Below are 56379 nucleotides of genomic sequence, written 5' to 3' on the forward strand. Positions count from 1 at the left end.
GCCACGGCGTGGAACAACCTCGGCGCAGCCCTGTTGAAGGCAGACCGGACAGCCGAAGCAATCCAGGCCCACACCCGAGCCCGCGACCTATACCGATCTGCCGGGGACCGCCACCGCGAGGCCACGGCGTGGAACAACCTCGGCGCAGCCCTGTTGAAGGCAGACCGGACAGCCGAAGCAATCCAGGCCCACACCCGCACTCGCGACCTATACCGATCTGCCGGGGACCGCCGCCGCGAGGCCATGGCGTGGGGAAACCTCGGCGCCGCCCTTTCAATGACGGGCCAGTTGGGGGAGGCCATCGAGGCGTATGCAGAGGCTTTGGCCGCCTTTCAGGAGTTCGAGGACTGGTACGGGGCTGGCCAGACCCTCCAGAACCTGGCCACCGCCCACGAGTCCGCCCACCGCCCGGCCGACGCCCGCGCCCACTACCTTCAGGCCGCCGACGCCTACACCCGCGCCAACGCCCCCACCGAAGCCGCCCAAGCACGCGCCTGGGCCGCCGAACTCGACTAACCCCCTCACCACCCCCGAACCCCCCACCCCGGCAACACCGCCCACATCCGCGTCCCACCCCCGGGTTCCCGCCCCTCCCCGAACCCCCACTCCCCCTCACACGCCCGCACCACGCACCCCAGCACCCGCAGCGCGGCCCGCCTCCGCACCTCGCAGGCCTCCGCCACCCGTGGGTGACGATGCCGAGGATGCCCGTCGTAGAGGATCACCCGCAGCGCGTCCTCCCGGTACCGCAGCGACACGTACACGTCCTCCCCCGGCGTGAACCGGCAAGCGCACGCGGCCAGTTCGCTCACCACCTGGACCGCCGCATCCGTCAGGCCCTCCAGCCCGTGCACCTTGAGGACGACCCGCGTGGCCGCCCGCGCGACCCGGCAGCTGGCCGCCCCCGCGGGCAACGTGAAGCTGTAGGCGAGCGTGTCCGGAGAGGGCGCCGCCACCTCCGAGACGTCGTCCGTGACGATGGGACAGGACGTAGCCATGAGTAACTCCTCTTCTGCAGACGGGATTTGAGGCACACACTCGACCCCACCGGTGGCCTGTCGCGCGAACCCGGGCAGGCTCGCGCGATGCACTTCCGGTGACGTCGATCCGTAAGCGACCCATCACCGACTGTAGAGCATTCGAGGAGTACACGTACTACTCTCCGCGGAACCGGCCGGTGGACCAACCCCCCGTCTCAAGGCAGACTGACCCCGTCGACAGCCAGCCGCGAGGGACCACATGCCGCCGAGAAGCACACCGACGGAACGTCAGCGCCGCCTCGGCGAGGAGTTGCGCCGGATGCGGATCGCGGCCGGGATGACCACGGAGTACGCCGCCGGCCTGCTGGGCGTACCGCGCACCAACGTGCCCAACATGGAGTCCGGCCGCTCCGGCATCAGCCCCGAACGCGTGCGCACCCTCGCCGACAATTACGGCTGCACGGACCATGCCTTCGTCATGGCACTCGCCGCCATGGCAGGCAGCCGCGAGAAGGGCTGGTGGGAGTCGTACCGAGGGCAGCTCCGGGACGGCTTCATGGACATCGCCGAACTGGAGTGGCACGCCACGCGGCTGCGCATAGCGGTTACCGTGCACATGCCCGGACTCCTCCAGACCGAGGAGCACGCACGCGCGGTCTTCGGTGCCGTCTTCCCGCCCCTCGCCCCGGCCGACATCGACCTGCGCACCGCCCACCGCATGGACCGGCAGCAGGTTCTCGACCGCGCCGAGCCCCCTGCCCTCGACGTGATCCTCCACGAGGCGGCCCTGCGTATGGAGTTCGGCGGGCCGAAGGTGGCGAGGCGACAGCTCGACCACCTGCTGCGCATGTCCGAGCGCGACAGCGTCACCGTCCGGGTCATCCCGTTCAAGGCGGGCGGCTTCCCCGGCGCCGGGCAGTCCGTCGTCTACGCCGAAGCCGCCGTACCCCGCCTCGACACCGTCGAGCTGGACAGCACCCACGGTCCCGAGTTCATCGACACGGAGGCACAGCTGGGCAAGTACAGGGCCCAACTCGACGCGGCCACAGCCGTGGCCCTGGGCGCCGGCGCCTCCCGCGACTTCATCCGCACCCTCGCCGACGACCTCTAGGAGCACCCCGTGCCGGACATCACCTGGGAAGAACCCTTCTGCGGCGAAGGCGCCAACTGCTTCCGCCTAGGCACCGACCCCCAAGGCAACGCCTACATAGCCGTCGCGGGCCAGGAGGACACCTACCTCACCGACACCCGCGAAGCCCTCCGCACCCTCATCCGGGACATCAAGGCCGGCAGAGCCGACCATCTGCTCTAGCCCTCCAACACCCCCGGCCGGAACGGCTCCACCCCGACCACCCGTCGTACCTTCACCGGTTCGATCAGCAGCATCACCCGCCGCTCTCCCGGCAGCAGCCACGGGTACCGGTCCTCCCCGATGTACTTCCGGGTCAGCCGGTCCATGGACCGCTCCGCCTCCTCCCCCTCCACGAACCGCACCACCCGCCCCCGGATCTCCACCCGGTCGTAGGGGTTGTCCGGGTCGTGGTGCGAGAGCGAGACGGCGGGGTTGCGCCGCAGGTTCTCCTCCTTCACGCGGCCGATCGCCGTGTTGACCATGACGAAGTCGCCTTCGAGGTCAACCCACATGGGCGACACCTGCGGCGCACCGTCCGGCCCGACGGTCGCGAGGTGCCAGAAGTTCGGCGCCAGCAGCCGCTCACGAACGTGCTCGTCCAACCTGCCTGTGCGGTCCACGGAATACATAGGGGCATCCTCGCCCCGTCCCTGTCCCAACAAACCAGCAAACCAGCAAACCAGCAAACCCCCGCAGACTCATTGACCTGACTAGACCACTCCACTTACCTTCACACCGCAAGAGAGACGAACCCCCAGGCCACAGTGCAGTGGCCGCCGAGGAGGTCGTGCCCGTGCGCCCCACCGCCGTCAGCATCCTTGCCCTCTCCCTCGTCACCGCCGCCGCCTCCCTCACCGCGTGCGGCAGCGGATCCGGGAGCAGTCCCGACACCGTGAAGATCTCTTTCAAGCAGTCCACGGACAACTCCATCAAGGTGATGGACACGTATCTCGCGGACATCAAGAAGCAGTTCGAGAAGGAGTACCCGGGGAAGAAGGTCGAGCTCGTTCCGATCAAGGCCCCGGATTCCGAGTACTACACGAAGCTGCAACAGATGCTCCGGTCGCCCCGGACCGCTCCCGACCTGGTCTACGAGGACACCTTCCTCATCAACTCCGACATCACCAGCGGGTATCTCAAGCCCCTCGACTCCTACCTCGCCAAGTGGCAGGACTGGGGGCAGTTCATCGACACCGCCAAGGCGGCTGCCCAGGGTGAGGACGGGAAGACGTACGGCGTCCCGGACGGGACCGACACCCGTGGACTCTGGTTCGACAAGCGGGTGTTCAAGAAGGCCGGGCTGCCCACCGACTGGCAGCCGAAGACCTGGGACGACGTGCTCGCCGCCGCCCGGACCATCAAGGAGAAGGTGCCCGGCGTCACGCCTCTCAACGTCTACACCGGCAAGCCCGCCGGCGAGGCCGCCACCATGCAGGGCCTGGAGATGCTGCTGTACGGGACCAACGACGGGACCAGCGACCCGCTGTACGACAAGACCAGCAAGAAGTGGATCGCCGGGAGCCAGGGGTTCAAGGACGCGCTGTCCTTCGTCGAGACCGTGTACAAGGAGAAGCTCGGGCCGGACATCTCCGACGCCCTCGACCCCAACTTCGGCACCGCCGTCCGCGGTGAACTCCTCCCCCAGGGCAAGCTCGGCATCGACCTCGACGGGTCCTGGCTGCCGCAGGACTGGCTGAAGGGCAGCGGGCACGAGTGGCCGGACTGGTCCAAGGACCTCGGCCTCGCCTACATGCCCACCCAGCACGGCCAGGCGCCCGGCAAGGTCAGCATGTCCGGTGGCTGGACCTGGGCCATCCCCAGCAAGGCGTCCAACCCCGACCTCGCCTTCGACTTCGTCAAGACCATGCAGACCAAGGCGAACGCCCAGAAGTGGTACATCGCCAACTCCGGGATCGCGGTGCGCAAGGACGTCGGGAGCGATCCGTCGTACACATCCGCCCAGCCGGGCATCAAGTTCTTCACCGATCTCGTCGCCAGTACCCACTACCGGCCCGCCTACCCGGCCTACCCGAAGGTCTCCACCGCCATCCAGGAGGCCATGGAGAGCGTGACGACCGGTGACGCGTCGGTCGACAAGGCGGCGAGCCAGTACGACTCGACGCTCAAGGACGTCACCGACGGCCAAGTGGTCACCCAGTGAGCCACCCCGTGAGTCACGCCGTGATCAGCCGCCGGCTGTTCCGCGCTCTCCCCCTCACCCCCGCCCTGGTCCTGCTCCTCCTCTTCCTCGGCGGGCCCATCGTCTACTGCGCCTGGATCGCCTTCACCGACCTCCAGCTCACCGGCCAGGCGCACTCCTCCTTCGTCGGTTTCGCCAACTTCCGCAGGGCGTTCCACGACGACGCCTTCCTGAACGCCGTATGGCTGACCCTCGTCTTCACCGTGCTGTCCGCGCTCGTCGGGCAGAACACGCTGGGGCTGGCGCTCGCCGCGCTGATGCGGCGGGCGTCGAAGCCGGTACGGACGCTCACCGGCGGGATCGTGATCACGGCGTGGGTGCTGCCGGAGGTCGTCGCCGGGTTCCTGCTGTACGCCTTCTTCCGGCGGGAGGGGACGCTCAACGCCATCCTGGACTTTCTCCATCTCCCGTCCCAGAACTGGCTGTTCACGCTTCCCATCCTGGCCGTGTCGTTCGCCAACGTGTGGCGGGGCACCGCCTTCTCGATGCTCGTCTACTCCGCCGCCCTCGACGAGATACCGAACGAGATCGAGGAGTCGGCGGAGGTCGACGGCGCCGGCGGCTGGCGGCGGATGTGGCACATCACGCTGCCGATGATCCGGCGGTCCATCGGGACGAACCTGATGCTCAACACCCTCCAGACGCTCTCCGTCTTCGGGCTGATCTGGGTGATGACCAGGGGCGGCCCGGGGGACAAGAGCCAGACCCTGCCCCTCTTCATGTACGAACAGGCCTTCCAGAACAGCATGATCGGGTACGGCACCGCCGTCGCCCTGCTGCTGCTCCTCGTCGGCTCGCTCTTCTCCGTCGTCTACATGCGGCTGCTGCGCACGGAGGTGTGAGCCGAAAGATGCCCCGCAATCGCCACCGCTCGCGCCGCCTCGCCGCCGACCTCGGGCTCCTCGTCGTGGCCGCCGCCTTCGTGCTGCCGCTCGCCTGGGTGCTGCTCTCCGCCGTCGACCCGCACGCCGATCTCCGGGTGCGGATCCCGGACGGGTTCACCTTCGGGAACTTCGACGCGATCCTCACCCCCGACATCACCTACACCCCGCTGCTCAACAGCCTGATCCTGTGCGGGGGCGCCACCGCGCTCACCGTCGTGTGCGCCGCCCTCGCCGCCTACCCGCTCTCCCGCTACCGCTCCCGGCTCAACCGGCCGTTCCTGCTCTCCATCCTCTTCGCGACGAGCCTGCCCATCACCGCGATCATGGTGCCGGTGTACGCGCTGTTCGTGCGGATCAACCTCATCGACACCATGCAGGGCACGATCCTGTTCTTCGCCGCCTCCCAGCTCCCGTTCGCCATCTGGCTGATGAAGAACTTCATGGACGGCGTACCGAAGGAGCTGGAGGAGGCCGCGTGGACGGACGGCGCCAACTCCGCCCAGTCGCTGGTGCGGATCGTGCTTCCGCTCATGGGACCCGGTCTCGCCGTCGTCACCGTCTTCGCCTTCGTGATGATGTGGGGCAACTTCTTCGTCCCGTTCATGCTGCTGCTCTCGCCGGACCAGATGCCCGCCTCGGTCAGCATCAACGACTTCTTCGGCAACCGCGGCACCGTCGCGTACGGCCAGCTCGCCGCCTTCTCCGTCATCTACTCGACGCCGGTGATCCTGCTGTACGTCCTGGTCGCGCGGCGGTTGGGAGGCGGGTTCGCGCTGGGCGGCGCCGTCAAGGGATGAACAGGTCACACGTACAAGGGAAACCGTACGTTCGTACAATCCGTGTTCCTGGCCGAACGGACCGTAGTCAGTGCCCTTGACCGCCCCTACCTTGTCGGCTGTGCGCCGACCCCCAGCTCTGCCGAACCAGCCAGGTCCTCCCTTCAACGCCCCCGCCGCCCGCAGACTCCGTGCCGCTCTCGGCATGGGTCCCGAACATGTGGCCCACGATCTGCGGGCCTCGTACGGGCTGCCGTACGCCACGCCCGATCTCGTCCTCGCCTGGGAGCGCGGCGCGGTGATCCCCAGCAGTCCCGAACTCACCGCGCTGGCGGGCGTGTTGTGGTGCGCCCCGGGCGAACTGATCGGCCGGCCGCGGACTCTGCGCGAGCACCGGATCGCGCGCGGGCTGGCTCCGGAGGACGTGGCGCTGGCGGTCGGGCTCGACCTTCTCGGGTATCTCGCGATGGAGGAGGACGAGGAGTGGCAGGGCACGGAGCGGCAGTCCGCCACCCTGGCCGACATCCTCCGGCTGTCCCTGCCGGACTTCATCACCGTCACCGGCAAGGAGGAAAAGCTGGCGGAACTGCTGCGGGGCGCGGTCACCACCCGCTGGCAGGCCTATGTCCGCCAGGTGGGCAAGGTCGTACCGCTGGACAAGCACCTGATCGAGGACACGCTGCGCGATCTGCACGAGCGCTACCAGGGCCAGATGACGGCAACCCTGGCCTGGGGCAATATCCCGACAGCCGATTCGGCCGAGGACAGGGGAAAGGACTTCCTGACGGGGATCGTCACCCATTTCTGGGAGCGGACGGACAGCGCCCCGTAAGGGGCGCGGGGCTGTGTTCGATATGCGGCTCCGCCGCGTGGGCGCGACCAGCCCCCACGCACCCGCACCCGGAATCGAAACCCCAGCCCTAGAAGACCGACTCCGCCTCGTCCATCCGGTCCTTCGGCACCCTCTTCAACTCGGTCACCGCCTCCGCGAGCGGCACCATCTCGATGTCCGTCCCCCGCAGCGCCGTCATCTTCCCGAAGTCGCCCCGGTGCGCCGCCTCCACCGCGTGCCACCCGAACCGCGTCGCGAGGACGCGGTCGTACGCGGTCGGCGTGCCGCCCCGCTGCACGTGCCCGAGGATGACCGGCTTGGCCTCCTTGCCGAGCCGCCGCTCCAGTTCGTACGCCAGGGCCGTGCCGATGCCCTGGAAGCGCTCGTGGCCGTACAGGTCGATCTCGCCCTTGCCGTAGTCCATCGTGCCCTCGGCGGGGTGCGCGCCCTCCGCCACGCAGACCACGGCGAACTTCTTGCCGCGGGCGAAGCGCTCCTCGACCATCTTGACCAGGTGGGCGGGGTCGAAGGGCCGCTCGGGGAGGCAGATGCCGTGGGCGCCGGCCGCCATCCCGGACTCCAGGGCGATCCAGCCGGCGTGCCGGCCCATCACCTCGACGACCATCACCCGCTGGTGGGACTCGGCGGTGGTCTTCAGGCGGTCCATCGCCTCCGTGGCGACGCCCACCGCCGTGTCGAAACCGAAGGTGCGGTCGGTGGACGAGATGTCGTTGTCGATGGTCTTCGGGACGCCGACGACGGGCAGACCGGCGTCGGACAGCATGCGGGCCGCGGTCAGCGTGCCCTCGCCGCCGATCGGGATCAGCACGTCGATGCCGAACTCCTCCGCCATGTCGGTGGCCCGCTCACAGGCCTCGCGCAGACGGTCCCGCTCCAGTCGCGACGAGCCCAGGATCGTGCCGCCGCGGGCCAGGATGCCGCCGACCGCGTCCAGGTCGAGGGGGACGTAGTGGCCTTCGAGCAGACCCCGGAAGCCGTCCTCGAAACCGATGACCTCGTCGTCGTACTGTGCGACAGCCCGATGTACCACCGATCGGATGACGGCGTTCAGGCCGGGGCAGTCGCCGCCTGCGGTGAGAACTCCGATGCGCATGGTGGTGTGTCTCCTGCTCGCTGTCGTTACCGGTGAGCCGATCCGATTGTTTCATGCCGCGCGGGTGGGTGGAGTCCTGACGGGCGCCTTATCCGGCGTCGGGGGTATTGTCAAGAGGGTTCCGCTCACCCCGGTGGGCGATTTTTGTGCGGCTATACAGAGACGGAGTGCACACGTGACGCGCAGCGTGTACGTGACCGGGATCGACCGCGGCGACGGCCGGCAGGTCGTCGAGCTGGGCGTGATGGAGCTGCTGACCCGGCAGGTCGACCGGGTCGGTGTCTTCCGCCCGCTCGTCCATGACGGTCCCGACCGTCTGTTCGAGCTGCTGCGTGCCCGGTACCGCCTCTCCCAGGACCCGGCGACCGTCTACGGCATGGACTACCACGAGGCCTCCGCCCTCCAGGCCGAGCGCGGCGCCGACGAACTGGTCTCCACCCTCGTCGACCGCTTCCACCTGGTCACCCGCGACTACGACGTCGTCCTCGTGCTCGGCACCGACTTCGCCGACACCCAGTTCCCGGACGAGCTGTCCCTCAACGCCCGGCTCGCCAACGAGTTCGGTGCCTCCGTGATCCCGGTGGTCGGCGGCCGCGACCAGAGCGCGGAGTCGGTGCTGGCGGAGACCCGGAACGCGTTCCGGGCGTACGACGGTCTCGGCTGTGACGTGCTGGCGATGATCGCCAACCGGGTGGCCCGCGAGGACCGCGACGCGATAGCCGAGCGGATCGACGGGCGGCTGCCGGTGCCGGTGTACGTGCTGCCGGACGAGCCCGCGCTGTCCGCTCCGACGGTCGCGCAGATCGCCCACACGCTCGGTGCGAAGGTGCTGCTGGGCGACGAGTCGGGGCTGGCCCGGGACACCCTGGACTTCGTGTTCGGCGGCGCGATGCTGCCGAACTTCCTGCCCGCCCTGACCCCGGGCTGTCTGGTGGTGACGCCCGGCGACCGCGCCGACCTGGTCGTCGGCTCGCTGGCCGCGCACAGCGCCGGCACCCCGCCGATAGCCGGCGTGCTGCTCACCCTGAACGAGCGGCCCACCGACGAGATCCTCACCCTCGCCGCCCGCCTCGCCCCGGGCACCCCGGTCCTCTCGGTGGCCGGCAACAGCTTCCCCACCGCCGCCCAGCTGTTCTCCCTGGAGGGCAAGCTGAACGCGGCCACCCCGCGCAAGGCGGAGACCGCGCTCGGCCTGTTCGAGCGGTACGTCGACACCGCCGGCCTCAACAAGCGGGTCTCGGCGCCGAGCACCGGCCGGCTCACCCCGATGATGTTCGAGCACAAGCTCCTGGAGCAGGCGCGTTCCGACAAGCGCCGGGTCGTGCTGCCGGAGGGCACCGAGGCTCGGGTGCTGCATGCGGCGGAGGTGCTGCTGCGCCGGGGGGTATGTGACATATCACTGCTCGGACCCGTCGACCAGATCCGCAAGAAGGCCGCCGACCTCGGTATCGACCTCGGCGACGCCCAGCTGATCGACCCGGTCACCTCGGAGCTCCGGGACGCCTTCGCCGAGCAGTACGCCCTGCTGCGCGCCCACAAGGGCGTGACGGTGGAGCTGGCGTACGACGTGGTCGCCGACGTCAACTACTTCGGCACCCTGATGGTGCAGGAGGGCCTGGCGGACGGCATGGTCTCCGGGTCCGTGCACTCGACGGCGGCGACCATCCGGCCGGCCTTCGAGATCATCAAGACGAAGCCGGGGTCGTCGATCGTCTCGTCCGTCTTCTTCATGTGCCTCGCGGACAAGGTGCTGGTCTACGGCGACTGCGCGGTGAACCCGGACCCGAACGCCGAGCAGCTCGCCGACATCGCCGTCCAGTCCGCGGGTACGGCCGCCCGGTTCGGCGTGGAGCCGCGGATCGCGATGCTGTCGTACTCCACGGGTACGTCGGGTTCGGGGGCGGACGTGGACAAGGTGCGGGAGGCGACCGAGCTGGCGCGCTCCCGGCGGCCCGATCTGAAGATCGAGGGGCCGATCCAGTACGACGCGGCGGTGGAGCCGTCCGTGGCCGCCACCAAGCTGCCGGGCTCCGAGGTCGCCGGGCAGGCCAGTGTGCTGATCTTCCCGGACCTCAACACCGGCAACAACACCTACAAGGCCGTGCAGCGGTCGGCCGGCGCGATCGCGGTCGGGCCGGTGCTCCAGGGGCTGCGCAAGCCCGTCAACGACCTGTCCCGGGGCGCCCTCGTCCAGGACATCGTCAACACGGTCGCCATCACGGCGATCCAGGCCCAGCACCCGGCCGAGTCCCCGGCCGGGTTCCCGAGCGAGAAGGCAACCGCCCAGTGAGCCCCAGTCCGACCCGTGTCCTCGTCCTCAACTCCGGCTCCTCGTCGGTGAAGTACCAGCTGCTGGACATGCGGGACAGCAGCCGGCTGGCGGTGGGGCTGGTCGAGCGGATCGGCGAGCAGACCTCGCGGCTGAAGCACACCTGCCTCGGCAGCGGTGACACTCGCGAGGCCGTCGGGCCGATCGCCGACCACGAGGCCGCGCTGAAGGCCGTGGCGGAGGAGCTGGGGCGGGACGGGCTCGGGCTGGACTCGCCGGAGCTGGCCGCGATCGGGCACCGGGTGGTGCACGGCGGGATGTTCTTCACCGAGCCGACGGTGATCGACGACGCGGTGCTCGCCGAGATCGAGCGGCTGATCCCGGTCGCCCCGCTGCACAACCCGGCCAACCTGACCGGGATCCGCACCGCGCAGGCGCTGCGCCCGGACCTGCCGCAGGTCGCCGTCTTCGACACGGCGTTCCACACGACCATGCCGGAGTCCGCGGCGCGTTACGCGATCGACCCGAGGATCGCCGACCGGTACCGGATCCGCCGCTACGGCTTCCACGGCACCTCGCACGCGTACGTGTCCCGGGCGACCGCGAGGCTGCTGGGAAAGACACCGGAAGAGGTGAACGTCATCGTGCTGCACCTCGGCAACGGGGCGTCCGCGTCGGCCGTCCAGGGCGGCCGGTGCGTGGACACCTCCATGGGCCTTACGCCTTTGGAGGGGCTGGTGATGGGAACCCGTTCCGGTGATCTGGACCCGGCCGTCATTTTCCATTTGGCCCGGGTTGGCGGAATGTCCATGGACGAGATCGACACTCTTCTCAACAAGAGGAGTGGTTTGTTCGGTCTGTGCGGTGACAACGACATGCGGGAGATCAGGCGCCGGATCGACGAGGGCGACGCAGCGGCACAACTCGCCTTCGACATCTACGTTCACCGCCTGAAGAAGTACATCGGCGCGTACTGCGCCGTCCTCGGCCGGGTCGACGCGGTGGCCTTCACCGCGGGCGTCGGCGAGAACGCGGCCCCGGTGCGGGAGGCGGCCGTGGCGGGTCTGGAGGGGCTGGGGCTCGCGGTCGACCCGGGGCTGAACGCCGTACGAGGGGACGAGCCGCGGCTGATATCGCCGGCCGGTGCGCGCGTCGCCGTCGCGGTGGTGCCGACGGACGAGGAACTGGAGATCGCGACCCAGACGTACGCGCTCGTCGGCACCGGATCGGCACCGGTCGGAAATAACAGCTGAGCACATTAGCGCCCATTTGTATCTTCCACCAGACGGAATATTCCGTAGCGAAACAAACCGATAGGATCGCCCCATGCGCCGTTCGAAAATCGTCTGTACTCTCGGCCCCGCGGTCGACACCCACGAGATGCTCGTCGCCATGATCGAGGCCGGCATGAACGTGGCCCGGTTCAACTTCAGCCATGGCTCGCACGCCGAGCACCAGGGGCGGTACGACCGCGTCCGGGCCGCCGCCAAGGAGACCGGCCGTGCCATCGGCGTCCTCGCCGACCTGCAGGGCCCGAAGATCCGTCTGGAGACCTTCGCCGAGGGACCGGTGGAGCTGGAGCGCGGTGACGAGTTCGTCATCACGACCGAGGATGTCCCGGGCGACAAGACCATCTGCGGTACGACCTACAAGGGCCTGCCGGGCGACGTCTCGCGCGGCGACCAGATCCTCATCAACGACGGCAACGTCGAGCTGAAGGTCCTGGACGTCGAGGGCGCTCGGGTGAAGACGATCGTCATCGAGGGCGGTGTCGTCTCCGACCACAAGGGCATCAACCTGCCCGGCACGGCCGTCAACGTGCCCGCGCTGAGCGAGAAGGACATCGAGGACCTCCGGTTCGCGCTGCGCATGGGCTGCGACCTGGTCGCGCTGTCCTTCGTCCGGGACGCCAAGGACGTCAACGACGTCCACCGGGTCATGGACGAGGAGGGCCGCCGGGTCCCCGTCATCGCCAAGGTGGAGAAGCCGCAGGCGGTGGAGAACATGGAGGACGTCGTGATGGCGTTCGACGGTGTGATGGTCGCGCGTGGCGACCTCGCCGTCGAGTACCCGCTGGAGCGGGTCCCCATGGTGCAGAAGCGTCTCATCGAGCTGTGCCGGCGCAACGCCAAGCCGGTGATCGTGGCGACCCAGATGATGGAGTCGATGATCACCAACTCCCGTCCGACCCGCGCCGAGGCCTCCGACGTGGCCAACGCGATCCTGGACGGCGCCGACGCGGTCATGCTGTCCGCCGAGTCCAGCGTGGGCGCGTACCCGGTCGAGACCGTCAAGACGATGTCGAAGATCGTCCAGGCGGCCGAGCAGGAGCTCCTGAGCAAGGGACTGCAGCCGCTCGTCCCGGGCAAGAAGCCGCGCACCCAGGGCGGTTCGGTCGCCCGTGCCGCGTGCGAGATCGCCGACTTCCTCGGCGGCCGCGGCCTGGTGGCCTTCACCCAGTCCGGCGACACCGCCCGCCGGCTGTCGCGCTACCGCGCACAGCAGCCGATCATCGCCTTCACCACCGACGAGAACACCCGCAACCAGCTCACCCTCAGCTGGGGCGTGGAGTCGCACGTGGTGCCGTTCGTGAACAGCACGGACGAGATGGTCGACATGGTCGACCAGGAGATCGCCAAGATCAACCGCTTCAACCCGGGCGACACCGTCATCATCACGGCCGGTTCGCCCCCCGGCGTCTCCGGCACCACCAACATGCTCCGCGTCCACCACATCGGCGACACCGGCAGCAAGTGACGCACCCGTAGCGGGTCTTGTACGACACCGAGGGCGCCTCCTGTGACAGGGGGCGCCCTCGGCGCGCGGCCCGGAAGAGACGCAGGGCAAGACTGTGCCCCGCCGAGTCGGTACTCGGCGGGGCACAGTCCCTTTGCGGCTCCCGGACGGGTCTGTGGCGGCGGTCAGCCGGTTCCGTCGGTCGTGTAGACGTGCATCCCGGGGATGTGCAGGGTGCCGCCGAACTGCGCGGCCTGGGTGACCTTGACGTTGGTGAAGTAGATCAGCGGGATGTTCAGCGGCGGCGGGTTGTTCACGTCGAACGTGATCGGGATCAGGCCGAAGAGGTTGCCGGAGATGGACTCCGTGTACATCGTCGTCGAGCCGTTGCGGATCGTGGACGTGGAACCGGACGCGGCCTGCACGTGGTAGGTCTTGCCGATGTTCGTGTCCTTGACCGTCTGGTGCAGGTCACCGATGTCGGTGCCGCCCGAGATGACGTACTTCAGCACCTTCTTCTTCTCGCCGCTGGCCGTCTTCACCTCGACGATGCCCTGGTAGTCGGCGCTCTTCAGCGTCAGCGAGCTGGCGCTCAGGTACCAGGGGTCGTCCGCCACCGGCACCTTGTTGTCGACACCGCTCGTGTCGTCGGTGGCGACCTCGCAGTTGTCGGCCGACGCGCTGGAGCTGGCGGAGGCGCTCGGCGAGGCGCTGGAAGTGGCGTCCGCGGCCGCCTTGGTGGCGTCGTCCGCCGCCTTGGTCGCCGTGTCGGTGGTGTCCTTCACGGTGTCCGTGACCGTCTTGACGGTCTTGGAGACGGTGTCCGAGGTCGAGCCGGAGTCGCTGCTGCCGCTGTCGCTGCTCGACGACTTGTCCGAGGAGGACGAGGACGACGACGAGTCCGCCGAGGCGGAGGCCGACGGCGACGGGCTCGCAGTGGAGTCCGACGAGGACGAGCTCGTCGTACTGCCGCCGCTCAGGATGCTGCCGATCGCGTCCCCGATCGAGTCCAGCAGGCCGCCGCTGCTGCTGCTCGCGGAGGCGGACGGCGACGGGGTGGCCGTGCTGCCGGAGTCCGACGAGCCGGAGGAACCCGAATCGCCCGAGGACGAGGACGACTCGGAGGCGGACGGCGTCGGCGTGGCCGCGTCGCCGGAACCTGAATCCGACGAGGAGGACTTGCCGGACGACGTCGAGCCCTGCGAGTCGGACGAGGCCGTGGCGGACGGCGTGGCCGAGTCCGTGGCGTCGTCGCTCGCGCTCGCCGAGGCGGAGGGCGAGGCCGAGTCCAGGGCCGCGACGCAGTCCTTGTAGTCCTCGGCGAGGCTCTTCGACGACGCCGACGACGTGTTGTTGGTGTCGGCGATCGCGAGCGTCGACGTGAACCCGAAGCCCATGAGCACGGCCGTCGGCATCGCCACGGAGGCTATCGCCTTGCCCGCCGGCATGTGGAACCTGGTGAACAGCGGCTTCTTGGGTGCCGCATGGCGCGGCCCGGTTCTCACACGGGACTCGTCCACATCAGTCCCGTGGGTCACCTCGTCAGCCGGCACTGTGCCTCCCGTTCGCCCCGTTCACCGGGCTCGTTCCTGACAGGTCGTTCTCCCCCAGTGCCTTAAGGGCCTGGGAGGTGCCCCCATCGTCCACGCCGTCCGGGCCCGTGTAGTAGGCGGCCGCCTCCGGTGCGTCGTCCCCGGCCGGCGGGATCTCGCCCTCCGGCTGCGGCTTCGGGGGCGCACCCGGGGACCAGGCCACGGCCATCGCACCGCCGACGAGGGCGAGCAGGAAGCCCATGACGAAGCCACCGAAGTTGGACACGGGGAGGGACACCAGCGCCAGCAGGATCGCGGCGATTCCCGCGAACGTGCGGATGTGCTTCTGGTACCAGAGGCTGATGCCCAGGACGACGAGCAGCACGCCGATGATCAGGGATCCGGCACCCGCGGTGGTCGCCATGGCCACCGTGAGGTTGCCGATCTGGAGATGCGCGTACGGGAAGTACATGATCGGGAAACCGGCGAGCAGGATGTACAGACCGGCCCAGAACGGCCGCGTGCCCCGCCAGGAGCGGAACTGCAGCCTCCGGCGGGTGAACTGGCCGGGTGCGGCAGGAGTCTCGGCGCTCATGGAAAACAGCTCCCTGGTGCGGCGTTGCTGTGGTGGTGATGTTGTGTGGTGCGGTGGTTGTTCCTTGTACCGCGCGTGAAGACCGTGGGGAGAAGGTGGAGGGCGGGGGTGCCGTCGGCTCCCCCGCCCGTCACAGAGTGCTTAGTAGCACTCCGCTCCCGACGTCGAGATCGACATGTGCAGACCGCTGAGCTTGAAGGTTCCGGCGGTGGTGGCCCACGCCGTCTGCTTCACGCCGGACAGCGAGGCGTGGTCCGCCTCCTGCGCGAACCCGTACGGGTTCGTCTGCTGCTTGCTGACCTCGTCCGACTTGATGCCGGGACCCTTGGTCGAGCTACCGGCCGCGACACCAATGTTGATGTTGGTGAACGTCGCGTCGGCGCTGAGGTCGTCAAGGTCGATGTACAGCTTGCTGGCCTCGACCGGCTTGCTGCTGTCGGTGCCCGCGTGCAGGATCAGGCTGACGTTCCCGAAGATCGGGACGTTCGGCGTGACCACGGACTGGCACAGGTTGGTGATCTTCGCCGTGTTGAACGCGGAGACCGCGACCGGGTGGATCGTGCTCTTACCCGCGAGGGTGTAACCCGAGTCGACCGCGCCGTACTGAACGAAGCCGTCGCCTTCGAGCTGGTCGGCCGTGACCTTGAACTGCTGGCCCGACACGCTGAACGACGCGGCGAGAGCACCCTGCGCGAGGGCGACACCTATACACGCCGTGGCGGCCACGCTGGGCACCATGACCACAGCGAACCGCTTCCATCTGGTCCCGCCACGCACCTGGGACTCCATATTTCCTCCTTCTCGGACGTACATCTCCTGGCCCGGTATCGCCTCCAACGGCGGCTCGGCCGGGCAGGGATGGGAGAAGTGCTACGTCCTCGGAAGGGGAGCGCCCGTACTCGGAGGCACGAAACGCACCTCGATCACCGGCGATCACCCCCGAGCGACAACCACTGGTCGCGCCTGACACGCATCACGCACAACCTTGCTGGACAGGCTTCGCCGCAGAGCGAAGACCCCCCTGCCCAAGAGCCGGCGTCACTGCCGCCGACTCTGCTCGGTGGGGACCCAGATGAACCCGCGGCCCGACCGGCTGTCGGGGTACGGGAATGGACCGAGCGTCGCCGATCGTGGTGCATTCTCGCCGCCCGCACAAGGGGCTTCGTTACTGGGTAGTAACGGGCGGATAACCGATGGACGACCCGGCGGTCTCGGAGAGCAACTCTGGGTGGCATCCAGGGGGCGAGCAAAACAGTTGATGACTGGACAGAACCAGACACATCAACAGCCCTGATTTACTCCGAGTAACAGCGGCCGCGATTACCAAGATTTGGTAAAGAGCGGCCGCTGTGGCCCCGCGTCGGCAAATCTTTCACTCGGGCATCACAGGACGTGACGTTTAGCGACTGGTCAGAACCGTGTTCAGACCGTGATTCAGAACAGCGCCCGCGCCAGCGCCCGGCGCGCCCCCACGACCCGGGGGTCGTCGATGCCCACGACCTCGAAAAGCTCAAGAAGCCGCCGCCGTACGGCATCCCGGTCGTCCCCGGCCGTCCGCTGCACGGTCTCGATCAGCCGCCCGAAGGCGTCCTCGACATGCCCGCCCACCAGATCCAGGTCGGCGGCCGCGATCTGCGCCTCGGCGTCGGCCGGCTTCTCGGCCGCGTCCTTGCGCACCGCCTGCGGGTCCATCCCCTGCACCCGCTGGAGCAGCTCGGCCTGCGCGAGCCCCAGCTTGGCCTCGCTGTTGCCCGGGTCGTCGCTCAGTACGTTCCTGTACGCCTGGACCGCACCGCCGAAGTCACCCGCGTCCAGCGCCTGGACGGCGGCTTCGAGGAGCGCGTCGTACGGACCCGCCGGTACCGCGGGCTCCGCCTGGGCGCCCTGCTCCGCGTCGGGGTCGACGACGAGCCCGGTCAGCCCGAACCGCTGCTCGGCGACCTGCACCAGCTGGTCCAGCGTCTCGCGGATCTGCTCCTCGGGGACCGCGCCCTGGAAGAGCGGCAGTGCCTGCCCGGCGACGACGGCGAACACCGCCGGGATCCCCTGGATCCCGAACTGCTGCATCAGCATCTGGTTGGCGTCGACATCGATCTTCGCCAGCAGGAAGCGGCCGTCGTACTCGACGGCGAGGCGCTCCAGGACCGGGCTCAGCTGCTTGCAGGGCTGACACCACTCGGCCCAGAAGTCGATGACGACAGGGACTTCGGCGGACCGCTGAAGGACATCGCGCTCGAAGCCGGCTTCGTCGACGTCGATGACCAGGTCGGCCGGGGAGACGGCACCGGCCCCACCCTGCCGGGCCGCTTCGGCGCGCGTCTGCTCGGCCTTGGTCTTGGCCTCCTGGGCCGCCTTGACCGCGGCGAGGTCGACGACGCCGCTCATGGACATGTTCCGTGGCTGCATGCGTCTATCCTCCCCCGTTCCCGCGTGTGTGTGCCCCACAGCCCGGGGGACAGCCCCCGGACCCCCGGCCGATCCTTGCCTCAAGCTCTTCATCGGGCGCCGGGTCCCCACCCCACGCCGTGGTCGTCGCCCGTGCGGTCACCCACGAGCTTTCGCTACGACCCGTAGCGTAATGCCATCGGGGGCCCGCGCGACACCACATTCCGGTGATCTCCCTCACGGCATCACATGAACCGCCGGTTATGGTCGTGGGATGCAGAGCCGTACCCCCGCAGGCCGTACCGGCCGCCCGCGCAGCGCCGCCGCGGACGCGGCGATCCTGGAGGCGACGCGGCAGGCGCTGGTCGAACTGGGCTGGTCCAAGCTCACCCTGGGAGACGTGGCCACGCGGGCAGGGGTTGCAAAAACGACCCTCTACCGCCGTTGGGCGGGCAAGAACGAGCTCGTCGTCGACGCGGTGGCGGAACTGTTCGACGAACTCGAACTCCCCGACCGCGGCAGCCTGGCGAACGACATCGAGGGCGTGGTGCTGCAGTTCGCGGCGATCCTGGACCGCCCGGAGGCCCGCAGCGGCCTGATGGCGGCGGTCGCCGAGTCGACCCGGGACGACGCGCTGCGGGAACGTATCCGCGCCTCCATCGTGGACCGGCAGAAGCGGCTGGTGGTGGCGGGCCGCGAACGCGCCCAGCGGCGCGGCGAACTCCCCGAGCAGACGGACCCCTGCGAGGCGGACCGCACGGCGGACCTCATCTTCGACGTGGTGGCCGGCTCGGTGGTGCACCGGGCCCTGGTGAGCGGCAAACCGGCGGACGAGGAATGGGTGCGCGGCCTGACGAGGATCCTCCTGCTGGGCCTGGCGGGAGGGACACAGGACACCCCGTAGGCGTCCCGCGTCTCTCCCGCCGGTCCGGCAGGGGTCAGCCGCCGAGCCGTGCCACCTGGGCGTCCACCACGGCATCGGGAATCGCCCCGTTCTCGGGGTGCAGCATGTTCACCCCGTAGAACCCCGCGACGACGTCTCCCGACCGGACCACCCGGTAGTTCATCGTGAGCCGCTCCTTGCCCACGTCGGCGGTCACCCGGAAGGCTGTCTCCCCGGATCCGGACGACTTGACGCGCTCGACCGAGTGGTAGGTGAGCCCCGCGGTCGTGAAGGAGCCCCCGCACGCGTCCACGGCGGTGTCGACGGCGTCCAGCACCCGGGCGGCACGGCCGTCGCGGTACGAGGACAGCCAGACGTTCCCGACGGTCGCGTTCTTCGGGTCGACCGGCTTGACCGTGCGGAACACCTCTCCGGCCGGCTTCTCCGGGAGGTGACCGCCGATCAGCGCGCCGATGGGCGCACACTCCTTGCGGTTCACGGCGTACCCGCCCTCGAGCGGGATGTCCCGTGCGGCCGTCCTGGTCACCTTGTATCCGGCGACAGTGCCCACCAGGGCGACCCTGTCGAGGGCCGCCCTGTCGAGGACCGCCCTGCCGGGAGCGGTGACCGCCGGCCCGGTCGTCCCGGTCCGCGTCCTGTCCTGGCCCGAGTCCGCACCGCAGGCGGCGGTGGTGACGAGGAGGGCTCCGACGAGCACGGCCGTGATCCTCGCGGTCGTCCTCATGCTTCGTCGCCCCAGAAATGGACCCCGCCGTCCTGCTGCTCCACGATGTGCCCGCGCAGGACGCGGTCCCTGTCGCGCGCCCACTCCAGGTAGGCGCGTTCGGCCGGGCTGGCTCCGGTGATCTCGATGCCGCTCCGGTCGGCCAGCATGATCATCACTGGCAGCAGTCCGTCCAGCAGGGACATGAACTCGCGGTGACCGGTGGAGCCGCGCCTCCTCAGGGCAGCCCCGACGAACACGGCGTACTGGGCCGTGTCCACCTTCACCCAGTCACCGGTGAGGTCGTCGAGTCCGGTCGGCACCTTCAGGACCAGGGAGCCCAGTGCGTTGACACCGCCCATGAAGAGCTGACCGACCGCCAGGGCCGGTTCCCAGACGTCCTCGTCGGTGTCGCTCACGGTGAAGATGTAACTCAATTCGGCCACCAGAATCGGATGTCGAGGTCGGGGTTGGCCCGGCGGAGTTCCGCGATGCGCTGCTCCACCAGAGGCTTCATACCGGGGTTGATCGTGTTGATCGCGGGGTCCTCGAAGCGGATGCCGATGGGGGCGCCTTCGTAACCCCGCAGGAAGGGGCGGGCCCGCCGGTAGGAGGCGATCTTCTTGCCGACGTGCTTGTTCACCCACTTCTCCATCTGCTCCTGGGTGAGCCTGACGGTCGTGACCGACTTGTTCTCCCACAGCACACCGTCCTTGACCAGGTCGATGTCGCCGATGGTGTCACTCAGGTCGGTCGGGTTGTCGATCTGTACCTCGGTGTCACCCTCCTTCATGTGGTACTTGCCGTCGGAACCGAGCTTCGGGCGGTTCTTGTCCGGGAACGTGATGTTCTTGCAGTTCTCGGCGCCGGGATGGCTGCACGGCGTGCTGGACTTGCCGATCGAGCCCTTGTCGGGCTCCTTCTTCGCCGCCTCGATGGCCTTGCGGAGCTGGTCCAGCGTGCGCTTGCCCCACTCCGCCTCCTCGAAGAACTTGCCGATCTTCGAGCCGACGAGCGCGATCGCCTTCGTCACCGCCGGGAGCTTGCCGACCAGCGCGACCAGGCTCGCCGCGTTGACCAGGGTCCACAGGCAGCTCTCGACGTCACCCTGGCCGAAGCAGCGCTTGGCGTCGTTGACACCGATGACCTCCAGGAGGACGTCGGCGCCGTTCTTCCTGATCCAGTCGACGACGGACGCGGCGACCGCGGCACTGGCCGCGTCCCAGTCGTCCACGCACGCCTGTCCGCAGGTCTTGAGCAGCAGGGCACGGTCGTCGGCGGTCAGCACGGCGTCGGCGCCGGAGACACCCGTGTCGCCGCTCGCCATGGCCTTGCGGCGCTCCTCCGCCAGACGCTGGCGCTCCGCCTCCTCCGCACGCGCCGCCGCCTTCTGGGCGTCGCCGGCCGCCTGGTTCGCGTTGTCCGAGGCGTCCTGCGCACCGGCCGCGTCACTCGCCGCACTGCGCGCCGAGAAGTCCGCCGCGTCCGCCTGGTCCGTGGCGTCCTTGGCGGCCTGCCGGGCCCCCGCGGCGCTCTTCTCCGCCTGCGTGGCCTCGTTGTCGGCGGCCGCGGCCTCCGCCTGGGCGCTGTTCGCCGACAGGGTGGCGTGCACCGCGCTGCCGCCGGCCGCGACCGCGTAGCCGTCGGCGTCGGCCGCGAGCTTTGTCGCCGCGTCGGCCGCCGTCCGCGCCTCCTTGGCCGAGGCCTGCGCGTTCTTGTAGGCGGTCGCGGCACGCGAGGCGTCCTTCGCCGCCTGCGCCGACGCGGTGGCCGCGGCCTTGTCGTCCTTGCTCGCCTTGTCCGCGAGGGCCTGCGCCTCCTTGGCCATGCGCTGTGCCTCGGCGGACTTGGCCTCGGCCGCCGTGGCCTGCTGCTCGGCGAGCGACAGGGCCTGCTGCCCCGTGAGGACCGCGAACGCGGCGGCGGAGTCGGTCTCCTGGTACGCCGTGCCCATGGAGATCGCCGTCGTCGCCGGCGCCCGTGCCTTGTCGGCCGAGTCGCGGGCGGCGAGCGCGGCCTGCGTGGTCGCGTACGCCTCGCCGACGGTCTCCGCCGCGGACCTGGCCGTCTTGAGGGCCTCGTCGTGCGCGGCGACCGCGTTGTCATGCGCGGTCTTCGCCTGCTCCTTGGCCTTCGCGGCCTCCTCGCCGGCCTTCCGTGCGTTGTCCGCGGCCTCCCGGGCGGCCTCGATCGCGTCGGCCGCCGCGGCGTGCGCGGTCTGGGCGGCGCTGAACGCGCCCCAGTAGGAGTCCCAGGCCTCGTCCGCGGCCTGCCGGGACTTGGTCGCGCTGGCCTTGGCCTTGGTGGCGGCGGCACGGGCGTTGACGGCCGCCGTGGTGGCGTCGGCGGCGGCGCTGCGGGCACCGGCGGCGTCGGCGGCGGCCTGGCCGGCGGCGGAACGGGCCTCGGTGGCGGCCTTCTTGGCGTCGGCCGCGGCATCGGTGCCCACGGCAGCCGCGGCGGCCGACTCCAGGGCGGCGGCACGGGCCTCGTACGCCTTCTGTGCCTGTTCGGCCTGGTACGCCTTGTCCCGGGCGAACTCGGCGTCCGACTCGGCCTGTTCGGCGGCGATCCGCTTCGCGGAGGCGGTGCCCGCCGCGCTGTCGGCATCACCGCGGGCGCCGGTCGCCGAGGTCTTCAGCGCCTCGGCCCGCCGCTCCGACGACTCGGCCTTGCCGCGCTCCGAGGCGGCGGTGGCACGGTAGGCGGCGGCGTTGGCCCGCTCCAGTTCTGCCGTGGTCGCCTTGGCCGCGGCGTTCTCGGCCTGCTGGCGGGCGATCTCCTTCTGCTCGGCGGCGGTCTTCTGCGCGTTCTTGGCCGTCGTCGCGTTCTGGGCGGCCTTGGCCGCGTAGGCCTCCGCGGAGTCCGCGGCGTTCTTGGCCTGGCGCGCGGCCTCCTCGGCGGCCACCCGGCGGAACTCGGTGTTCACCGCGTGCGCCTTGGTCTGCGCGAGTTTGAGCAGGGTGGCCGTGTCCTTGGCCGTGGCCTTGGCCGCGTCGGAGGCCGCCTGGGCCGCCTGCGAGGCCGCCTCGGCCGCGGCGGACGACGCCTTGGCCACCTGCACGGACTGCTGCGCGTACACCAGACCGCGCCCGCGCGGCTCCTGCCGGGAGTCGGCGATCTTGTACGCGTCGCCCTGCGCGGTGTCGGCACGCCCGGCGGCGGCCTTCGCCGTGGCGGCCAGCTTGACGGCCTTGTCAGCGGCCGCGGCAGCGTTGGTACGGGCCTTCGTGAGGTCCTTGCCGGCCTTGTCGAAGACACTCTTGGCGGGGCGCAGGATGTCGTCGGCCGGCTTGCCGGCCCAGTGCTTCTGCCACAGCAGGATCTGCTCGGCGAGCCAGGCCTGTCCGACGGAGTCGATCATCGCGTCGGTGGTGTCGCGCACGGCCTTCGACGAGTCCGACTCCGCCGTGATGATCGTGGCCCGCTGCGCGGCCTGGGCGGCGTACTCCTGCTCCCATTCGGCGCCGGCGGTGAGAACAACCTGGTTCATGACCCGGCGCGCGTCGACCGGGTTGAGGCTGTCGCAGGCCCCGAACGCGCCCTTGAGGGCCTCGACCTCCACCCGGAACTCGGCGGTGTCCGCCGTGGGCGCCTGGGCGGGATAGCCGCCGTGCCGCAGGTAGTAGGCGAGGTCGGAGGCGGTCGTGTTGCGGTACGTGGACCGGTCGGCGTCCTTGAGCGTGTCGGCGGCGGCCTGGTCGTTCCAGGTGTCCTTGCCCTTGTTCGCGTTGTAGACCGCGGTGGCCTGGTCGATGACCGCCTTGCTCGGCACGGCGTGGCCGTCCTGCCCGAAGCCGTTCAGCAGGTCCAGGCCGGCGCCGAGCGTGAAGTCGGTGATGGCCTTGTCGAACTCCGGTGCGTGCAGCGTGATCTGGTCGCTGTCGGAGCTCTGGGCATAGACCTTGTTGGCGGCTTCGAGATCCGACGTGCGCTTGCGGGAACGCTCCAGATAGGCGGAGACCGAATCCCGGTCGGTGACCATCGCGGTGCCCATCTGGGCGTAGCTGTCGGCCGGAGTGCCGATGACCGTGTGGAGTTGGCCGTCGGTGCCCGTCAGGCCCTCGATCGCCTTGGCCTTCATCGTCGGACCGCCGGCGTGCAGGGCGAACCCGGCGGTGCAGCGGTCGAGTCGGGCCTGTTCACCGATGCTGTTGCGGTAGAAGCCGGTGTCCTGCTCGTCGGCGGCGCGTGGGGCGCCGAACGCGGGAGCGACGGATATCAGGCCGGCGACCACGGAGGTCGAGACGGTGAGGACGGTGGCCGCGGTGAGGCGTTGCCGAAGCCGGCGTCTGTGACGCGGTGCTCTTTTCGACCGCGCTGATGTGTGCACTGCTTCCCCCTCGGAAGTGGCGAATGCCGACGGCACGTCGGGGGGAAGCAGGGCACGTCCCGGCCACAGCCGGTGTCACGGATGCGTGGCACTCCCCCAGGCGCGCCGAGATGAGGGCGTCACGACCAAGCGGACTGGTCAGATCCAGTCGGACGCCGGGATCACCATAGACATGGGCTTGACCTGGAGATCAAGAGCCCTTTGCCCGGCTCGCTCACCGACGGTCACCACGGCGGCAAAGGCCCGGCCGGGGAGATCGGGGCCACATCCTGTGTACGCCCTGTGCGGCGCCGCGTTCGCCGTCTCCCCGCGGCACGCACAGAACGTCACCATGAGGTGGACATCACATATCGACGCCCGTCCGTCAGAACCCGGGCGGCTCCGTGTACACCCCCCACTCGTCCCGCAGCACCCCGCAGATCTCGCCCAGGGTCGCCTCGGCCCGTACGGCGTCGAGCATGGGCCCGATCATGTTGGCGCCGGACCGGGCGGCACCGAGCATCGCGTCCAGGGCGGCACGCACCGCGCCCTCGTCCCGCGCGGTCCGCCGGGCGCCCAGCACCCGTACCTGTTCCCGCTCGACCTCGTGCGAGACCCGCAGGATCTCCAGGTCCCCGGTGACGGACCCGGTGTGCACGTTGACGCCGACGACCCGCTTGTCGCCCTTCTCCAGCGACCGCTGGTACTGGAAGGCGGACTCGGCGATCTCGCCGGTGAACCAGCCGTCCTCGATGCCCCGCAGGATCCCGGACGTGACCGGTCCGATCGGGTGCCGCCCGTCCGGATGGGCCCGCAGCCCCCGCTCCTTGATCTGGTCGAAGATCTTCTCGGCGTCGGCCTCGATCCGGTCGGTGAGCTGCTCGACGTACCAGGAACCGCCCAGCGGGTCCGCCACGTTGGCGACCCCGGTCTCCTCCATGAGCACCTGCTGGGTGCGCAGCGCGATCTCGGCGGCCTGCTCGCTCGGCAGGGCGAGGGTCTCGTCCAGGGCGTTGGTGTGCAGCGAGTTGGTCCCGCCGAGCACGGCCGCCAGCGCCTCCACGGCCGTGCGCACCACGTTGTTGTACGGCTGCTGGGCGGTCAGCGAGACACCGGCGGTCTGCGTGTGGAAGCGCAGCCACTGCGACTTGTCCGACCGGGACCCGTAGACGTCCCGCATCCAGCGCGCCCAGATCCGGCGCGCGGCGCGGAACTTGGCGATCTCCTCGAAGAAGTCGACGTGCGCGTCGAAGAAGAAGGAGAGACCGGGGGCGAACACGTCCACGTCGAGCCCGCGGCTCAACCCCAGCTCCACGTACCCGAAGCCGTCCGCGAGCGTGTAGGCCAGCTCCTGCGCGGCCGTCGCACCCGCCTCGCGGATGTGGTAGCCGGACACGGACAGCGGCTTGTACGCGGGGATGCCGGCCGCGCAGTACTCCATCAGGTCGCCGATCAGCCGCAGATGGGGTTCGGGCTGGAACAGCCACTCCTTCTGGGCGATGTACTCCTTGAAGATGTCGGTCTGGAGCGTGCCGTTGAGGACCGACGGGTCGACGCCCTGCCGTTCGGCGGCGACGAGGTACATGCAGAAGACGGGCACGGCGGGCCCGCTGATCGTCATGGACGTCGTGACGTCACCCAGCGGGATGTCCTTGAACAGGACCTCCATGTCGGCGGCGGAGTCGATGGCGACCCCGCAGTGCCCGACCTCGCCCAGCGACCGCGCGTCGTCCGAGTCCCGTCCCATGAGGGTCGGCATGTCGAAGGCCACGGAGAGACCGCCGCCGCCGTTGGCGAGGATCATCTTGTAGCGCTCGTTGGTCTGCTCGGCGTTGCCGAACCCGGCGAACTGGCGGATGGTCCAGGTCCGCCCGCGGTAGCCGGTCGGATACAGCCCGCGGGTGAAGGGGTACTCCCCCGGCCAGCCGATCCGCTCGAATCCCTCGTATGTGTCCCCGGGTCGGGGCCCGTACACCGGCTCCACGGGGTCCCCGGAGAGCGTGGTGAAGTCCGCGTCCCGCTTGCGGGCCGCGTCGTAACGGGCCTGCCAGCGTCGGCGGCCCTCCTCGATGGCGTCAGCGTCCATACCCTCGAATTTACTAGGACGTCCAAGTAAATGTCGATGGAGAACCGCCGCACGGGTGTCCGCACGGCGGTACGACCGGGGGTCTACGACCTAGGCCCGGACCTTCGCGGCCACCGGAGAACCGTCGGTGACCTTGGCGTCCAGCTCACGGGTGACCTTGCGCTCCACGAAGAAGGCAGCGGTCGGGATCGTCCCCGCCAGCAGCACCCACAGCTGCTTGCCGACCGGCCACTTCGCCTTGGAGCCCAGGTCGAAGGCGAAGACCAGGTAGACGACGTAGAGCCAGCCGTGCGCGATGGCGACGACGCGCGTGACGTCGGCCGCACCGTCGATGTCCAGCCCGTACTTGGCGATCATGCTCAGGCACAGCAGCACCAGCAGCACACCGGTGACGTAGGCCAGGACGCGGTAGCGGGTCAGCACGCTCTTTTTCATGGGGACGAGCGTAACCACCCGTTCCGGGAGATCTTGTCCCGGGTCACCGCTGTGCGGACGGCGGATTCAATCCTCGTCGAAGTCGTTCGCGGCGACCCGCAGCGGCCGCAGCATCGCGAAGATCTCCCCGCACTCCTCGGCGTCGTACACCCCGAGCCCGAAGTCCATCTCCATCAGGTCGCGGGTGGCCGCCTCGACGACCTCGCGGCCCTTCTCGGTGATCGTGGCGAGCGTGCCGCGCCCGTCGTTGGGGTTGGGCCGCTTGTCGACCAGACCGGACTTCACCAGCCGGTCGACGGTGTTCGTCACCGAGGTCGGGTGCACCATCAGCCGCTCGCCGATCTTCGACATCGGCAGCTCGCCGGCCTTGGAGAAGGTGAGCAGCACCAGCGCCTCGTAGCGCGCGAACGTCAGCCCGTACGGCTTGACCACCGCGTCCACCTCGGCCAGCAGAATCTGCTGGGCCCGCATGATCGAGGTGATCGCGGCCATCGACGGGACGCTTCCCCAGCGCTGCTTCCAGAGGTCGTCGGCTCGGGCGATGGGGTCGAAGGGAAGACTGAGAGGCTTGGGCACGTCACCGACCCTACCGGCCGGTCATATAGCGGTCAGCCGTGTCTCGGCTTTCGGTCACCTTTGCAACGGGCACGGACGGCAGGCCTGCCGGGGCAGCCGCCATGGGACCGGGGGCGCACCTGCCAGAGCAGTCGTTACGGCAGCCGCCGCGGTGTCCGCCGGGTCGCCGCCGCGAGCCCGCAGCAGCACGCCGCCCCCACCGCCCCGGCCCCCGCCACCGCGGCCCGCACCCCCACCGCCTCCGCGGCCACCCCCGCCAGTGTCATGCCGACGCCCTGCACGGTCATCAGCCCGGCGCTGAGCACGGTCATGGCCCGGCCGCGCAGCTCCTCGGGCACGGCCCGCACGAACCACTGGTCCAGGCCCAGCGTGTACGCCGACCCCGCGCCCGCCGTCACCAGGAGCAGCAGCGAGAGGGCGAGGGAGGGGTGCAGGGCGAAGCCCAGGTACGGCAGCAGGGTGAGGCAGACCAGCGGGAGGGCGATCCGCTCCCGGGCGGCCGGGCCGAGCCGGGCGCCGGCGTACAGCTCCCCGGCGATCGTGCCGACCGGCAGCGCGCACATCAGCAGGCCGAGCCCCGGGGATCCGGTGCCGAGCGCGTCGGCGTAGGGGGCGGCGAGCGCCTCGGGGACGACGGCGAACATCGCCGGGATCCAGAAGAGGAGGAGCAGGCGGCGGACACGGCGGTCGGCGAGCAGCTGCCGGGTGCCCGCGGCGTCCCCGCCGTGCTCCCGGGCCCGGACGCGGGCGGGGCGGTGCCGGGTGCCGAGGCGCAGCAGCGCGGCCGAGGCGAGGAAGGTGCCGACGGTGATCAGCAGGGCGTGCCGCGGGGCGAGGACGGTGAGGAGCAGTCCGCCGAGGCCGTAGCCGACGAGCAGCGCGCTCTGCGCGACGATCCGCAGCAGGGAGCGGCCGAGCACGAACAGCTCGCCGCCGCCGAGGACGTCGGAGAGGGTCGCCATCCGGGTGCCGGCGAACACCGGCGAGACGACGGCGAGCGCGCAGCGCAGCCCGAGCAGCACCCCGATGCCGGTGCCCGGGACCGCCATCACGGCGACGCACCCCGCACACACCAGGTCGCACACCACCAGCACCCGGCGGGCCGGGAACCGGTCGGCCACCGGGGCCAGCAGCGTGCCGCCGACCAGGTAGGGCAGAAAGCCCAGCGCGAAGGTCAGGGCGCTGAGCAGCGGCGATCCCGTGAGGTCGTACACCAGCACGGACAGCGCGATCTCGCTGACGATCACGCCGAGCATGGACAGCACATGGGCGGCGAAGACGGCACGGAACTCGGGTACGGCGAGGACCCAGCCGTAGCCGGCGGGTCGCTCCAGGGCAGGCGCGGACATGGACGGCAGCGTGCCCGCGCCACGGCCGCCCGCGTAGAGTTTCGGCACCAGCCGAATCTTCCGCTCCTCCGCCCGGGACCCCGTCATGCCCTCCCACCTCCACTTCGACGAGGACGACTTCCTCCGGTGCCGGTTCGCCGTGTCACCGCTGTGGGAGACGCAGGCGGCGGTGCGCACGCTGCGGCGGCCGGACCGGCACGGCTATCACACGCCCTGGCTGCGGCGGATCAGGGCGGTGGCGGCCGGTCTCGACCTGGCACCGCTGTGGCTGCTGATGCCCCGGCGCGGTCACTCCCCCGACTGGCTGGTGGCGCCGCCGACCGGCCCGGCGGCCTCCGTCGAGGAGGAACTGGCGGCCCTGCGGGCGGTGGACCCGGAGACGGCCCGGGCGGACACCGCACGGTCGCTCGCGGACACGCCGGGCGCGTCGGACTCGGCGACGGCCCGGGCCTGGCTGGCCGATCCGCCGCGCATGATCCGGGAGGTCACGGATGCGCTGGAGGCGGCCTGGCGGGTCCTGGTGGCCCCGGACTGGCCCCGGCTGCGCGCCCTGCTGGAGGCGGACATCGCCTTCCACTCCCGGCGGCTCGCGGAGGTCGGCCTGGGCGGGCTGCTGCCGGAGATCCACCGCCGCTGCGGCTGGCGGTCCGGGACGCTGACCGTGGAGTCGCCCGGCGCGTACGAGCGGCACCTCGGCGGGCAGGGCCTGGTGCTGATGCCGAGCGTGTTCACCTGGCCGGACGTGATCAGCTCCTTCGACCCGCCGGCCAGGCCCACGCTGGTCTATCCGGCCCGGGGCATCGGCGGCCTGTGGACCGACCCGGCCGACACCACGCCCGACGCCCTGGTACGGCTGCTGGGCCGGGGCCGTGCCGCCGTCCTGGCCGCGCTGACCGAACCGGCCACCACCACCGCCCTCGCCCACCGGCTGCGCCTCGCCCCCTCCTCGGTCTCCGCGCACCTGGCGGTCCTGCGCGACGCGGGGCTGCTCACCTGCCACCGCTACGGCCACCAGGTGCTGTACGAGCGGACCCCGCTGGGCATCACGCTGGCGTCAGGGACGTCGGGCGGCTGACCCGTGCCACGATGAGGGCCATGCCCGAAGCACCCGACGCGGCCACCGCCTGGCGGTGGCTGCTCGAACGACGCCCGAACACCCGTGGCTGGATGACCGACGAACTGGTGGAGATCGCGCACGCGGCCCACGCCGAACCGCGGCTGCGCGCCCTGTACCCCTTCCCGAGCCACGGCGGCCTGCACTTCCTGCGCGGTCTGCCCGGCGAGGTACGTCCCGGCGAGCGCCTCCCGCACGTCCTCTACGGCCCGCCGCCGTACACGGTCTGCTCGTCCGACTTCACCGAACTGGGCGAGGTCGCGACGGCCGAGGAGGCCGTCGCCCTGCTGGTCGCACACCTGCCGCCCGAGCCGCGGCAGCCCTGAGCTCGGCAGCCCTAACCGCGGCCGGCGCGGCGCAGACGGTGCCGGACCGCGCGCTGGGCCACCGGGCCGAGCTCCTCCAACGCGGCCACCAGCGCGCCGAGTTGCTCCAGGGCATCCAGGGCCGCGTGGGCGCCGGCCGCGTCGACGCCCTCGTACAGCTCGATGCCGACGAAGGACGCGGCGACCGTGCGGGCGAGCCCGGCCGGGTCGGTGAACTCCCCGAAGGGCGTGGCCGCGAGAACCCGGACCAGCACCTCCTCGATCTCGGCGATCCACAGGTCGAGCCCGGCCGCCGTGGCAGGCCCGAGCGCCTCGTGGGTCTGCGCGCCGGCCAGCAGCTGCCCGAGCAGGGCGACATGGCCGCCCGCGCGCGCCTCCTCGTGGATCTGCCGTCCCACGGTGAGCAGTTCGGCGAACGAGCCGACGCCGGCGAGGCGGGGACGGAAGCGGGCGACGGCTTGCTCGGCGCCGTACCGGCAGGCCGCGGCGAGGAGTTCGTCCACGGATCCGAAGTGGTAGAAGACCAGCGCCTGGTTGACTCCGGCGGCCGCCGCCATCGTTCGGGCCGAGGTCTTGGCGATCCCCTGCTCGGTGAGCGTCCGCAGCGCGCCCTCCAGCAGCTTGTTCTTCGTCTCCAGGGACTTGGCGGTCTCCGGGCTCACGCGCGCGGCTCCTCACGGACGGGCCGCAGCCCGGGCCGCACCCCGCAGCCGCGGATGCCGGTGTATGACGCCTCGAAGGTGCCCTGGTAGCCGAAGAGCGGCCCGAAGTACCGGTTCACGACCCGCACCTGGATGCGGAAGCGGCCGGCCCGGTCGTCGTAGGACTCGCGCACCTCGGCGGTGGCGCCGACGAGTTCGGGGACGCGGACGTCCACCGGGCCCTCCCTGAAGCGGTGTTCGCCGGAGCGGATCAGCAGGGAGCCGTCGGACTCGGCGTGGAAGTGCAGTTCGCTGGCGAGGTGCTGGTGGGTGCCGAGGTAGTCGAGGATGCGGTCGCCCTTGGGGCTGAGCACCATCTGGGCGTCGAAGCGGCGGGGGCGGCCGGGCAGGTCGAAGGTGCGCACGAACGTCACCGTCTCACGGCCGTAGCTGTCCGCGTAGGGCACATTCTCGATCTTGAACGGGACGTTCCTGGCGGCCTTCGGGACCAGGATGTTGCGGGTGGTGCCCAGCGCCAGGAACGGCTTCACGAAGGCCCCGCCGTGCCAGATCCGGTCCATCACGCCGTGGCCGGTGCAGGCCTCGCCGCTCGCCAGGCCGACCGAGAAGCGGCGCTGGAGCTGCGGGTGCAGCCGGTCGAAGTCGGGGCCGAGAACGGTGCGGAACATCGAGGTCACGGCTGCTTCTCCAGGGTGCGCAGGATGCGCGGGGCGGTCGCTCGGGCGGGCGGGGTGCGCAGGCAGCGGCGGGCGGCCGGGGTGGCGGCGAGCGGAGACTTGACGAGAGCCAGGAAGAGGGCGACGACCAGGAGGAGCGGGACCAGGAAGGCGACGGTGGGCGCGAGGGTGCCGAGGACCGGGCCCCGGCTCAGGGCGGTGCCGCAGCCGGCGATGGTCAGCGCCCGGGCCGCCATCTCGGCGAGCCAGTTCCACCGCGCCCGTTCCGGGGTGATCCCGCGCTCCAGCCACAGCCGCAGCCGGTCGAAGGACCAGGCGGTCGCCCAGCCCATCAGGGGGCGGAGGACCAGGCGGTCGGCGAGCGCGCCGACGGCGCCCCACCGGGGCCGGTAGTCGTAGCCGGTGACGAAGCGGACACCCCCGGGGACCGGGACGTACCGCCAGTAGCCGCTGCCCTCGGCTAGCAGCGAGAGCGGGTCCGGGGAGGCGAAGCGCAGGGCGGAGGTGCGGGTGCCGTCGGGGCGCTCCTTCTCCCCCGCGGAGACACCGGTGCCGGCGACCGTCAGGAACGGCAGCACGCGCGTGGCGTAACGGAAGCGCCGCGGCTCGCCCTCCGCACTCGGGAGGTAGGTGATCTCGGTGAACCTCAGGTCCCAGCGCTGGTGCTGCCCGGGGTCCTGGGTGCGTGCCCACAGTTCGTCGAGGTCGGCGCGGATATGCGCCTCTATGTAGAGCCCCATTGGTGTCGTACCCCCGTCACCTGGTCTTTTGAGCTCGTTTTGAGCGATCGCTCAAAACTCACGAGATGAAGCTACCCCTTTTTGAGCGATCGCTCAATCACGGGGCAGAAGAAAACCCCGGCCCTGGAGGACCGGGGTTCCGCCGACTGCCGGCTACTCGGCGAGGTACCGCTCGACCGTCGCCACCTTGCTGGTGAGCCCGTCACTGACGCTGGGCCGGATGTCCGCCTTGAGGACCAGGGAGACGCGCGGGGCACGCTCCTCGACGGCGGCGACGGCACGCCTGACGACGTCCATCACCTCGTCCCACTCGCCTTCGATCGAGGTGAACATGGCGTCGGTGCGGTTGGGCAGCCCCGACTCGCGGACCACCCGCACGGCGTCGGCGACGTACTCCCCGACGTCCTCGCCGACGCCGAGCGGCGTCACGGAGAAAGCGACGATCATGCCTTCACCGCCCCTTCCTGGCGGGCGCGGGCCGCGATGACCGCGTCCTCGGACTCGCGGCGCAGCTTGCGCTCGGCGAAGAAGCCGCCGGTCGGCAGGACGGAGAGGACGAAGTAGAAGGCGGCGGTCCCCAGGGACCACTTGGCGCGGTTCCAGGCGTCGGCCCAGAAGATCACGTAGAGGATGAACAGGACACCGTGGATCGCGCCCATCACGGGCACCGCGTTGAAGTCCGTGGTCCGCTTCAGCACCGAGCAGACGAGGAGGATCAGGAAGGAGACGGCCTCCGGGGCGGAGACCAGGCGGAGGCGTCGGATGGCGGTGGCGGTCTTGATGTCCACGAGTCACCTTCGGTGGGAGAGACGTCCACTCTTTGTGAACGCGAGCACAAACGTTCAGCCATTGTGGCAAAGGAGCCTCCCGGTCCCCGCGCGGGGGGTGGGAGGCGGGGCCGGACGACGAAGAGGGCGGGTGTTCAGTTCGGCGGAACGCCGCGCGGCAGGACCAGGTCTCCGCGACCGGCTTCGAGCAGTTGGAGGCGGCTCTCCCCGGGCGAGCAGAACGGCGTCAAGGAGCGGCAGAGCGCGCTGGTGCGGCGCGCCGACGAGGAGGACGGCGCGCCGCCGGGGTCCACGGTCGACCCGACGGCCGGTACGGCGGTGATACGCCTCCCCGGTGAGCGGCGGCCGGCCCCCTAGGGGACCGATCCGGGGTGATGTCCACCCAAGGGACCTGTCGCCGCTGTCTGCCTGCGGCTACCTTCGCAGCGTGGCGATGTTCCGACTCCAGGGCAGCAAGGTGCTCGCCGTCGAGATGACCGGGGACGCCGTGAAGGCGAAGAACGGCTCGATGGTCGCGTACGACGGGCAGATGGCGTTCAAGAAGCTGAGCGGCGGCGGCGAGGGGCTGCGCGGGATGGTGACCCGGCGGCTCACCGGCGAGCAGATGACGGTGATGGAGGTGAAGGGGCACGGGACGTGCTGGTTCGCGGACCGGGCGTCCGAGATCAACCTGGTCGGCCTGCAGGGCGACAAGCTGTACGTCGAGTCGAGCAACCTGCTCGCGACCGACGCCGGCCTGCGCACCGGCACGACGTTCACGGGCCTGCGCGGCGCCTCCCAGGGCAACGGCCTGTTCACCACCACGGTCGAGGGCCACGGCCAGGCGGCGATCACGTCGGACGGCCCCGCGGTGGTACTGAGAGTCAGCCCGCAGTACCCGCTGACCGTCGACCCGGGCGCCTACATCGCCCACCAGGGCAACCTCCGCCAGTCCTTCCAGGCGGGTGTGACCTTCCGCACGCTGTTCGGGGAGGGCGGCGGGGAGGCCTTCCAGATCCGGTTCGAGGGGGACGGCCTGGTGTACGTGCAGCCGAGCGAGCGCAACACGATCGCGGGGGACGTCTGACATGGCCCTGCGCGAGGTGAACTCGAAGATGGTCGAGGCGACCGTCGTCCCCGGGCAGCGGCTCTACAGCCAGCGCGGAGCGATGCTCGCGTACAAGGGCGAGGTGTCCTTCACGCCCAACATCCAGGGCGGCCAGGGCGGGCTGATGTCGATGCTCGGCCGCCGGGTCGCCGGGGAGGCGACCCCCCTCATGACCGTCGAGGGCAGCGGCACGGTCTTCTTCGGGCACGGCGGCCACCACGTCCAGGTCATCACCCTCACCGGCGACACCCTCTACGTCGAGGCGGACCGGCTGCTCGCCTTCGAGGGGACGCTGCAGCAGGGCACCATGTTCATGGGCTCCCAGGGCGGTGTGATGGGCATGGTGCGCGGCCAGGTCACCGGCCAGGGCCTGTTCACCACCACCCTCAAGGGCCACGGCGCGGTCGCCGTGATGGCCCACGGCGGGGTCTTCGAGATCCCGGTCACTCCGCAGCGCCCGGTCCATGTCGACCCGCAGGCCTACGTCGCCCACCACGGGGACGTGCGCAACAAGCTGTCGTCCGCGCTCGGCTGGCGGGACATGGTGGGCCGCGGGTCCGGCGAGGCGTTCCAGCTGGAGCTCAGCGGCAACGGCATGGTGTACGTGCAGGCGTCGGAGGAGAAGCTGTGAGCGCATACGGAGCGGCCGGACCGGTCGTGTACGACCCCATGACCCTCCCCGTCGACGACAACGTCAACAAGTACACCTTCTGCGTGGAGCTCAAGAGCGGCCAGTGGTTCCTGCAGAAGGGGAAGATGATCGCCTACTACGGCTCGATCGACTTCAACGGCATCGGACACGGCCGCCTCGACCGCCTGGTCCGCACTTCCTTCCATTCGCCACTGCACGCGAGCGACTGGGTGGTGGCGGAGGGCTCGGGCAAGATGCTCCTCGCCGACCGGGCGTTCGATGTGAACTCGTACGACCTCGAAGACGGCAACCTGACCATTCGCTCCGGCAACCTGCTCGCTTTTCAGCCAAGTCTCGCGCTGAAGCAATCAATCGTTCCCGGTTTTCTGACCCTTATCGGAACCGGAAAGTTTGTGGCCGCATCTAACGGTCCGGTGGTGTTCATGGAACCCCCCATCCGGGTGGACCCGCAGGCGCTGGTGGGGTGGGCCGACTGCCCCTCCCCGTGCCACCACTACGACCACGGGTACATGACCGGCGTGATGGGCGGTCTACGTGCGCTGACAGGCCTCGGCGGGGCCTCCGGAGAGGAGCACCAGTTCGAGTTCGTAGGGGCCGGCACGGTCCTGCTCCAGTCCACCGAGACCCTGATGGCCGAGCAGGCCACGGGAGCGGTTCCGCACGAGCCCGGAGTGCCCGGCGGAGGCACCCCCTCCACAGGTCATCCACAGCAACCGGGCACACCGCGCCTTCCCGGACAGCTGGGGGACCTCCAGCGTCGCTTCGGGCTGTGAGCGGTAGTCTGCGGAGTGTGACATCGAACGCGTGCGCACAGTCACACCACCCTCACTAGTTCGCCTTTCAACATTTTAGGTAGACTTGATTCATGGAGACCGAGACGGCCACGCGCTGGCTGACCGATGCGGAGCAGTGCGCCTGGCGCACCCACCTGGAGGTCAACAGGCTGTTGACGTACCAGCTCGAAAAGGATCTGCAGCCGTTCGGCCTGACGATGAACGACTACGAGATCCTGGTGAACCTGTCCGAGTCGGAGGACTACCGGATGCGGATGAGCGACCTCGCCTCCGCCACCCTCCAGTCCAAGAGCCGGCTGTCCCACCAGATCACCCGCATGGAGAACGCGAACCTGGTCCGCCGCGAGAACTGCGAGTCCGACCGCCGCGGACTGTACGCCGTCCTCACCGAGCACGGCATGGAGACGATGAAGAAGGTGGCGCCACATCATGTCGCCTCCGTGCGACGGCACTTCATCGACCTGCTGTCGCCGGAGGCACTCATAGAGCTGGACAAGGGCCTGAAGCCGATCGCGGAACACCTGCGGGGGCAGCGCGGGCGACCGTGACAACAGGCAGCATCTGAAAGCGGCGGACGGGTGTTCAGGTCCCGTCCGCCGCTTGCTGCATGTCGGGCGGGACCGACGCTTACCGGCGCTTGCAGGGTGCCCCGTCAGGGACGCGGGGCTGTGTTCGCTATGCGGCTCCGCCGCGTGGGCGCGACCGGTCCCCACCGGCCCGCGGCCCGGGGACAGCCCGCACGCCTACGGCGGACACCACCGCGACGCCTCCCGCCAGCGCAAAGCAGACCGCCACCGGCAGCCACCCGACCAACCACCCTGCCACGACAGAACCTCCCGAGCTTCCCGCGTTCACGGCCGCGTTCACCCACGCCCCCGCCCGCGTCCGCTCCCCCTCCGCCGCCGTCTCGTCGGCCAGCAGATACGCCGTCGTGAGCGTGGGCGCCACAAACACCCCCGCGGCCGCCATGGCCCCCGCCAGCACCCACATCCCCGACGCCAGCCCGGCCACCGCCAGAGTCGCCCCCAGCCCCGCCGCCAGCCACACCAGCCGCTCCCCCGCAGGCCTGCGCCACTCCACCACCCCGTTCAGCAGACCGCCCACCGCGCTGCCCGCCGACAGCGCGCCCATCACCCAGGGGACGGCCTCCGCGCCGTACGACCGCTGCTCGGCGAAGGCCATCACCAGCAGGTCCACCGCGCTCAGCGCGAGCCCCAGGCCGACGGCCGCGACAACCGGCGCCGCCGGGAAGCCTCCGGGTGTGCGGCCGGCCTCCCGCTTCGGCGGCGCCACCTCCCGCACCGCCGGCGACACCACGAACGCACACGTGCCGGCCGACATCAGCACCGCGCTCAGCAGCAGCCCCGTCGGCGGCGGCCCGAACCGCAGCAGCAGGCCCACCAGCGCCGGGCCCGAGACGTACAGGAGTTCCTCGGCGACCCCGTCCAGGCTGTACGCCCGCCGCAGCAGTGCCGGGTCGTCGGCCAGTCGGCCCCACACCGCCCGCATCGTGGGACCCAGCGGCGGCGCCACGCACCCGGAGAGCGCGGCGGCCAGGGCGAGCGCCGTCGGCGGGGCGCCCGGGTGCCAGGTCAGGGCCGCCAGCAGGCAGAGCACGGCGCTGTACGCGGCTGCCATGGGAGGCAGGGCGCGCCGAGGGCCGTAACGGTCCACCAGGGTCGCCCGGACCGGCATCAGCACGACCGCCGAGCCGCCGAACAGAGCCATCACCAGCCCCGTCACGGCGTAGGAGCCGGTCGCCCGGGTCACGGACAGCAGCACGGCGAGCGAGACCGTGCCGTAGGAAAGCCGGGCCGCGAGGGCGGCGAGGAAGGTTCGGCGCGCGTGCGGGAGACGCAGGACGGCGGCGTAGGAGGGCCGCTGGGCAGGTGAAGGGCGCGATGAAGTCAGCGCGGACATGGTGAGTTCCTCGGGGAGAGGCGGAAGAGGGGACACCTGGTCGCGCCACGGCACGGGGCGTTCACATGCCGGTGGCGGCGTCGGGTGCGCTCTTACGCCAAGGAGAGGAACATGCCGCTCAAACTAGCAGCACGGACGGGAGTTCGGTCTCATTCGCCGATTGCTGCAGCGCCCCGTAAGGGGCGCGGGGAACTGCGCGACCAGCCCCCACCGGCCCGCGGCCGAATCACAAGGCCCCCACCCGCACGACGTCGGCCCGACCGGCGTCAGCCCTCCGTCAGGCCCGTCACCAGTTCGTCCGCCGCGCGGTACGGGTCCAGTTCGCCGGCCACGATGCGGTCGGCGAGGGCGTCGATGTGGCGGTCGCCGTGGAGGTCGCCGATGCGTGCGCGCAGGGCCGTCACCGCGATGGTCTCGACCTCGCGGGCGGCGCGGGCCACACGGCGTTCCGTCAGGACGCCTCGCTCCTCCATCCAGGCGCGGTGCTTTTCCAGGGCCTCCACCAGCTCGTCGATGCCCTCCGACCGCGCGGCGACCGTCTTGACGATCGGGGGGCGCCAGTCGCCCGGGCCGCGGGACTCGCCGAGGCCCAGCATGTGGTTCAGTTCCCGCGCCGTGGCGTCCGCGCCGTCCCGGTCCGCCTTGTTGACCACGTACACGTCGCCGATCTCCAGGATTCCGGCCTTGGCCGCCTGGATGCCGTCGCCCATCCCCGGGGCGAGCAGGACGACCGAGGTGTCGGCCTGGGAGGCGATCTCCACCTCCGACTGCCCCACCCCGACCGTCTCCACCAGGATCACGTCACAGCCCGCCGCGTCCAGGACGCGGATGGCCTGGGGGGCGGCCCAGGCGAGGCCGCCGAGGTGGCCGCGGGTGGCCATCGAGCGGATGTAGACGCCGGGGTCGGAGGCGTGGTCGGACATCCGGACGCGGTCGCCGAGCAGGGCGCCCCCGGAGAAGGGGGAGGACGGGTCGACGGCCAGGACGCCGACCCGCTTTCCCTGTTTGCGATAGGCACTGACGAGCGCCGAGGTCGAGGTCGACTTACCGACACCCGGGGAACCCGTCAGACCCACCACATACGCGTTCCCGGTCAGCGGCGCGAGCGCCGCCATGACCTCCCTGAGCTGCGGGGACGCCCCCTCCACCAGGGAGATCAGGCGGGCCACCGCACGCGGTCGGCCCTCCCTGGCCTGGGCCACCAGTGAGGAGACGTCCTGCATCACAGCTCCGTTCGCTTCCGTTCGCTCTCTGTTCGCTCAGAGAAACGTGCTCAGGCCTTCGGTACCCGCACGATCAGCGCGTCACCCTGGCCGCCGCCACCGCACAGCGCGGCCGCGCCGACCCCGCCGCCCCGGCGCTTGAGCTCCAGAGCCAGGTGCAGGACGAGCCGGGCGCCGGACATGCCGATGGGGTGGCCCAGGGCGATGGCACCGCCGTTGACGTTCACCGTTTCGGTGGACACCCCGAGGTCCTTCATTGACTGGACGGCGACCGCGGCGAAGGCCTCGTTGATCTCGATGAGGTCGAGGTCGGAGACCTCCAGGCCGTCCTTCTTCAGGGCGTGCCGGATGGCGTTGGACGGCTGGGACTGGAGGGAGTTGTCCGGTCCCGCCACGTTGCCGTGGGCGCCGATCTCGGCGAGCCACTCCAGGCCCAGTTCCTCGGCCTTGGCCTTGCTCATCACGACCACGGCCGCCGCACCGTCCGAGATCTGCGAGGAGGTACCGGCCGTGATCGTGCCGTCGCGGGTGAACGCCGGCCGCAGCCTGCCGAGCGACTCCGCCGTGGTGTCGCCACGGATGCCCTCGTCCTTGCTGAAGACGACGGGCTCGCCCTTGCGCTGCGGGATCTCGACCGGGGTGATCTCGGCCTCGAAGATCCCGTTCTTCTGCGCGGCCGCGGCCCGCTGGTGCGACAGGGCGGCGATCTCGTCCTGCTCGGGGCGCCGGATGCCGAGGCGGGTGTTGTGCTTCTCGGTCGACTCGCCCATCGGGATGTTCTCCCAGGCGTCGGTCAGACCGTCGTACGCCATCGCGTCGAGCATCTCGATCGCGCCGTACTTGAAGCCCTCGCGGGACTTCGGGAGCAGGTGCGGGGCGTTGGTCATGGACTCCTGGCCGCCCGCGACCACGATGTCGAACTCGCCCGCGCGGATCAGCTGGTCGGCGAGGGCGATGGCGTCGAGGCCGGAGAGGCAGACCTTGTTGATCGTGAGCGCCGGGACGCTCATCGGGATGCCGGCCTTCACGGCGGCCTGGCGGGCCGGGATCTGCCCGGCGCCGGCCTGGAGCACCTGCCCCATGATCACGTACTGCACCTGGTCGCCCCCGATCCCCGCACGGTCGAGGGCGGCCTTGATCGCGAAGCCGCCGAGGTCGGCTCCGGAGAAGGACTTCAGCGAGCCCAGCAGTCGTCCCATGGGCGTCCGCGCGCCCGCGACGATCACCGAGGTGGTTCCAGAGGTTCCAGAGGTCATGAGCTGCGAATCCCCTTACCGGCTGCACTGCCGAGGAGTGAACGAGGGTTTACTTCGAATGTATTGCGTGGCACTCCGTGCCGTCATCGGGCCGTCAGTGTGATCGCTGGCACGTTGCGTAACCATCGCCGTGGCGCTGCACTGAATCCATGCTGACGCGAATCGACCACATCGGGATCGCCTGCCACGACCTCGACGCGACTGTCGAGTTCTACCGGGCCACGTACGGCTTCGAGGTGTTCCACACCGAGGTCAACGAGGAGCAGGGCGTGCGGGAGGCCATGCTCAAGATCAACGAGACGTCCGACGGCGGCGCCTCCTACCTGCAGCTCCTTGAGCCGACCCGGGAGGACTCGGCGGTCGGCAAGTGGCTCGCGAAGAACGGCGAGGGCGTGCATCACATCGCCTTCGGTACGGCGGATGTGGACGGGGACGCGGCCGACATCCGTGCCAAGGGCGTACGCGTTCTGTACGAGGAGCCACGGATCGGCTCCATGGGGTCGCGGATCACCTTCTTGCACCCAAAGGATTGCCACGGCGTACTGACAGAACTGGTCACTTCGGCGGCTGTTGAGTCACCTGAGCACTGACCCTCGTACATATGGGCCGGTAGGGTTGGGGGCGGTCGTCCCTTCGCAGGTTCGCAGGGCCGGGGCGGCCGCATGCCGGGGTCCGGGTTTCGGGGGACGAGCGTCGGGGCAGCAGCCCGTGCTCCGCCGTTGATCTGACACCATTCCCCGGGGGCCCCGTTCGGCGGATGGACGGAGCTCGTTCGGAAAAGGTTGCGACCAGGGGACGGATGGGACCGCGCAGTGCGGGGCTACGAGAGCCAGGAGCGAGAGCCGGCGGCTGACGTCGACCACCTCACTCGTTTCGAAGCCGAGATGAAACGGCTGAAGACCGAGCGGGAAAAGGCGATCCAGCATGCCGAGGACCTCGGCTACCAGGTCGAGGTGCTGCGCGCCAAGTTGCACGAGGCGCGGCGCACCATCATGTCCCGGCCCGCGTTCGACGGCGGTGACATCGGCTACCACGCCGAGCAGCTGCTCCGTAACGCCCAGGTGCAGGCCGACCAGATCCGCCAGGAGGCGGACCGGGTGGCCGCGGAGGCCCGGGCGCAGACCCAGCGGATCCTCCAGGAGCACGCCGAGCAGGCCGCGCGGCTCCAGGCCGAGCTGCACCAGGAGGCGGTGACCCGCCGCCAGCAGCTGGACCAGGAGCTGGCGGAGCGCCGGCAGACCGTCGAGTCGCACGTCAACGAGAACGTGTCGTGGGCCGAGCAGCTGCGGGCGCGCACCGAGTCGCAGGCCCGGCGACTGCTCGACGAGTCGCGGGCCGAGGCCGAGCAGGCCATGGCCGCCGCCCGGGCCGAGGCCCAGCGGCTGACCGACGAGGCCCGGCAGCGGCTGACCAGCGACGCGGAGGCGGCCCGCGCGGAGGCCGAGCAGCTGCTGCTGCGTGCCCGCCGGGACGCCGAGCGGCTGCTGAACGCCGCGTCCACGCAGGCCCAGGAGGCCACCGACCACGCGGAGCAGCTGCGCAACTCCACCGCGACGGAGTCGGACTCTGCCCGCCGGCAGGCGGGCGAGCTGAGCCGGGCCGCCGAGGAGCGGATGGCGGAGGCCGAGGAGGCGCTGCGCAAGGCGCAGTCCGAGGCGGAGAAGCTGGTCACCGAGGCCGAGGCGAACGCCACCAAGGCCCTCTCCAGCGCCGAGGCCACCAACCAGCAGCGCACCCAGACCGCCAAGGAGCAGGTCGCCCGGCTGGTCAGCGAGGCCACCAAGGAGGCGGAGGCCACCAAGGCGAGCGCCGAGCAGATCGTCGCGGATGCCAAGGCCGAGGCCGAGAAGATCACCGCGGAGGCTTCCGAGAAGGCCCGCAGCCTCACCGCCGAGGAGAGCGCCTCCCAGCTGGCGAAGGCCGCCAAGACCGCCGAGGACGTCCTGAACAGGGCCTCCGAGGAGGCCAGGCAGACCACCAAGGGCGCGGTCGAGGAGGCCGAGCGGATCCGCACCGAGGCGGAGACCGAGGCGGACCGGCTGCGCGCCGAGGCGCACGACATCGCCGAGCAGCTCAAGGGCACGGCGAAGGACGACACCAAGGAGTACCGCGCCAAGACGGTCGAGCTGCAGGAGGAGGCCCGCCGGCTGCGCGGCGAGGCCGAGCAGCTGCGCACCGACGCGGTCGCCGAGGGCGAGTCGATCCGGGCCGAGGCCCGGCGCGAGACCGTCCAGCAGATCGAGGAGGCGGCCAGGTCCGCCGAGGAGCTGCTCGCCAAGGCCAAGGCCGACGCCGACGAACTGCGGCAGACCGCGACCACCGACAGCGAGAAGGTCCGCACCGAGGCCATCGAGCGCGCGACCGCGCTGCGCCGGCAGGCCGAGGAGACCCTGGAGCGCACCCGGCAGGAGGCCGACCGGCACCGCGAGGAGGTCCTGGAGCAGTCCGAGGGGCTCAAGGCGGACGCCGAGCGGGCCGCGGCCGAGCTGCGCGAGGAGACCGAGCGGGGCGTCGACGCCCGGCGCGCGGAGGCCGCCGACGAGCTGACCCGGCTGCACACCGAGGCCGAGGACCGGCTGACGAGTGCCGAGCAGTCGCTGACCGAGGCGCGCGAGGAGGCCGGGCGGATCCGCCGGGAGGCCGCCGAGGAGACCGACCGGCTGCGCGGCGAGGCCGCCGAGCGGATCCGTACGCTCCAGCAGCAGGCCGAGACCGAGGCCGAGCGGCTGCGCGACGAGGCCGCCGCCGACGCGTCGGCATCCCGCGCGGAGGGCGAGAGCATCGCCGTACGGCTGCGGTCCGAGGCCGCCGCGGAGGCGGAGCGGCTCAAGCAGGAGGCCCAGGACACCGCCGACCGGGTGCGTGCCGAGGCGCAGGCGGCCGCCGAGCGGCTGTCCACCGAGGCGTCCGAGACGCTGGCCGCCGCCCAGGAGGAGGCCGCCCGCCGCCGCCGGGAGGCCGAGGACCTCCTCGGTTCGGCGCGCGAGGAGGCCGGCCAGGAGCGGGAGCGGGCCCGCGAGCAGAGCGAGGACCTGCTGGCTCAGGCGCGCAACCGCGTCGAGGAGGCGCAGGCCGAGGCCGTACGGCTGGTCGAGGAGGCGGACCGGCGGGCCACCGAGATGGTGTCGGCCGCCGAACTCCACGCCCAGCAGGTACGGGACTCGGTCTCCGGGCTGCACGAGCAGGCGCAGGCGGAGATCACCGGGCTGCGCTCGGCCGCCGAGCACGCCGCCGACCGTACCCGGCGGGAGGCCGAGGAGGAGTCCGACCGGGTCCGCGCCGACGCCTACTCCGAGCGGGAGCGGGCCAGTGAGGACGCGACCCGGATCCGGCGCGAGGCGGCCGAGGCGTCCGAGGCGGCGAAGGCGCTCGCCGAGCGGACCGTCGCCGACGCGATGACCGAGTCGGAGCGGCTGCGGTCCGAGGCGGCCGCCCATGCCCAGCGGGTGCGCACCGAGGTCTCCGACGCGGTCGCCCAGGCCGACCAGGACGCCACGCGCACGCGTGCCGAGGCGCGCGAGGACGCCAACCGGATGCGTTCGGACGCGGCGACCCAGGCCGACACCCTCATCACCGAGGCGCGCAACGAGGCCGAGCTGCTCCAGAACGAGACCATCGCCGAGGCCGACCGGGTCCGCGCCGACGCCATCGCCAAGGCGGAGAAGCTGATCTCGGACGCCACCGGCGACGCGGAGCGGCTGCGCGCCGAGGCCGCCGAGACGGTCGGCTCCGCCCAGCTGCACGCCGACCGGACCCGCGCCGACGCCGAGCGGCTCAAGGCCGACGCGGAGGCGGAGGCCGAGCGCATGGTCAACGCCGCGCGCGAGGAGTCCGACCGCACCCTCGACGAGGCCCGAAGGGACGCCAACAAGCGGCGCCAGGACGTGGCCGAGCAGGTCGACACGCTCATCAACGAGACGACCGCCGAGGCCGACAAGCTGCTCACCGAGGCACAGCAGCAGGCGATGAAGGCCACCGCGGACGCCGAGTCGCAGGCCGACACGATGGTGGGCGCGGCCCGCAACGAGGCCGACCGGCTGGTCTCCGAGGCCACGGTCGAGGGCAACTCGATGGTGGAGAAGGCCCGTACGGACGCGGACGAGCTGCTCGTCGGCGCCCGCCGGGACGCCACCGCCATAAGGGAGCGTGCGGAGGAGCTGCGCGAGCGCATCACCACCGAGATCGAGGGGCTGCACGAGCGGGCCCGCCGCGAGGCCGCCGAGACCATGCGGTCCACCGGCGACCGCTGCGACGCGCTCATCAAGGCCGCCGAGGAGCAGCTGGCCAAGGCCCAGGCCAAGGCCAAGGACCTGGTCTCGGAGGCGAACTCCGAGGCGGGCAAGGTCCGGATCGCCGCCGTCAAGAAGGCCGAGGGGCTGCTCAAGGAGGCCGAGCAGAAGAAGGCCACGCTGGTCCGGGAGGCCGAGGAGCTCAAGGCCGAGGCGATCCGCGAGGCCCGCCGCACGGTCGAGGAAGGAAAGCGCGAACTGGAGATCCTGGAGCGCCGGCGGGAGAACATCAACGGCGAGATCTCCCGTGTCCAGGACGTCCTGGAGGCGTTGGAATCCTTCGAGACCCCGTCGTCCGCCAAGGACGGCGGCGTCAAGGCGGGCAGCACGGTGGGGGCACCCCGATCGGGTGGCAAGCCGTCAGAAGGCTAGAGCAGAAAGTCCGATCTGTAGTGTTCTAGGGCTTTTGCGTGAACCTTTGGCAGAGGCTTTGGCAAGCGTTCTCACAGCCAGCCACCCAAAAGTGGTGTCATTCTCCAGATCAAACACGCATCCGCTCGATGACACACCGCATCGGCCCCTAGGATTCCACCTATCACCTCACCGGTCTCACTCGACAGGAAACCCATGAGCGACACTTCCCCCTACGGCTTCGAGCTTGTGCGGCGTGGGTACGACCGCGCTCAGGTGGACGAACGCATCTCCAAGCTCGTCTCCGACCGTGACAGTGCTCTCGCCCGCATCACCGCTCTGGAGAAGCGCATCGAGGAGCTCCACCTCGAGACGCAGAACGCCCAGGCTCAGGTCACCGACGCGGAGCCGTCGTACGCCGGTCTCGGCGCGCGTGTCGAGAAGATCCTCCGCCTCGCCGAGGAGGAGGCGAAGGACCTGCGCGAGGAGGCCCGCCGGGCGGCCGAGCAGCACCGCGAGCTCGCCGAGTCGGCGGCCCAGCAGGTGCGCAACGACGCAGAATCGTTCGCTGCGGAGCGCAAGGCCAAGGCCGAGGACGAGGGCGTCCGGATCGTCGAGAAGGCCAAGAGCGACGCGTCGCAGCTGCGCTCCGAGGCCCAGAAGGACGCGCAGTCCAAGCGCGAGGAGGCGGACGCCCTCTTCGAGGAGACCCGTGCGAAGGCCGCGCAGGCCGCCGCCGACTTCGAGACGAACCTCGCGAAGCGCCGCGAGCAGTCCGAGCGTGACCTGGCGTCCCGCCAGCAGAAGGCCGAAAAGCGCCTCGCGGAGATCGAGCACCGCGCGGAGCAGCTGCGCCTGGAGGCCGAGAAGCTGCGCACCGACGCCGAGCGCCGCGCCCGTCAGACCGTCGAGACGGCTCAGCGCCAGGCCGAGGACATCGTCGCGGACGCGAACGCCAAGGCCGACCGGATCCGTTCGGAATCCGAGCGTGAGCTCGCCGCGCTGACGAACCGCCGCGACAGCATCAACGCCCAGCTGACCAACGTCCGCGAGATGCTGGCCACGCTGACCGGTGCCGCGGTGGCCGCCGCCAGCTCCCCGGCGGAGGACGAGCCGATCTCCCGCGGGGTGCCGGCTCAGCAGTCCCGGTAAGCGTTAGCGATTGCGATAGCGACATCAAAGGCCCGCATTCCCTTCGGGGGGTGCGGGCCTTCGTCGTACGGGTGCGGGCCGGTGGGGGCTGGTCGCGCAGTTCCCCGCGCCCCTTTCAGGGGCGTGCACCCGGCGCCGCTTCAGGGGCGCCCCGGCCGGGAAAACCGCTGTCCGGCCGCCGGAGCCGGATGATAGAGATCCGGGGTGGAAACGACTCTCGACTTCTCCGACCTGTTGCGCCTGATAGACGAACGGTCGAACGCCTTCCGCGCCGCGTTAGCCGCCGCGCCCGGTCTCGACGTGCGGGTGCCCACCTGCCCCGAGTGGACGCTGTTCGACCTGGTGCGGCACCTGGGCGAGGGGCGTCGCAAGTGGGCCGTCATCGTCGCCACGGGGCCTGCCGACGCTCCCCCGGCCAAGTCCGCTTGGGACACCCCGGCGGCCCCTCGGGAGCGCGAGGCCCTGCTGGAGTGGTGGACCGCGTCGGCGCGGCAGCTGCTGGACGCGCTGCGGGAGTCCGGCCCGGACCGCGGCTGCTGGACGTGGTGGCCCGCGTCGCAGTCGCCGCAGACCACCGGTGCCGGCGCCCGGCACCAGCTCCAGGAGATCGCGCTGCACACCTACGACGCCCAGCTCGCCGCGGGCGCCCCGCGGCCGCTGCCGGACGAGGTGGCACTCGACGGTGTCGACGAGTTCCTGCACACCTGCTGCGCGACCACGTCCCCCTGGCCGCACCGGCCCGTCATCGTCGACTACCACGCCACCGAGGGCCGCTCCTGGCGCGTCTCCCTCTCCGCCGACGGCGCACGGACCGCACGGCTCACGACCCCGGACCCGACGCCCGCGGCCGACGCCTCCCTCCGGGGCACGGCCGGCGAGCTGGTCCTCGCCCTGTACGACCGGGTCCCGGTGGACTCCCTGAAACTCGACGGGGACCGACGGTTGTTCGACCAGCTGCTGGCCTGGGAGCCGGAAGAGTAGGAGACACCGGCCGCCCTCAGGTGGCAGCCCCCGTGAGCCGGTCTTAGCGTGGCCGCATGATCGAGCTGGCGGCCCTGACCAAGCGCTACGGAGACAAGACGGCGGTCGACGACCTCACGTTCACCGTCAGACCCGGCATCGTGACCGGATTCCTCGGGCCCAACGGTGCCGGGAAGTCCACCACCATGCGGATGATCCTCGGGCTCGACCACCCCACGGCCGGCCGGGTGCGGATCGACGGCAAGCGGTACGAGCAGCTCAAGGATCCGCTGACGTACATCGGGGCGCTGCTCGACGCCAAGGCCGTGCACGGCGGGCGCAGTGCCTTCAACCATCTGCTGTGCCTCGCGCAGAGCAACGGGATTGCGAAGGCACGGGTGGCCGAGGTCCTCGACACCGTCGGGCTGACGGCGGTGGCGCGGAAGAAGGCCAAGGGGTTCTCGCTCGGGATGGGGCAGCGGCTCGGGATCGCGGGGGCGCTGCTCGGCGACCCGCGGATCCTGATGTTCGACGAGCCGGTGAACGGGCTCGACCCCGAGGGCATCCACTGGATCCGGAACCTGATGAAGTCGCTGGCCGCCCAGGGGCGGACCGTGTTCGTCTCCTCGCACCTCATGAGCGAGATGGCGCTGACCGCCGACCACCTCGTCGTCATCGGGCAGGGGCGGCTGCTCGCCGACACCTCCATGGCGGACTTCATCCGGACGAACTCACGGTCGTACGTCCGGGTCCGCTCCCCGCAGCGCGAGCGGCTGCTCGACGTGCTGCACGGGGCGGGGATCACCGTCGTCGAGACGGGGGCCGGAGCCCTGGAGGTGGAGGGCGGGAAGGCCGAGCCGATCGGGGAGCTGGCCGCGCAGAACGGGATCGTGCTGCACGAGCTGAGCATCCAGCAGGCCTCGCTGGAGGAGGCGTTCATGCAACTGACGGCGGAGTCCGTGGAGTACCACGCGCACGCCGACTCGCCCCCGGTGCCGCAGGCCTGGGGCTCCGGCTGGGACAAGGGGGCATGACATGGCCGTCGTCACGCAGGTCGTACGGTCCGAGTGGACCAAGATCCGGTCCGTCGCCTCGACGGTGTGGACGCTGTCCCTGGCCGTGGTGGTCACCGTGGCCCTCGGGATGCTGCTCTCCGCGCTGGCGAACAGCCAGTTCTCCAGGATGCCGGCGCGCGAACGGCTCTCCTTCGACCCGACGAACATCAGCTTCGCCGGGATGACCCTCGGCCAGCTGGCGATGATCGTGTTCGGGGTGCTCGTCGTCTCCAACGAGTACAGCACCGGGATGATCAGGGTCTCGCTGGCCGCCGTGCCGCAGCGGGCCACCTTCCTGTTCAGCAAGATCGCGGTGGCGGCCGGCCTGGTACTGGTCGTCGGCATGGTGACCAGCTTCGCCGCCTTCTTCCTCGGGCAGGCCATGCTCGGCTCCCACCGCGCCCACCTCGGTGACCCCGGGGTGCTGCGCGCGGTCGTCGGCGGCGGGCTCTACATGACGCTCATCGCGATGTTCTCCATGGGCGTGGCCTCGATGCTGCGCTCGCCGATGCTCTCGCTGGGCATCCTGATGCCGTTCTTCTTCCTGATCTCCAACATCCTCGGCAACGTCGACGCCACCAAGAAGATCGGCCGGTTCCTGCCGGACCAGGCGGGCAGCCACATCATGCAGGTGGTACCGAGGGTCGGCGACGACGTCCCGTACGGGCCCTGGGGCGGGCTCGGGATCATGGGGCTGTGGGTGATCGCGGCGCTGGCCGGCGGGTACGTCCTGCTGAAGCGGCGCGACGCCCAGTGACCGGACCTGTCGCCTGAAGTCTTTGCATGCTCTTGGGCGGAACCGTCAGCTCCCCGATATCCTCCTAACCCTTACGGGGGGCGTCTGCCCCATGTCCTGATCCTTTCGATGGGTGCGGAGCATGATCGAGGCTGTCGGCCTGACCAAGCGCTACGGCGACAAGACCGCCGTCTACAACCTTTCCTTCCAGGTACGACCCGGGGCCGTCACCGGCTTCCTCGGGCCGAACGGTTCGGGCAAGTCGACGACCATGCGGATGATCCTGGGTCTGGACAACCCGACCGCCGGTTCGGTGACGATCGGCGGCTTCCCGTACCGCAAGCTCCAGAACGCCGCCCGCCAGGTCGGCGCGCTGCTCGACGCCAAGGCGGTGCACGGCGGCCGGTCCGCCCGCAACCACCTGCTCTCCTTGGCCCAGCTGTCCGCCATCCCGGCCCGCCGGGTCGACGAGGTGCTCGGCGTGGTGGGCCTCCAGGACGTGGCCGGAAAGCGCTCCAAGGGCTTCTCGCTCGGCATGGGCCAGCGCCTCGGCATCGCCGCCGCACTCCTCGGCGACCCCCAGGTGCTGCTCTTCGACGAGCCGGTCAACGGCCTCGACCCCGAGGGCATCCTCTGGGTGCGCAACCTGATGAAGTCCCTCGCCGCCGAGGGCCGGACCGTCTTCGTCTCCTCCCACCTCATGAGCGAGATGGCGCTGACCGCCGACCACCTCATCGTCATCGGCCGGGGCCAGCTGCTCGCCGACATGAGCGTGACCGACTTCATTTCGGCCAATTCCGCCGACTTCGCGCGCGTTCGCACCCCGGACACCGAGCCGCAGCTGCGCGAGAAGCTCGGCTCGGCGCTGACCGAGGCCGGCGGGCATGTCCTGCCGGAGCAGGACGGGGCGCTCAGAGTGACCGGGCTGCCGCTGCCCCGGATCAGCGACCTGGCGCACGAGGCGGACGTACGGCTGTGGGAGCTGTCCCCGCACCAGGCCTCGCTGGAGGAGGCGTACATGCGGATGACGCAGGGCGCCGTCGACTACCGCTCCAGCATCGACCAGAAGGCAGGCTTCCAGCAGCCCCTGCCGCCCGGCGCCCAGCCGCCGATGCCGGTGCCCGGGCAGGGCCAGCCGGGCTGGTACGCCCCGCCGCCGCCCCCGCCTGGCGGCCGGCCGGCGGGGCTGTACGGAGCGCCCGGGGCGCCGTACCCGCCCGCGGCGCCCGTCGGCGGGTACGGCGCCCCGCAGGGCCCGTACGGGGCTCCCCAGGCCGCTCCGAACCCCTACGCACAGCCGGCGCCCGCTCCGGCGCCCACTCCGGCGCCCGCCGCCGCACCCACGCCGGCGGGCGACCCCGCCTCCGCCTCCGCTCCCGCCGACCTGACCAAGCCCGAGGACGCCCGATGAGCACCCACCAGCCTCCGCTGCCGCAGGCAGCTCCGGCCGCGCCCGACCGGCAGGCGGCGCCCGGCGGTCCGTACCCCGGTTACGTCTCGCCGATCCCGGTGGTGCGCACCCACCTCGGGCACGCGATCACGTCCGAGTGGACGAAGATCAGATCGGTGCGCTCGACGATCTGGACGCTCGGCGTCTTCGTCCTGCTGGTGGTCGGCATCGGCCTCCTTGCCGGCGCGGTGGTCAGCAACTCCTCCTCGTCCGACGACCTGTCCGACAACAACGCGCTGTCGCTCGGCTTCTTCGGGCTGCTGCTCGGCAGCATGTGCATCATCACGCTCGGCGTGCTGACGACCGCCTCGGAGTACGGCACGGGCATGATCCGTACGACGATGGTGGCCTGCCCCTCCCGTGCCCGCGTGCTGGCGGCGAAGGCGATCGTCTTCTTCGCGGTCGCGTTCGTGATCACCCTCGCGGCCAGCGCGTTCGTGGCCATGACGCAGGTGTCGATGCTGAGCGACGTCGCCCGGACGCCGACCGGCGGGGAATGGCTGAAGGGAACCGTCGGCGTCAGCCTCTACATCGCGCTGCTCGGACTGCTCTCGCTGATCATCGGCTCGATCATCCGGCACTCGGCGGGCGCCATCACCATCATGATCGGCGCGGTGCTCGCCCCGCTGGTGATCGCCCTGTTCATGTTCTCCTCGTCGCTGGAGAAGGTGCGCAACGCCCTGTTCGAGTACTCGATCCCGAACCAGCTGAGCGTCTTCTACTCCAACTCCCTGAGCGATTCCGGCCCTTCGGGCTGGGACCCGCTGTGGATCATCCTGGGCGTGACGGCCGTCGCGTTCGGGGGCGCGTACGCGCTGCTGGAGAAGCGGGACGTGTAGGCCGTACGGCTCTCAGAACTTCGGCGCGTTCCTGGGCCGCTGCACCCGCGTGGTGCGGCGGTCCTTCGCGTTCCAGCAGGCCTTGTGCCAGTGCCGGCGCTCGTCCACGCCCGAGTGCTCCGGCCAGGCCACCACGTGCGGGACGCCGGAGGCGATCACCTGGTCGCAGCCCGGGCAGCGGTACGTCTTGCCGACCGCGCTGGCGCCTGCCACATGCCGGACGCTCCACTCCTCGCCCTGCCAGTTCTCGGTGGACTGCCAGCCGCCGTAGCGGTCCGCGCGGTCGTCCTCGGCGCTCCGGGCGGACGAGTCCGATCCGTTCAGGCCCTTGGGTCGGTTGCGACGCGGGGACACGGGACACCTCTCGGGGCTATACAGGAAGCACGGGCTGTGTCCAGCCTACGACGCGCGCACGGGGGTACGCGTAGGGCACCAACCCACACAAGTCCCCCTCCAAGGCGACCCATTCTCCAGACAATCCGCAAATCTCTCCGCCAGGCCGTGTCCTCGGCACGTGTCAGACGGTTATGCCCGGTGGGGGAGCTCCGGGTCGGAGCCAGGAAAGCAGGAAGAAACGATGCGCGTAGGTAGTTTTGTGCTGGCCGCCCAGTTCCCGGGCCAGGGCCAAGGGGAAGCCCTGCACCGGGCGGTGCGCACGGCGGAGGTGGCCGAGGAATCCGGTCTGGACGCGGTCTGGCTGGCCGAGCACCACTTCGTGCCGTACGGCACGTGTCCGTCGGCGGTCACGCTGGCGGCTCTACTGCTGGGCCGCACCCGGCGGCTGCGGGTCGGTACGGCGGTGAGCGTACTGCCCACCGTCCACCCGGTCGCCCTCGGCGAGCAGGCCGCGCTGCTGCATGTGACGAGCGGCGGCCGCTTCACGCTCGGCGTGGGGCGGGGCGGGCCCTGGGTGGATCTGGAGGTCTTCGGCTCCGGCCTGGAGGCGTACGAACAGGGCTTCCCCGAATCACTCGATCTGCTGATGCGATGGCTGCGCGAACCGGCCGTGTCGGCCTCCGGCCCGCGCTTCTCGTTCCGTGAGGTCCCCGTCGTACCGCGCCCGTCGGAGGCGCTGACGGAGGCGCCGGGGCCGGAGGTGGTGATCGCCTGCACCTCTGCGGCGAGCATCCGGCTGGCCGCCGAGCGGGGGCTGCCGATGCTGCTCGGGATGCACGTCGGCGACGAGGAGAAGGCCGAGATGGTCGCGTTGTGGCGGCAGCACGCGCGGGCGGCCGGGCGGCCCGGCGACGAGATCGCCGGGGCGGCCCACGTCTCGGCCGGCGTCTGCCAGATCGCGGACAGCCGCACCGACGCCGCGGAGACCCTGACGAAGGCGATGCCGGGCTGGCTGAAGCAGGGCCTGGAGGCCCACATGACGGTGGACGGCCGGTTCCGATCCATGCGGGACCCGCTCGGGTACACCGAACTGCTCTGCGGACTCCACCCGGTGGGTACCCCGCGGCTGTGCGTCGACCGGCTCGCCGCGACCTCCGAGCGGACCGGCATCTCCCGTTTCGCCCTGCTGACGGAGGGCTCGGGGGATCTGGCGGCCACGGAGGAGAACGTACGACGGCTGGGTGCCGAGGTACTGCCACACCTCCGGTGACCTCACCGCCGCGGGGAGCTTGCCGCCCCAGTGACTGATGCACCTCCCGCGTGTGGAGCGGCAAGCAAGCGGCTCACTGCGTCAGCAGTACCGGAGCATGGCGTCAGCAGTCCCGTAGTTCCGGGGACTGGTTCAGCAGCTGATTGCGCACCGAGGTGAAGCGGGCCAGCGTCTCGTCGACCGAGGCGTCCAGCGGGAACACCGCCACACGGTGGCAGTTCTGGAAGGCCAGCCGCACACCGAAGTGCCGCTGCAGGGCGCCGCGTATGGCGTCACTCGCGAGCGCACGCAGCAGCTGACCGCGTGCCTGCTCGTCCGGCGGCGGCGTCTGGTTGTCGGCGAAGTCTCCGCCGTCCACCTTCAGCTGGGCCACCAGGGAGCTGATCATCTCCCATGCGTAGGGCAGGGAGGTCCGGACGCAGTCGACGAAATCCGCTTCGTCGACCTCGCCTCGCTCGGCCTGTTCGAGTAGGGCCGGTGAGACGTCGAGCGACATGGGTACTCCTCTCGCACCCCCGAACAACAGGGGTTGGCGGACAGGTAAGGGAGTTCGCGATACCGAACACGCTGAGTACACACTTCGCGACCTCCCGTTTACTACGGTAGGCAACGGGCGGTGACCCCACCAGGAGATTGCGTATATGCGACGGTCCCTTTAGGCACACAATCGGCCAGGTTTGAACAGGCGTGCGCAGGCGACTCTTCAGGACCGGTCGCGGGGGCCCTCCCGAGGGGGCTGGGCGAATCGCGTGGAGGGCGGGGCGTCGAGTAGCGTTGCCGACCATGCGTCTCGTCATCGCCCGGTGCTCCGTCGACTACGCCGGCCGGCTCACCGCCCATCTTCCCTCCGCTCCCCGTCTGATCCTGGTCAAGGCGGACGGCAGTGTCTCCATCCACGCGGACGACCGGGCCTACAAGCCCCTCAACTGGATGTCGCCGCCGTGCACCCTCAAGGAGGGAACGGGGGACGAGGCCGGCGTCTGGACCGTCATCAACAAGGCGGGCGAGAAGCTCATCATCACGATGGAGGAGGTCCTGCACGACTCCTCGCACGAGCTGGGCGTCGATCCGGGCCTGATCAAGGACGGCGTGGAAGCGCACCTCCAGGAGCTGCTGGCCGACCGTATCGAGACCCTCGGCGACGGCTACACCCTCATCCGCCGCGAGTACATGACGGCGATCGGCCCCGTGGACATCCTGTGCCGCGACGCCGAGGGCCAGACCGTGGCCATCGAGATCAAGCGCCGTGGCGAGATCGACGGCGTGGAACAGCTCACCCGCTACCTGGAGTTGCTCAACCGCGACCCCCACCTCGCCCCCGTCCGGGGCATCTTCGCGGCCCAGGAGATCAAGCCCCAGGCAAAGGTCCTCGCCACCGACCGCGGCATCGGCTGCACGATCCTGGACTACGACGCGCTGCGGGGCATCGAGGACGACAAGCTGCGGCTGTTCTGACCGACGGGGCTCGCCGGCGTATCGATCCCGCCGCCCATCGCCGCGTACCGGGCGGGCGAGCGTGCCTTGAGGTACAGCGCCTGCCCGACACCCCACAGCACGGCGGCGACCAGCAGCCAGGGCAGCCGGTTGACCAGCGCCGAGTGGGTGCCGGTGACCACCGGGAAGTTGTCGAGGAGCAGAACCAGCTCGGTGCCGATGCCGCCGAGGGCGAGCAGCGGGGCGGCCACGCAGCGCCACCAGTGCCGGCCGGCCCGCCCGTCGGAGTGGAAGTAGGCGATCACCGACACGCTGACGGCCCCCTGCAGTGCCATCAGCCCCACCGCTCCCAGCGCGAGCGTGGTGGTGGCGAGGTTGGTGTACGGGTCGAGGCCGGCGGCGGCGAAGACCGCACACGCGGCCGCCGTGAGGCCGGCCTGGACCAGTCCGGCGCGGTGCGGTGCGCTGTGCCGCGGGTGCACTGCGCCGAGCCAGGACGGCAGGACCCGCTCCCGGCCGAGCACGTACAGGTAGCGGTTGGCGGCATTGTGCAGCCCGAGCATGGCCCCGAACAGGCTGGTGCACAACAGCACCTGCATGAGCGTGGCGACGGCCGCACCGGTGTAGCTCCGGGCGAGGTCGAAGAACATGTCGCCCAGTTCGCGCTGTGCGGTCGGCCGCAGCCGGTCCACGCCGACCCCGCCCACGGCGACCCAGCTGACGAGCGCGAAGAACACGGTGATGAGCACCACCGACACATAGGTGGCCAGCGGAACGCTGCGGGCGGGGTCGCGGGTCTCCTCGCCGTACAGGGCCGCCGCCTCGAACCCGATGTAGGAGATCAGTGCGAACATCAGGGCCACACCGAGGCCGGAGGCGAACACGTGGTGCGGGGCGAACGAGGCGGCGGGAAGCGCCTTGGTGCCCCGGCGGACGACCACGCAGACGCTGACCACGAGCAGGACGGCGACCTCGCTGACCATCAGCACGGCCAGCAGGCGCGCGCTCAGGTCGATCTGGTGGTACCCCATGAACGCCATCAGCGCGATGCCCGCCAGGGCCCACCAGGGCCAGGGCACGTGCAGTCCGTGGGACCGGGCGACCAGCTCGGCGAAGTAGGCGAAGGCTCCGGTGACACCTATGACGGTCGCGTTGTACGCGATCAGGGCGATCAGGCCGGCGGGCAGGCCGGCGATCCGGCCGAGGCTGCGGGCGACGTAGGTGTAGAAGCCGCCGGTGCTGGTGATCCGGCGGCTCAGGGCCGCGTATCCGACGGAGAAGCACAGCAGGGTGGCGCCGGAGAGCAGGAAGGCCGCCGGTACTCCGACGCCGTTGCCCAGGGCGAAGGCCAGGGGCACCGACCCCACCATGCCGGCCATCGGGGCCGCGGCGGCCACGACCAGGAAGACGATCTTCGTGGTGGTCAGTCCGGCGCGCGGATGCGTCCGGGCGGCCTTCGCGAGAGGTGCCGGGGATCCCATCACCGCCTCCCGCTCAGTGTCCGGTGACGATGATGTCCACGGCCTCGGGGATGCCCATCTCGGGCAGCCGGGCGCGGGCCATGTCGTCGGTCCAGCGCTCCGCCAGGTCGTAGCGTTCCTCCGCCGTGGTCTCCAGCAGCCGCCGACCGGGGAACACCTCGTAGTCGGCGAGGAGTTCGGTGTGGGCGGCCATGCCCTCCTGGAAGAGGTGCTCACGGTGCAGGACGAACTCGTCGACGGGCAGCTCGTCCCAGAGCCGCCGGCCGCGCCGGACGAGCTCGATCAGCCGCGGCCGGTACTCGGGGTGCCGGGCCAGGTGCTCGCGGACGATGGAGCTGCCCACGGCCAGGTGCCGGATCTCGTCGATGGAGGCGCCGCGGGCGATCTCGGCCGCCGCCCGGTCGAGCAGTCCCCACTTGCGTTCGCTGAGTTCGGCCGCGGGGGCCAGCACGCCCTCGATGACGATGGTGAACACCGCCACCGCACCGATGAAGTCACCCTCGTCGCGGACGACGGAGGTGGCGAACTCGGAGATCGGGTCGAGTATCCGCTTGGTGTAGTCCGCGCCCTCCTGCGCGATCTGCTCGTGCAACCGTTCCGCGGGCACGCCCAGTTCGAGCAGATGGTTGCGGAACACCATCGAGTGGCGTGCCTCGTCCACCACCTGTGTGACGAAGAACTCCGTCTCCGCCGGTCCGGGTGCCCCGATCACGTAGTGGGAGAGCACCTGGACCGCGCGCAGCTCCGACAGTGAACGGTTGCCGAGTTCCAGGACGAGCGCCTCGCGCAGCGGGCCGGGCTCGCGCATGTAGGGCGGTGTGGTGGTCGCGTGGCCGCGCCGGGCCCGGCCGCGCAGGGTGCCCTGGGCCACGGCGGACAGCCAGTAGGCGAGGTCGCACTGCCCGGCGGTGAGGGTCAGCTCCTGGGCGCCGTCGAGCAGGTTCGGCGCGCGGTCCCAGTCGGCTTCCAGCGGAATGTCGGTCGTCATCGGTCATCGCTCCCAAGGGTCCGGGTCGTCGTCGGTCCTGTGCAGTCCTCGGTGCAGCCGGGTGGCGAAGCTGACCAGTGGGTCACCGCCCGGGCTGTCGCCGGCGACGGCCTCGGCGACGAGCAGGTCGTGGTCGCCGATGTGGTGCCGCCGTACGACGGAGCAGGCCAGGTGGGCCACGCAGTCGGCGAGCAGGGGCGCGCCGGTGAGCGGATCGGGCGTGACGGACATCCCGGCGAACTGGGCCTCGCCGTCGGGTCGTTCGGGGTCGGCGAAGCGTCGGGCGAGTCGTTCCTGCGCGGCGCCCAGCACGTTGACGGAGAACAGCGGGGTGTCCCTGAGCCGGTCGGCGAACGTGGAGGTGGGGCGCAGGCACACCCCGAGCAGCAGCGGAGTCCTGGAGATCGCGACAACGGCGCTCACCGTGGTGCCGTGCGGACGGGCGCCGCCCACCGTCAGGACGGTCACCGCGGAGGTGAGCGCGCGTGCCGCGCGGCGTGCGCCGTCCCCGGCGGCCTGGTCGTGGGGCTGCGGCTGCGCCGTGCCGACGGCCGGGGTCCTCGTGGGCACCGTCACCGGGCGGCCTTCGCGGCGACCGTCTCGCCCGTCGGTACGGCCGTCTCCGTGTCGGGGTCGGCCGGAACCCTGGTTCCCGCGGCCGCCTTTCGCAGGGCGGCGACCATGCGGTCGTACTGCGGATTGGCGACCGGTTCGAAGGGCCGGCCGAAGGGCTTGAGGAAGTTGCCGAACACACCCCGGTCGCCCAGGACGTGGAACGGCAGGGCCAGGAGTGCCCACTCGGGCCCGACCAGCCACATCCACAGTCCGGCCACGAGGCCGCAGGTGATCAGGCTGTGCATCGAGTTGTACAGGACGTAGTAGGTCTTCGGTATCCGCCCGTCGGGGCTGCGCCGGAACGCGATGGCGCCCGGGATGTAGCCGATCACGTCGATGTACAGGAACAGCGCCAGCCATACCGGCCACCGGATGTCCCCCAGG

Annotated in this window: 55 protein-coding genes and 1 pseudogene (1 of these 56 cut by a window edge); 28 read left to right on the plus strand and 28 right to left on the minus strand. The window is 70.7% G+C overall.

Annotation, left to right across the window (positions count from 1 at the left end):
* Positions 1–516, plus strand: a 516-nt coding sequence (locus KVT45_RS40810; protein WP_217554454.1) for a tetratricopeptide repeat protein, incomplete at its 5' end; no start/stop codon positions are given.
* Positions 517–521: 5 nt separating this feature from the next.
* Here KVT45_RS40810 and KVT45_RS40815 read toward each other — a convergent pair.
* A complete protein-coding gene (locus KVT45_RS40815) occupies positions 522–998 on the minus strand; it encodes an ATP-binding protein (protein WP_217554455.1) in 477 nt (158 codons plus the stop codon).
* A 241-nt stretch (positions 999–1239) separates the two neighbouring features.
* Between KVT45_RS40815 and KVT45_RS40820 the strand changes: the two genes are divergently transcribed.
* Both KVT45_RS40820 and KVT45_RS40825 read left to right on the plus strand, forming a co-directional pair.
* Positions 1240–2091 (plus strand): helix-turn-helix transcriptional regulator, encoded by an 852-nt coding sequence (locus tag KVT45_RS40820; RefSeq protein ID WP_217554457.1) that lies wholly within the window; start codon positions 1240–1242, stop codon positions 2089–2091.
* Between the two features lie 9 nt (positions 2092–2100).
* A complete protein-coding gene (locus KVT45_RS40825; RefSeq protein WP_217554459.1) occupies positions 2101–2292 on the plus strand; it encodes a hypothetical protein in 192 nt (63 codons plus the stop codon).
* Here the strand turns inward: KVT45_RS40825 and KVT45_RS40830 are convergent.
* Positions 2289–2741: a PPOX class F420-dependent oxidoreductase gene (locus tag KVT45_RS40830; RefSeq protein WP_217554461.1), complete on the minus strand. Its 453-nt coding sequence runs from the start codon at positions 2739–2741 to the stop codon at positions 2289–2291. The genes KVT45_RS40825 and KVT45_RS40830 overlap by 4 nt on opposite strands.
* Positions 2742–2905: 164 nt before the next feature.
* Between KVT45_RS40830 and KVT45_RS40835 the strand changes: the two genes are divergently transcribed.
* From KVT45_RS40835 to KVT45_RS40850, 4 genes are all read left to right on the plus strand, one after another.
* The gene (locus KVT45_RS40835) at positions 2906–4273 is read left to right on the plus strand and encodes an extracellular solute-binding protein (protein WP_308311018.1); all 1368 of its coding nucleotides are present in this window, start codon (positions 2906–2908) and stop codon (positions 4271–4273) included.
* Positions 4274–4281: 8 nt separating this feature from the next.
* A complete protein-coding gene (locus KVT45_RS40840; protein WP_308311019.1) occupies positions 4282–5154 on the plus strand; it encodes a sugar ABC transporter permease in 873 nt (290 codons plus the stop codon).
* An 8-nt stretch (positions 5155–5162) separates the two neighbouring features.
* Positions 5163–5993, plus strand: coding sequence for a carbohydrate ABC transporter permease (locus KVT45_RS40845; RefSeq protein WP_217554465.1), 831 nt, complete (start codon positions 5163–5165; stop codon positions 5991–5993).
* Positions 5994–6093: 100 nt separating this feature from the next.
* Positions 6094–6804: an XRE family transcriptional regulator gene (locus KVT45_RS40850; protein ID WP_217554467.1), complete on the plus strand. Its 711-nt coding sequence runs from the start codon at positions 6094–6096 to the stop codon at positions 6802–6804.
* Positions 6805–6892: 88 nt separating this feature from the next.
* Here KVT45_RS40850 and KVT45_RS40855 read toward each other — a convergent pair whose 3' ends face one another.
* Positions 6893–7918 carry an ATP-dependent 6-phosphofructokinase gene (locus KVT45_RS40855; protein ID WP_217554469.1) on the minus strand — a complete coding sequence of 342 codons (1026 nt, stop codon included), beginning with the start codon at positions 7916–7918 and terminating at the stop codon, positions 6893–6895.
* Between the two features lie 175 nt (positions 7919–8093).
* On the opposite strand from KVT45_RS40855, the gene pta reads away from it, so the two are divergent.
* The 3 genes from pta to pyk all read left to right on the plus strand — a co-directional run bounded on the left by pta (position 8094) and on the right by pyk (position 12944).
* A complete protein-coding gene (gene pta, locus KVT45_RS40860; protein WP_217554470.1) occupies positions 8094–10208 on the plus strand; it encodes a phosphate acetyltransferase in 2115 nt (704 codons plus the stop codon).
* Positions 10205–11440, plus strand: coding sequence for an acetate kinase (locus KVT45_RS40865; protein ID WP_217554471.1), 1236 nt, complete (start codon positions 10205–10207; stop codon positions 11438–11440). Before pta ends, KVT45_RS40865 begins: the two co-directional genes overlap by 4 nt.
* Before the next feature lie 73 nt (positions 11441–11513).
* Positions 11514–12944 (plus strand): pyruvate kinase, encoded by a 1431-nt coding sequence (pyk, locus tag KVT45_RS40870; RefSeq protein ID WP_217554472.1) that lies wholly within the window; start codon positions 11514–11516, stop codon positions 12942–12944.
* A gap of 164 nt (positions 12945–13108) precedes the next feature.
* Here pyk and KVT45_RS40875 read toward each other — a convergent pair whose 3' ends face one another.
* The 4 genes from KVT45_RS40875 to KVT45_RS40890 form a co-directional block, all read right to left on the minus strand.
* The gene (locus KVT45_RS40875; RefSeq protein WP_217554473.1) at positions 13109–14476 is read right to left on the minus strand and encodes a hypothetical protein; all 1368 of its coding nucleotides are present in this window, start codon (positions 14474–14476) and stop codon (positions 13109–13111) included.
* Positions 14466–15050, minus strand: a complete 585-nt coding sequence (locus KVT45_RS40880; protein ID WP_217554474.1) for a DUF6114 domain-containing protein — start codon at positions 15048–15050, stop codon at positions 14466–14468. Before KVT45_RS40880 ends, KVT45_RS40875 begins: the two co-directional genes overlap by 11 nt.
* 141 nt (positions 15051–15191) lie before the next feature.
* Entirely contained in the window at positions 15192–15839 is a 648-nt protein-coding gene (locus KVT45_RS40885) for a DUF6230 family protein (protein WP_217554475.1), read from the minus strand.
* A gap of 645 nt (positions 15840–16484) precedes the next feature.
* Positions 16485–17456, minus strand: coding sequence for a tetratricopeptide repeat protein (locus KVT45_RS40890; RefSeq protein WP_217554476.1), 972 nt, complete (start codon positions 17454–17456; stop codon positions 16485–16487).
* Positions 17457–17709: 253 nt separating this feature from the next.
* Here KVT45_RS40890 and KVT45_RS40895 point away from each other — a divergent pair, with 253 nt between their 5' ends.
* Positions 17710–18339 (plus strand): TetR/AcrR family transcriptional regulator, encoded by a 630-nt coding sequence (locus KVT45_RS40895; protein WP_217554477.1) that lies wholly within the window; start codon positions 17710–17712, stop codon positions 18337–18339.
* 34 nt (positions 18340–18373) lie between these two features.
* Here the strand turns inward: KVT45_RS40895 and KVT45_RS40900 are convergent, their stop codons facing one another.
* The 7 genes from KVT45_RS40900 to KVT45_RS40930 form a co-directional block, all read right to left on the minus strand.
* Positions 18374–19063: a hypothetical protein gene (locus KVT45_RS40900; protein ID WP_217554479.1), complete on the minus strand. Its 690-nt coding sequence runs from the start codon at positions 19061–19063 to the stop codon at positions 18374–18376.
* The gene (locus KVT45_RS40905; RefSeq protein ID WP_308311020.1) at positions 19060–19488 is read right to left on the minus strand and encodes a DUF6086 family protein; all 429 of its coding nucleotides are present in this window, start codon (positions 19486–19488) and stop codon (positions 19060–19062) included. Before KVT45_RS40905 ends, KVT45_RS40900 begins: the two co-directional genes overlap by 4 nt.
* Entirely contained in the window at positions 19476–23375 is a 3900-nt protein-coding gene (locus KVT45_RS40910; protein WP_217554481.1) for a hypothetical protein, read from the minus strand. The genes KVT45_RS40905 and KVT45_RS40910 overlap by 13 nt, the downstream gene beginning before the upstream one ends.
* A gap of 364 nt (positions 23376–23739) precedes the next feature.
* A complete protein-coding gene (locus KVT45_RS40915; protein ID WP_217554482.1) occupies positions 23740–25440 on the minus strand; it encodes a methylmalonyl-CoA mutase in 1701 nt (566 codons plus the stop codon).
* Positions 25441–25530: 90 nt separating this feature from the next.
* Positions 25531–25875: a DUF3817 domain-containing protein gene (locus tag KVT45_RS40920; RefSeq protein WP_217554483.1), complete on the minus strand. Its 345-nt coding sequence runs from the start codon at positions 25873–25875 to the stop codon at positions 25531–25533.
* Between the two features lie 66 nt (positions 25876–25941).
* Positions 25942–26451, minus strand: coding sequence for a MarR family winged helix-turn-helix transcriptional regulator (locus tag KVT45_RS40925; RefSeq protein WP_089098721.1), 510 nt, complete (start codon positions 26449–26451; stop codon positions 25942–25944).
* Between the two features lie 134 nt (positions 26452–26585).
* Positions 26586–27800: an MFS transporter gene (locus KVT45_RS40930; protein ID WP_217554528.1), complete on the minus strand. Its 1215-nt coding sequence runs from the start codon at positions 27798–27800 to the stop codon at positions 26586–26588.
* Between the two features lie 85 nt (positions 27801–27885).
* On the opposite strand from KVT45_RS40930, the gene KVT45_RS40935 reads away from it, so the two are divergent.
* The gene (locus tag KVT45_RS40935) at positions 27886–28875 is read left to right on the plus strand and encodes a DUF5937 family protein (RefSeq protein WP_217554484.1); all 990 of its coding nucleotides are present in this window, start codon (positions 27886–27888) and stop codon (positions 28873–28875) included.
* A gap of 20 nt (positions 28876–28895) precedes the next feature.
* On the plus strand, positions 28896–29240 hold the full coding sequence (locus tag KVT45_RS40940) for a DUF6193 family natural product biosynthesis protein (protein ID WP_217554485.1): 345 nt from the start codon (positions 28896–28898) through the stop codon (positions 29238–29240).
* 11 nt (positions 29241–29251) lie between these two features.
* Here the strand turns inward: KVT45_RS40940 and KVT45_RS40945 are convergent, their stop codons facing one another.
* The 5 genes from KVT45_RS40945 to KVT45_RS40965 all read right to left on the minus strand — a co-directional run bounded on the left by KVT45_RS40945 (position 29252) and on the right by KVT45_RS40965 (position 32107).
* Entirely contained in the window at positions 29252–29902 is a 651-nt protein-coding gene (locus tag KVT45_RS40945; RefSeq protein ID WP_217554486.1) for a TetR/AcrR family transcriptional regulator, read from the minus strand.
* Complete coding sequence (locus tag KVT45_RS40950; RefSeq protein ID WP_217554487.1) at positions 29899–30579, minus strand: DUF4166 domain-containing protein; 681 nt, start codon at positions 30577–30579, stop codon at positions 29899–29901. Before KVT45_RS40950 ends, KVT45_RS40945 begins: the two co-directional genes overlap by 4 nt.
* Positions 30576–31319: an SRPBCC family protein gene (locus KVT45_RS40955; RefSeq protein WP_217554489.1), complete on the minus strand. Its 744-nt coding sequence runs from the start codon at positions 31317–31319 to the stop codon at positions 30576–30578. Before KVT45_RS40955 ends, KVT45_RS40950 begins: the two co-directional genes overlap by 4 nt.
* A gap of 153 nt (positions 31320–31472) precedes the next feature.
* On the minus strand, positions 31473–31766 hold the full coding sequence (locus KVT45_RS40960; protein ID WP_217554490.1) for an MTH1187 family thiamine-binding protein: 294 nt from the start codon (positions 31764–31766) through the stop codon (positions 31473–31475).
* Positions 31763–32107 (minus strand): DUF3817 domain-containing protein, encoded by a 345-nt coding sequence (locus KVT45_RS40965; protein ID WP_217554491.1) that lies wholly within the window; start codon positions 32105–32107, stop codon positions 31763–31765. Before KVT45_RS40965 ends, KVT45_RS40960 begins: the two co-directional genes overlap by 4 nt.
* A gap of 155 nt (positions 32108–32262) precedes the next feature.
* Here KVT45_RS40965 and KVT45_RS56875 point away from each other — a divergent pair.
* The 5 genes and pseudogenes from KVT45_RS56875 to KVT45_RS40985 form a co-directional block, all read left to right on the plus strand.
* Positions 32263–32464, plus strand: a pseudogene (locus KVT45_RS56875) (DUF6191 domain-containing protein); the annotation flags it as partial.
* 76 nt (positions 32465–32540) lie between these two features.
* Entirely contained in the window at positions 32541–33173 is a 633-nt protein-coding gene (locus KVT45_RS40970; RefSeq protein WP_217554529.1) for an AIM24 family protein, read from the plus strand.
* Position 33174: 1 nt separating this feature from the next.
* Positions 33175–33825 (plus strand): AIM24 family protein, encoded by a 651-nt coding sequence (locus tag KVT45_RS40975; RefSeq protein ID WP_217554492.1) that lies wholly within the window; start codon positions 33175–33177, stop codon positions 33823–33825.
* Positions 33822–34619: an AIM24 family protein gene (locus KVT45_RS40980; RefSeq protein ID WP_217554493.1), complete on the plus strand. Its 798-nt coding sequence runs from the start codon at positions 33822–33824 to the stop codon at positions 34617–34619. Before KVT45_RS40975 ends, KVT45_RS40980 begins: the two co-directional genes overlap by 4 nt.
* A gap of 92 nt (positions 34620–34711) precedes the next feature.
* Entirely contained in the window at positions 34712–35188 is a 477-nt protein-coding gene (locus KVT45_RS40985; protein WP_132888933.1) for a MarR family winged helix-turn-helix transcriptional regulator, read from the plus strand.
* 127 nt (positions 35189–35315) lie between these two features.
* Here KVT45_RS40985 and KVT45_RS40990 read toward each other — a convergent pair whose 3' ends face one another.
* From KVT45_RS40990 to KVT45_RS41000, 3 genes are all read right to left on the minus strand, one after another.
* Positions 35316–36560 carry an MFS transporter gene (locus KVT45_RS40990; RefSeq protein ID WP_217554494.1) on the minus strand — a complete coding sequence of 415 codons (1245 nt, stop codon included), beginning with the start codon at positions 36558–36560 and terminating at the stop codon, positions 35316–35318.
* Between the two features lie 266 nt (positions 36561–36826).
* Complete coding sequence (meaB, locus tag KVT45_RS40995) at positions 36827–37783, minus strand: methylmalonyl Co-A mutase-associated GTPase MeaB (protein ID WP_217554495.1); 957 nt, start codon at positions 37781–37783, stop codon at positions 36827–36829.
* A 50-nt stretch (positions 37784–37833) separates the two neighbouring features.
* Positions 37834–39039: an acetyl-CoA C-acetyltransferase gene (locus KVT45_RS41000; protein ID WP_217554496.1), complete on the minus strand. Its 1206-nt coding sequence runs from the start codon at positions 39037–39039 to the stop codon at positions 37834–37836.
* Positions 39040–39188: 149 nt separating this feature from the next.
* Between KVT45_RS41000 and mce the strand changes: the two genes are divergently transcribed.
* From mce to KVT45_RS41040, 8 genes are all read left to right on the plus strand, one after another.
* Positions 39189–39629 (plus strand): methylmalonyl-CoA epimerase, encoded by a 441-nt coding sequence (mce, locus tag KVT45_RS41005; protein ID WP_089098737.1) that lies wholly within the window; start codon positions 39189–39191, stop codon positions 39627–39629.
* Positions 39630–39851: 222 nt separating this feature from the next.
* Positions 39852–43700, plus strand: a complete 3849-nt coding sequence (gene scy / locus KVT45_RS41010) for a polarized growth protein Scy (RefSeq protein WP_217554497.1) — start codon at positions 39852–39854, stop codon at positions 43698–43700.
* A 195-nt stretch (positions 43701–43895) separates the two neighbouring features.
* Complete coding sequence (locus KVT45_RS41015; RefSeq protein ID WP_089098739.1) at positions 43896–44831, plus strand: cellulose-binding protein; 936 nt, start codon at positions 43896–43898, stop codon at positions 44829–44831.
* A gap of 204 nt (positions 44832–45035) precedes the next feature.
* Positions 45036–45812 (plus strand): maleylpyruvate isomerase family mycothiol-dependent enzyme, encoded by a 777-nt coding sequence (locus tag KVT45_RS41020; RefSeq protein WP_217554498.1) that lies wholly within the window; start codon positions 45036–45038, stop codon positions 45810–45812.
* A gap of 56 nt (positions 45813–45868) precedes the next feature.
* On the plus strand, positions 45869–46825 hold the full coding sequence (locus KVT45_RS41025; protein WP_217554499.1) for an ABC transporter ATP-binding protein: 957 nt from the start codon (positions 45869–45871) through the stop codon (positions 46823–46825).
* Position 46826: 1 nt separating this feature from the next.
* A complete protein-coding gene (locus tag KVT45_RS41030) occupies positions 46827–47603 on the plus strand; it encodes an ABC transporter permease (protein ID WP_217554500.1) in 777 nt (258 codons plus the stop codon).
* 121 nt (positions 47604–47724) lie between these two features.
* Entirely contained in the window at positions 47725–48993 is a 1269-nt protein-coding gene (locus KVT45_RS41035; protein ID WP_217554501.1) for an ABC transporter ATP-binding protein, read from the plus strand.
* A complete protein-coding gene (locus tag KVT45_RS41040) occupies positions 48990–49871 on the plus strand; it encodes an ABC transporter permease subunit (protein WP_217554502.1) in 882 nt (293 codons plus the stop codon). Before KVT45_RS41035 ends, KVT45_RS41040 begins: the two co-directional genes overlap by 4 nt.
* Before the next feature lie 12 nt (positions 49872–49883).
* Here KVT45_RS41040 and KVT45_RS41045 read toward each other — a convergent pair whose 3' ends face one another.
* On the minus strand, positions 49884–50225 hold the full coding sequence (locus KVT45_RS41045; RefSeq protein WP_217554503.1) for an ATP/GTP-binding protein: 342 nt from the start codon (positions 50223–50225) through the stop codon (positions 49884–49886).
* A gap of 223 nt (positions 50226–50448) precedes the next feature.
* Between KVT45_RS41045 and KVT45_RS41050 the strand changes: the two genes are divergently transcribed.
* On the plus strand, positions 50449–51477 hold the full coding sequence (locus KVT45_RS41050; protein WP_217554504.1) for an LLM class flavin-dependent oxidoreductase: 1029 nt from the start codon (positions 50449–50451) through the stop codon (positions 51475–51477).
* Between the two features lie 103 nt (positions 51478–51580).
* Here the strand turns inward: KVT45_RS41050 and KVT45_RS41055 are convergent, their stop codons facing one another.
* The gene (locus tag KVT45_RS41055; RefSeq protein WP_089098747.1) at positions 51581–51973 is read right to left on the minus strand and encodes an SCO5389 family protein; all 393 of its coding nucleotides are present in this window, start codon (positions 51971–51973) and stop codon (positions 51581–51583) included.
* A gap of 287 nt (positions 51974–52260) precedes the next feature.
* Here KVT45_RS41055 and nucS point away from each other — a divergent pair, with 287 nt between their 5' ends.
* Positions 52261–52932 (plus strand): endonuclease NucS, encoded by a 672-nt coding sequence (gene nucS, locus KVT45_RS41060; RefSeq protein WP_217554505.1) that lies wholly within the window; start codon positions 52261–52263, stop codon positions 52930–52932.
* On the opposite strand, the gene KVT45_RS41065 is transcribed toward nucS, so the two are convergent.
* The 4 genes in view from KVT45_RS41065 to KVT45_RS41080 are tightly spaced (at most 13 nt apart) and all read right to left on the minus strand, a layout consistent with a single transcriptional unit that may run on beyond the window.
* Positions 52884–54392 (minus strand): APC family permease, encoded by a 1509-nt coding sequence (locus KVT45_RS41065; RefSeq protein WP_217554506.1) that lies wholly within the window; start codon positions 54390–54392, stop codon positions 52884–52886. The genes nucS and KVT45_RS41065 overlap by 49 nt on opposite strands.
* A 13-nt stretch (positions 54393–54405) precedes the next feature.
* Positions 54406–55380, minus strand: coding sequence for a VlmB-like protein (locus tag KVT45_RS41070; RefSeq protein ID WP_217554507.1), 975 nt, complete (start codon positions 55378–55380; stop codon positions 54406–54408).
* Between the two features lie 3 nt (positions 55381–55383).
* A complete protein-coding gene (locus tag KVT45_RS41075) occupies positions 55384–55956 on the minus strand; it encodes a flavin reductase family protein (RefSeq protein WP_217554508.1) in 573 nt (190 codons plus the stop codon).
* Positions 55953–56379: the 3' portion of a hypothetical protein gene (locus KVT45_RS41080; RefSeq protein ID WP_217554509.1), read on the minus strand. It continues 101 nt past the right edge of the window; only the last 427 of its 528 coding nucleotides appear in the window; the start codon falls outside the window, past its right edge — the gene reads right to left on this strand; its stop codon occupies positions 55953–55955. Before KVT45_RS41080 ends, KVT45_RS41075 begins: the two co-directional genes overlap by 4 nt.

The sequence above is a fragment of the Streptomyces sp. GbtcB6 genome, from assembly GCF_019091475.1.
Lineage (GTDB): Bacteria > Actinomycetota > Actinomycetes > Streptomycetales > Streptomycetaceae > Streptomyces > Streptomyces hyaluromycini.

What these genes read in the sequence shown, in the direction of transcription:
- KVT45_RS40815 (WP_217554455.1), bottom strand. Translation starts at nt 998, where the DNA reads ATGGCTACGTCCTGTCCCATCGTCACGGACGACGTCTCGGAGGTGGCG.
- KVT45_RS40820 (WP_217554457.1), top strand. Translation starts at nt 1,240, where the DNA reads ATGCCGCCGAGAAGCACACCGACGGAACGTCAGCGCCGCCTCGGCGAG.
- KVT45_RS40830 (WP_217554461.1), bottom strand. Translation starts at nt 2,741, where the DNA reads ATGTATTCCGTGGACCGCACAGGCAGGTTGGACGAGCACGTTCGTGAG.
- KVT45_RS40845 (WP_217554465.1), top strand. Translation starts at nt 5,163, where the DNA reads ATGCCCCGCAATCGCCACCGCTCGCGCCGCCTCGCCGCCGACCTCGGG.
- KVT45_RS40855 (WP_217554469.1), bottom strand. Translation starts at nt 7,918, where the DNA reads ATGCGCATCGGAGTTCTCACCGCAGGCGGCGACTGCCCCGGCCTGAAC.
- pyk (WP_217554472.1), top strand. Translation starts at nt 11,514, where the DNA reads ATGCGCCGTTCGAAAATCGTCTGTACTCTCGGCCCCGCGGTCGACACC.
- KVT45_RS40880 (WP_217554474.1), bottom strand. Translation starts at nt 15,050, where the DNA reads ATGAGCGCCGAGACTCCTGCCGCACCCGGCCAGTTCACCCGCCGGAGG.
- KVT45_RS40885 (WP_217554475.1), bottom strand. Translation starts at nt 15,839, where the DNA reads ATGGAGTCCCAGGTGCGTGGCGGGACCAGATGGAAGCGGTTCGCTGTG.
- KVT45_RS40890 (WP_217554476.1), bottom strand. Translation starts at nt 17,456, where the DNA reads ATGCAGCCACGGAACATGTCCATGAGCGGCGTCGTCGACCTCGCCGCG.
- KVT45_RS40895 (WP_217554477.1), top strand. Translation starts at nt 17,710, where the DNA reads ATGCAGAGCCGTACCCCCGCAGGCCGTACCGGCCGCCCGCGCAGCGCC.
- KVT45_RS40900 (WP_217554479.1), bottom strand. Translation starts at nt 19,063, where the DNA reads ATGAGGACGACCGCGAGGATCACGGCCGTGCTCGTCGGAGCCCTCCTC.
- KVT45_RS40915 (WP_217554482.1), bottom strand. Translation starts at nt 25,440, where the DNA reads ATGGACGCTGACGCCATCGAGGAGGGCCGCCGACGCTGGCAGGCCCGT.
- KVT45_RS40920 (WP_217554483.1), bottom strand. Translation starts at nt 25,875, where the DNA reads ATGAAAAAGAGCGTGCTGACCCGCTACCGCGTCCTGGCCTACGTCACC.
- KVT45_RS40930 (WP_217554528.1), bottom strand. Translation starts at nt 27,800, where the DNA reads ATGTCCGCGCCTGCCCTGGAGCGACCCGCCGGCTACGGCTGGGTCCTC.
- KVT45_RS40935 (WP_217554484.1), top strand. Translation starts at nt 27,886, where the DNA reads ATGCCCTCCCACCTCCACTTCGACGAGGACGACTTCCTCCGGTGCCGG.
- KVT45_RS40940 (WP_217554485.1), top strand. Translation starts at nt 28,896, where the DNA reads ATGCCCGAAGCACCCGACGCGGCCACCGCCTGGCGGTGGCTGCTCGAA.
- KVT45_RS40955 (WP_217554489.1), bottom strand. Translation starts at nt 31,319, where the DNA reads ATGGGGCTCTACATAGAGGCGCATATCCGCGCCGACCTCGACGAACTG.
- KVT45_RS40960 (WP_217554490.1), bottom strand. Translation starts at nt 31,766, where the DNA reads ATGATCGTCGCTTTCTCCGTGACGCCGCTCGGCGTCGGCGAGGACGTC.
- KVT45_RS40970 (WP_217554529.1), top strand. Translation starts at nt 32,541, where the DNA reads ATGTTCCGACTCCAGGGCAGCAAGGTGCTCGCCGTCGAGATGACCGGG.
- KVT45_RS40975 (WP_217554492.1), top strand. Translation starts at nt 33,175, where the DNA reads ATGGCCCTGCGCGAGGTGAACTCGAAGATGGTCGAGGCGACCGTCGTC.
- KVT45_RS40985 (WP_132888933.1), top strand. Translation starts at nt 34,712, where the DNA reads ATGGAGACCGAGACGGCCACGCGCTGGCTGACCGATGCGGAGCAGTGC.
- KVT45_RS40990 (WP_217554494.1), bottom strand. Translation starts at nt 36,560, where the DNA reads ATGTCCGCGCTGACTTCATCGCGCCCTTCACCTGCCCAGCGGCCCTCC.
- meaB (WP_217554495.1), bottom strand. Translation starts at nt 37,783, where the DNA reads ATGCAGGACGTCTCCTCACTGGTGGCCCAGGCCAGGGAGGGCCGACCG.
- KVT45_RS41000 (WP_217554496.1), bottom strand. Translation starts at nt 39,039, where the DNA reads ATGACCTCTGGAACCTCTGGAACCACCTCGGTGATCGTCGCGGGCGCG.
- mce (WP_089098737.1), top strand. Translation starts at nt 39,189, where the DNA reads ATGCTGACGCGAATCGACCACATCGGGATCGCCTGCCACGACCTCGAC.
- KVT45_RS41015 (WP_089098739.1), top strand. Translation starts at nt 43,896, where the DNA reads ATGAGCGACACTTCCCCCTACGGCTTCGAGCTTGTGCGGCGTGGGTAC.
- KVT45_RS41025 (WP_217554499.1), top strand. Translation starts at nt 45,869, where the DNA reads ATGATCGAGCTGGCGGCCCTGACCAAGCGCTACGGAGACAAGACGGCG.
- KVT45_RS41030 (WP_217554500.1), top strand. Translation starts at nt 46,827, where the DNA reads ATGGCCGTCGTCACGCAGGTCGTACGGTCCGAGTGGACCAAGATCCGG.
- KVT45_RS41035 (WP_217554501.1), top strand. Translation starts at nt 47,725, where the DNA reads ATGATCGAGGCTGTCGGCCTGACCAAGCGCTACGGCGACAAGACCGCC.
- KVT45_RS41040 (WP_217554502.1), top strand. Translation starts at nt 48,990, where the DNA reads ATGAGCACCCACCAGCCTCCGCTGCCGCAGGCAGCTCCGGCCGCGCCC.
- KVT45_RS41050 (WP_217554504.1), top strand. Translation starts at nt 50,449, where the DNA reads ATGCGCGTAGGTAGTTTTGTGCTGGCCGCCCAGTTCCCGGGCCAGGGC.
- KVT45_RS41055 (WP_089098747.1), bottom strand. Translation starts at nt 51,973, where the DNA reads ATGTCGCTCGACGTCTCACCGGCCCTACTCGAACAGGCCGAGCGAGGC.
- nucS (WP_217554505.1), top strand. Translation starts at nt 52,261, where the DNA reads ATGCGTCTCGTCATCGCCCGGTGCTCCGTCGACTACGCCGGCCGGCTC.
- KVT45_RS41065 (WP_217554506.1), bottom strand. Translation starts at nt 54,392, where the DNA reads ATGGGATCCCCGGCACCTCTCGCGAAGGCCGCCCGGACGCATCCGCGC.
- KVT45_RS41070 (WP_217554507.1), bottom strand. Translation starts at nt 55,380, where the DNA reads ATGACGACCGACATTCCGCTGGAAGCCGACTGGGACCGCGCGCCGAAC.